Genomic DNA, 49,671 nt, shown 5'->3' with positions numbered 1-49,671 from the left:
GGAGCAACGGGTCCACAGGGAATAATAGGGGCCACTGGACTTCGAGGACTTGCGGGAATAACAGGAGCAACAGGAGAACGGGGACTAGCAGGAATGACAGGGGCAACAGGAGCCCAAGGTGTAACAGGAAGTACAGGAGCAACAGGTTCACAGGGAATAACAGGGGCGACAGGAGTCCAAGGCGTAACAGGGAGCACAGGAGCAACTGGTTCACAGGGAATAACAGGAGCAACAGGAGTCCAAGGTGTAACAGGAAGTACAGGAGCAACAGGTTCACAGGGAATAACAGGGGCGACAGGAGTCCAAGGCGTAATAGGAAGCACAGGAGCGACTGGTTCACAGGGGATAACAGGGGCAACAGGAGTCCAAGGAGTAGCAGGAAGTACAGGAGCAACAGGTTCACAGGGAATAACAGGGGCGACAGGAGTCCAAGGCGTAACAGGAAGTACAGGAACAACAGGTTCACAGGGAATAACAGGAGCGACAGGAGTCCAAGGCGTAACAGGAAGTACAGGAGCAACAGGTTCACAGGGAATAACAGGGGCAACAGGAGCCCAAGGCGTAACAGGAAGCACAGGAGCGACTGGTTCACAGGGAATAACAGGGGCAACAGGAGCCCAAGGAGTAACAGGAAGTACAGGAGCAACAGGTTCACAGGGAATAACAGGGGCGACAGGAGTCCAAGGCGTAACAGGAAGCACAGGAGCGACTGGCGCAAGAGGGACTACAGGTGTTACTGGAACAACAGGTCCAAGTGGTTCAGGTTTGATGGAAGTTTTCCTCTCTACAGATCAATCAGTTGGTAATAATGATTTTCTGGGTACTGGTAATTCGTCAGCTTCATTCGTGAGAAGTTCAATTGTTATTCCTGAAAATGCTACAATTAGAAGCTTAACATTGAATATTCGCGACCATGCTCTCATCGCAGGTCAAACCGCTTCAGCACAAATATTTATCAGCACAAATTGCGGATTTACTAGCGTTGCTACAGGTATCATTGCGAGCGTATCAGGACCAAATTCATCTACAACACCCAATTGTTGTGCAAAAGTGATTGCAAATTACCCAGTTAATAGTTGTACACTTCTTTCTGTACAAGTAAGTACAACAGGAGGAGCATTTTCAAACGGTGTTTCAGCAACGATACTTTTTAATACAGTTTAAATACGCGTTTTAACTTTTGAGTTTTGGAGGGGAAGTTAATAAGGAAAAATATGCAATTTATTATTCTGGTTGATTGTTGCTAATAGGACATCCTTTACATCAATGTTATAAGTTGATAGTTGGTCTTTTAACCAACTCTCGGTTAGCGTTGTTTTATTCAACTCATGGTAATCAATTTTTCCCTCTTTAATAAGAACCGTGGGAAGAAAAAAAGGATTAGACTGTACACTTATATCTGCTCGTGTTGGTGTTTGGTAGGGTGTATGCAAAAAACTAGAGATCGATCCGTCTGGTTCCCATAAAGCGAGTGCTACATTTTGAACTTCTTCAATTTTTTCTTTTCTTAACTCTGATAAAAGTAAATCAACAGATATTCTAGCCTTTTGTAAGTTGGCGCTAATAATTTGCCCATTTTTAATCAGGGGAATCGGCGGGGAGTCTATTAAATGACGAAAGGCAACCCATTTTAGGCTCAAAAAAACACCGATGAGGTAGAGCGCAACTAAAACGGCCATGGTAATCATGGAACCCTTCATTCCTAACCCTTCATCAGATAAGGGATGTGCGATAATATTCCCAAGTGTGATAGCCATTGCAAAATCCAGCATTCTTAACTGAGAAATAGAGCGCTGTCCCATAATTTTTGTTGCGAAAAGTAGGAAGAAAAAAGCGACAATGGCTCGGAGAATCCATTGAATAGCAGTAAGTGATTCTTGACTATGAAAAAATTCCACAGCGACACATCCTCTTTTTTCTTATTGTTTCCTTCCGTTACATGATTGTGCGGATCTTCAGGATTGAAACGAAATAGACTTGTAAAAATATGTTCAAAACGATATTGTTAAAATAAAAAAACTATTATTTAGTAATTTTAAGAAAATCAGGAGAATACCTATGCAAACAAAATTACAAAATATTCTTATCGACATACAAGAGAAGGTTAATTTTTCAGGAACGGTGCTAGTGGAAAATCAGGAGAAGGTTGCCTTAGTCAACCAAAGTTTTGGATATGCGAATCGCTCAGAACAAATCGACAATCATGCCAAAACTCGTTTTGGCATTGCCTCTGGCTGTAAAATTTTTACCGCAGTCGCTATTTGTCAGCTTATTGAAAAAGGGAAGCTAGCATTTGATACAAAATTATGCGATTGTCTGCCTCAACTATTTAAGCACTTCGATGAGCAAGTAACCATCGCTCATCTGCTAACACATACGTCAGGAATACCCGATTATTTTGATGAGGAAGAAATGGAGAATTTTGAAGCGTTATGGGTTGAAAATCCGATGTACCAGCTTCGAACATTGCGAGATTTCTTACCATTATTTCAGAATCGTCCAATGAAGTATAAAGTTGGTGAGCGATTTCACTATAATAATGCAGGATATATTGTATTAGGGTTAATTGTAGAGCATGCAACTGGTATGGATTTTTCCGCTTACATTCAACAACATCTTTTCGATCCGGTGAATATGACGGAATCAGGCTATTTTTCGTTAGATTCTTTGCCAGCTAATACAGCATTAGGGTACATAGACAACCCAGATGGAACTTGGAAAACAAATATCTATTCTTTACCTGTAAAAGGGGGTTCTGATGGGGGAGCATTCGTAACAGGGAAGGATATGGCAAAGTTCTGGAGTGCACTTATGAATTTCGAACTTTTAAATGAAGAGTTAACGAATCAACTGTTAATGCCTCATGTCGAACTGAATGAAAATGATTGTTATGGCTATGGTGTATGGATTAAGAAGAATAGTGAACAAGCAATACTGAAATACCATGTGATGGGGTATGATCCTGGCGTGTGCTTCCATTCAGCCTATTATCCTGCTTCTTCCATCAAAGTTGTCGTATGTTCCAATAAATCTAAGGGCGCTCTTGATATGATGAAAGGAATAGAGGCTATCCTATAAAAGAATAAGGCTTGTCTGTGAAAAAGATTACAGGCAAGCCTATTGCTAGTTATTAAGTAATACCACCATGTATATTACAATAATACTCGATCTCAATAATATGAGGTGAGGATACACCATTATATGAATAGTAACCACCGATTGCAATATTGTAAGCACTGCCATGATCTTTAATGGAAGGATCATACCCCGTTTGCGTCCAGTAGCCTTTACCCTGTTCAATTTTAGAAGACAAGGAATGCATAACCGAAAATAACTGTCTTCCACCAGGAATGTCCATGCTTAGTTGGGTGTCAAATGAACCATCAACACGAATGATCGTTCGATGTGCCCCCATATGTAATTCAACGAATTTTGGTACTTTAACTGGAGAAAAAACTTCCTTATTATCGGCCACGACATAAGAAGTGTCTATTCTGCCTTTTAACATGTCTTCAAAATCTTTTAATTCAAGCCAATAATTTGCTGAAAATGTTGTAATGGGATCTAGCTTAAAGCCTGTACCATATTCTTCATTTAGTTTATTGACAATAGCCGAATATTCTTTATAGTAGTATTCTTTCTGTGGTAGCGTTAAAACTAATGGAACAGGTGCCATGACAGATTCCATTGCTATTATTTGTTTATCTACTGATGTAGATAGTGGTAAGGCTGCTTTGTCATCCTTTTCACAGCCTGTTAGGAAGATGGCTCCTACTACAATGCTTGTCACCAAATATCTTTTCAACACCTTCACCTCCCAAAAATGAATAAAATCTATTATACCATACATAAATATGTATAATTTCGTTTTTTTGGTAAAATGATAATTTCCTAGTATATTGTAGAGAGAACAACGATTAAGCAAGTGTAAGGGGCGGTATAGTGGCAATCTTAAAAGATGATTCGAGTCATCCGACTGTGAGGTAGAGCTAGATATTTTAATGGTGAACGAGGAAAGTGTAAAGTTTCGTATTGAATTTCGCTTTGGGCCAGCTTTCCCAGCGATAAATACTGAGATTTATTGTTTAAAAAGAGATTTCCTTCAATTATTAGAAGACATAACACAATTGGATCCTGCTTATTTAAGTATGCTGGAGCCGCATGATCCTGGCCTATGCATCTATCATATCCCTCATTATGGTGAATATTTTTTCCTGGATACGGTATCTTTCAAATTCCTGAAGAGGAGAGGGAGGAAGCAGAGCAACGTTATAAATTAGTGTTTGTACTAGATGCTTATGAGAAGAATCATCATGGTGCAAGAGAATGTGGGCCTGCATTATGTATTATTGTGACGATGGAACAAATCCGAGTCTTCATTACCACCTTGCGAGAACAAGTAATGAAATTCTAAAGTAAAAGGTGATACAACGGTCATTTATCCTCTTCTAAAACGATGCTAGAGGATAGGTTGAGACGATCACATACCCAATTTTTAAATAGATGATCAATTTGTTTTTTATTTCATCGCTAGGTAATTGCTCATTAATCCCTAATTGTTCAAACGAAATGTTTCCTGAATTTGAGTTGTTTCTTTTTCTAGTTCAAGAGTGATTGCTACCGTCATATTTAGTATATCTAATTGGCTTGCAGGGCGCTTGAATTTTTTCTGTCTAGCTCAAATAGCATTGTTTTCTTTAGGTGTAAGATCTCGTTCAGAAATATTTTTTCCTCCTCTCCAATTCATTGTTTGTCAAAAGGTAATGTAACAAGTATGAAATTTATAAAGTATTTTTGTTGAAATTTAGTATAAACTTTTGTACATGTAGGTGTAATAGTCACCATTAAGGAGCAGTATACTTCTGTTTTCTTCTCTTCTTTTGCTTATAGGTAAGATAAGAGGTTTTTAAGGAGGCATAACTTCCAATTGCTGCATAGCCATAAAACCAGCCCATGAATAGTCCTGCAAGAAGATTATGTCGGTGGCTGATGAAAATAGAAATGAATAAGCCGACAACTAGTGCAATGGTTGGAACCCAAAAAGGCTTTATATGACACATTTTCTTAATGAGTTGGGTAATCATCATAACTACAGGGACTGCAACGACGGCATCCCAAAAATTTGTATGTATGAGTGGAAAGTGTTCCATTCTGTTCACCTCTCATTGACTATTTTGAACTTATTGTGGACATATAGGGAAATTTTATACAGTAGTGTAGTGTGCAACATTGGGGATTTGTAGAGAGAGTGTATAGATAGCTCTGGTAGACTTACTCTGTCGGGATGTACAAGCAAACTAACACGCACAAAAAGGACAGGGTAACTAGCCTTGTCCTTTTAACAAAGTGGCATCAAATGGAAATAGGGATTGCAATAGCTAGTTGACAAATGTAAAATTTGATTAATAAATCTACAATAAAAGAGGTATATGATGTTTCCAATTTTACATACTGAACGATTAGTGTTAAGGGAATTGACGAGTTCTGATGGACAAGCTCTTCTTGCGTGCTTTTCGAATCCTGAAGTTTTGCGCCATTATGGACAACAACCTTTAACCAGCTTAGTTCAAGTGCAGCAAATCATTCAAAATTTTGCCAACAATTTTGCCGAAAAACGTGGTATTAAATGGGGCATTGCATTAAAGGAACAAGAAGGAATTATTGGTACAATCGGCTTTCAAGAGTGGTCAATAGAGCATCGAAGAGCGGAAATCAGCTATGCCCTTTTTCCTGAATATTGGGGAAATGGCTATGCTCAGGAAGCTGTTAAACGAGCTATTTCCTATGGTTTTGAAGAAATGGATTTAGTACGTATTGGAGCCATTGTATTTAAAGAAAATGAAGCTTCCAATCTACTATTGCAAAAAATAGGCTTCGAACAAGAAGGATTATTAAAAAAATATATGCATCAACATAATGTGCCCCATGATACTTATATATACTCACTTATAAAATAATAGGGAGACCAGATTCCTATGAGGACATCTGGTCATTTTTTTATTGTTTCTGTAAAAGTTTTTCGACCTGGATTGATTTTGGCTACATCCACATCAATTTTACTAATTGAATCCTCTGATAATGGGATTTTTCCATCTTTCTCAAGCTTTTTCCAAGCCTTGACGTTATCGCGGTAGAGATATTCTGACAATCGATAGATATCCACATCTAATTTTAGACCTTCTTTATAGGTTTCCTGAATTTCCTTTTTCACTTCTTTTACAATAAGCTCTCTCAGCTCCTGTTCGGTTACTTTTCCTTTAAAACCATTGATGGTCGCATTGATTCTCAATTTGACTTCAAATGTAACAGCCTCTTGTTTGACAAGTGGTTCCACATCGACATGTATTTTCTCAATACTAACCGTTAGTTCTTCCTGGTCACTTGTGTTTAATTGAAAGGTAATCTCCCCGCGATTAGTATAGTTATGCATCCATTGACTGCCGCGAGCCGCAGTGTCTTGCACGAACCCCTTAAAGCCATCTTTCGATAGGACACCAACCCCTGAAAAATAGGTTTCCTCAACTTGCTCCTCATCTGTTTCCCAATCGTCTTTAATGGACACATAAGGAATTGTTACTTCATAACTTGGCTCATTTAAGCCAATGACAACATCTCTTAAGTCTTTTGGTTCGATAAATGTTTCTTGTTCTGTTGGGTTGATTGGGTTACTTAATTTTGATGAGGATAACGAATTTCTTAAGATTGGTGTGACAAGCAATATATCTTCAACTGGGTTTTTTGTACAATACACCCAGATTTGATACCTAGTATCACGAAAGCGTATGAATGTATCGATGACAGGAATAATGTGTTCATTTTCCATAGCCTGCTCTGAAAAAATCATATATCGCATATGCCCCCAAAAAATTTCTTGATCCGAGGAGCGATATAATTTGTAAATTGCCTCTTCTATTGTTTTACCAGTGGCACGTCCTACTTCAGCAGGCGCCACCGTTGCGCTAGGTTGTATAGATTTCGCGACATCAGCGAAATTAATCACTTGTAAATAGACAATATACTCGTCGTTTTCGTAGTCTACACCTACTGCATTTATATAGTACATTCTTTGCGGCTCCGTAATATCCCAGCATCCTACGAGTAATGTCGTCAATCCGATGATCAATAAAAATTTGAAATAAGTTTTCATGGTTTCTCCACTCGAATTGCTCTTCAGTTGTATTTTATAGTGTTAGCTTAGACAAAAGATGGCTTTTTTATAAAGTGCTAGCTGAGGAAATAGTATTTGGAAAATTATATCCAATGAAACAATTTTCAGGTATGATGAGGCAAGGAGGGGAGAACGGTGACTAGTATTTCATATTGGCTAATTAATACATTTACGAATGAGCTATATAAAGGGAATCCTGCAGCAATATGTCTATTAGATGAAGAAGTTTCTGAGGAGACCATGCAAAAAATTGCACAGGAGATACCTGTCCCGACAACAGCCTTTATTGAAAAAAGACAGGTTGAATTTACGCTGAAATGGTTTACGCCAAATAGGCAAATACCCATTTGTGGTCACGGCACCCTTGCTAGTGCCTTTGTCCTTTGGCAGCAAGGAATTGTGCCAAAGGAGCACACAATTACATTTCATACAGCAAGTGGTCCTTTACATGCCAAGTGGCAACATGAACGAGTGGAAATCGCCATCAAAACGTATCCAATTGCTGAAATGGAATGTCCTTCAGCATTGGAGGACTGGTTAGGATGTAAGCCCATCTTTGTAGGGAGGACCGAATTGGATTATATCGTGGAAGTAGGCAATGAAGACCTAATTGTACAGTTTGAACCTGACTTTTCTGCGATGAAGCAGTTTCCTGTTCGAGGTATATGTCTAACTAGTCAATCGAAGGAAGAAGACATCGATATCGTATCTCGCTTTTTTTCTCCAGCACAAGGCATTGATGAGGATCAGGTAAATGGATCAAGTCATGGCGCACTAGGCCCTTATTGGTGTGAGAAATTATCTAAACAACAACTTGTCAGCAAGCAGCTTTCTAAACGTGGAGGTGTAATCTATGTGGCCCCTCATCACAACAGGGTATTGATTGCAGGCGCAGCAGTTACAGCATTGCAAGGAAAATTAAACATCTAGATACGGTTTAGAAGGAGATTTGTATTCAAAGTATACAGTTCGTTTTCTATAGTTCGCCTTATTTTGGTAACTGCTAAAAAGTGAGAAAAAAATTGAAATTGGTTGTAACCTTTTTCAATGTTAAACGACTACTCTATTAGTAGAATACAAAAGAACTAAAGCAAGTAGTAACATTCACTTTTCACAAAATGACCAGGGCTCAATTTTGAGTGCCTGGTTATTTTGTTGCCATAATAAAAAGAGGGCACCATATGGCATGCCCTCTTCCATTTTATTCGCTCAGCATAGCTTTTAATGTTCGTTTTTGCCAGCCTAGCTTGAAGTATGCATATTGCATAATGAAGTGGACGCAGAAGGTGATTGGATAGGCTAACCAAACGCCATTTAGTTCTAGTGACGTATGGTGAGATAATAGGAACGCTAATGGTACCTGTACAACCCAAATCGTAATGACTAAGAAGATAGTTGGCCATAATACGACACCAGTGGCACGCATTGTAGCAGAAACAGTTTGTGTGTGTCCGAAAATTAAATAGCTCCAAAAGGCGATATATAAATAATTCTTGGCAATAAGCACAGTCTCATGTGAATCGATAAAGAAAGCCAAAATAGGCTCTGCAAACAGATACATAATGAGTATGATCGCGCCACCTAGAAGATAATTAATGCGCACACCCATTTGACGGATTTTTTTAATCATCTCTGTAGAATTAGCCCCTAACGCCTGTGCTACAAAGACAGATGTTGCAATGGCAATACTCATTGCTGGGACTTGTGCATAGCTAGCTACCTGATTGACAACGCCATAAGCGGCAGTAGCATCCGAACCATAGCCATTCACAAAGCCAATAACGGCAATTTCGGCTACTGAAATGGCAACCATGCTAATACTGGATGGAATGGCTAGCTTTAATAAGGACGTTAAAATATCTTTCTTTAATTTAAAATGCTGTAAGATTGTTTTATCAAAACGTAGTAAATGCTTTGTCTTATGCAAATAGGCTAACAACAGAATCATTGTCACCAGGTTTGATAACACAGAAGCATAGGCAGCCCCATTTAAGCCGAACGCAGGCAACCCCAACCATCCGAATACTAAAGGGGGGAGGAAGGCGATATTTAACACAACACTAATTACTAAGAATAGAAAAGGTGTTTTGGAATCGCCGACTCCTCGCATAAAGGTTGTATACACCAAATACCAAAACATAATAGGTAACGTGAAGAAAAGTATTTGGGCATAACTAATACTCATGTCTAAAATATTCGCAGGTGTCTGCATAAAACGTAAAATCCATTCGATGAAAAAGCCACCAAAAATCGCGACAGCGATGGATAAAATAGTTGTAAAGGCGAGTGTTACACCAACAACCTCTTTCATTTTGGCATGATTACCAGCCCCAAATGTTTGCCCGACTAAAATAGAGCTTCCTGAACCAATGCCAATTGCAAAGGCCATTAAAAAGAAGAAAAATGGAAAAAATGCCGAAATGGCTGCTAGGGCATCGACCCCTAAATTGCGTCCGACGATAAACATAGCAAAAACTTGGCCAACAGATTGCAGCACATTCGCTAGCATCACGGGAATTAAGAAATTAAAAAAAGCTTTGCGTAGCTGTTGATCATCCTGTAACATTTGTTCGTTCATCATTAAGTTCCTCTTGAGTTTTAATAACCCATTTCTTTTAAGATTCTTGAAAGTGTGCGTAGGCGTTCACCAATTAGCTCACCATCATTATTAAGTGCTTGCTGAAAAAGCTGAATATCCTCTTTAATCTGTTCATTTTCTGTGCAAACTTCCACAGTCATGGCATCTCCCTGTAAGCCAACACGATTAATTACAGGGTTTTCTTCATCATATAAATGCTCATGACGATAAGCCTCCTTAAAATAAAGTTCCGTTTCACACACTAAAATAGCGAGATCAAGTACGCGGTGTAGGGGAAGTTCTTCTGATTGGCGAGACCACTTGCCACCTGTATGCCGCCAAACCTTCGCAGAAATATCAACCTTTCCTCGATCATTCCATTGTGCCAGACCAAGGGAAAGCCCTTGTGCATCTGTTTGATAAGCCGTGCGCCCATCAATATTGGCATAATTTTCTGCCACGATGACAGGTTTATGTTTTAAATGTGTTGGAATTTTCATGTATCCGTACTCCTTATCATTTCGAATTTAGTAATTTAGTAAATTACTGCTTTAGTAAATTTAGCATTAAACGCTTCTATAAGTCAATCGAAAAGAGCAAAGTTTGAACCCTTTCTTTTAAGACCAGCTAAAGATGGGCTTAGAGTAAGGGATTCATTACAATAAACGTTCAAAATCTGCCGTGGTTTTTACAAAATAGTAAGTTATAATTTATAGAAGTATGATTGATTGGAGAGAAATAGGATGGAAACAGCTAAATATCACCGAATGGTTTATACACGTATATGTGAAAATTTACAAAAATGGGATAATAGTGACTTTGTTAGAGAAGACGAGCTCTATTCATTTTTACATACGTTAAAAGGCACCGCTGGATCAATCGGTTTACATGAATTAACGTCGATTGCTCGTGAAAAGCTAGAGCTTTTGAATGAAGATAGTAACAAGCAATGGACCCAATCAGAATGGAAAAAGTTTCTTGCTCCATTTATTGAAAGCGTCCATTTTTATAAAGAAAATGATTCAATGACACAACATATGGAACATCCTACAACCATCATTAAAAATCCAGCAAAACAAGATTTTATTCTGATAATAGATGATGATGTTGTATTTATTTCCTATTTAAAAAATGTTTTAGAGAAAAAGGGCTACTCTGTCATTGCAGCTCATAATGGTAAACGAGGATTAGCGTTAATTTATGAATTGCAACCATCCATCGTATTTCTAGATATCATGCTTCCAGATTCTAATGGCTTTTCTATTTTAGACAATATTAAAAAGACGAAAAAAGAGCTTATGTTTGTGACAGTGATTAGTAGTAATGATTGTAAAGAAAATCGTATTCGCACATTGGAAATGGGTGCTATGGATTTTATGGCAAAGCCCATTGATGAAGAGCTATTAATCGCTTATGTTTCCAATCGCTTAGCCTATAAAAGAGAATTAGAACAGGCTATCGTCATTGACGAATTAACCCAAATTTATAATCGTAAATTTATGGAATCGCAAATGAAGCTTTTCATTAAACACCATCAGCAAAACAAAGAACATTTTTCAATTGCGATGATCGATTTAGATTATTTTAAAAAAGTAAATGATACATATGGTCACCTAGTGGGGGATGAGGTGCTTAAGGGTTTCGCTTCATTGGTGAAGGAGCTAAAAGGAGCTGAAGAAATTGCTTGTCGCTATGGTGGAGAAGAATTTGTAATTTTAATGCCTCGTACAACTAAAAAAGAGGCATTTATTTTTATTGAAAAACTTCGTACCTCCATGGAGAAAAAGACATTTACAGCAAATGGAACTAGCTTCCATGTTACATTTTCGAGTGGAATTGCGGAAGCCACTTCTACTAATTTACATCCTAAAAAGATGCTAGAAGAGGCAGATCAAGCACTTTATACGGCCAAGCAATTAGGGAGAAATCAAACGATCATCTTTGATAACGTAGCTGCTGTGGAGAAAAGAAAGGTGAAAATTAAGATCGTTGTCATTGATGATGTGTATATTATTCGTGATCTGATTACCAATCATTTTAAGCATTTGGAGGAAAATGACGATTATAGGATTGAAACATTATCATTTCCTGATGGCATTAGTTTTCTGGAATCCAATTGGTATGACCCTGCATGCAAATACATTATCTTATTAGATTGGATATTGCCGCAAATGGACGGCATCGAGGTGCTGAGTAAGATAAGAGAGCAGCATGCTTCAAGTAATGTAATCGTCTCCATGCTAACTTCACGTGTGGGGGAAGAATACGTCATGAAGGCTTTCGTTAATGGGGCGGATGATTATATTGTGAAGCCGTTTAATGTGGCTGAAGTATCGGAACGTATTGTTCGTTTAATTCATCAAATGTTTCTTTAATGGGAAAGGGAGAAAAAGACAGGATGGCTAGAATTTTAGTAGTAGATGATGAAGAAATATTACGCATGTTAATACGTGAAACATTAGAAGATTTAGAATTTGATATTGATGAGGCAGAGGATGGCGAAGAAGCCCTAAAAAAAATGATGGAAAGCTCCTATGATTTAATGATACTCGACTATATGATGCCGAATTTAACAGGAATTGAGGTGATCGAGCTTCTCCCACAAGAGATTAAAATGTCAATGCCTATTCTCATGCTGACAGCAAAATCACAGGAAAGTGATCGTCAAAAGGTATTTGACTTAGGGGCAGATTACTTTATGTCCAAACCGTTTAGTCCCATTAAGCTAATGAACCTGGTGGAGGACATCTTAAATGATTAAGTCGACACCCTTGCTGAATAAAAGTATACGCAGCCAATTCTTTAAAATGCTGCTTTTTCTAGTTGTTAGCTTTTTAATCATCATTGCTGCCTTTCTTGTCGTAGTCAATGCAAGTCAAAATGCCTTACAGCAGAAGAGAGAGCAAATGTATGAAAAATCAATGCTTGTGGATGAATTGGAAGAAAACTTTAATGGCATATTTTTTCGAGCAAGGGGCTACTATGCCTTTCAAAATGAGCAGGAATTAAAGTTATTGTATGAAAATTTGGAGAATTTCGAAGTTCTATTACAGAAGTTTTCGCAACTGGATTTAACGGAAGAAGAACGAGGGCTCTATAATGAGCTAGTTGATTTTCATTATAATTATAAAACGGTTACTCTCCCAAAAGGGTTAAGCTTTGCGAAGATGGGGGATTATGAGGCTTTGCGAGAGCTTTCGAATAGTGGCGCAAATGACCTTGTCAATAAATTTATTGCCTATACAAAATCCTATAAGAAAAAAACAGACCACTCCTTAAACCAAATTTTTAGCAAGACAGTGGAGCAGGGGCAATTATTTACTTTTATTTCGCTCATGATTAGCGGTCTCATTTTACTATTTGTTGGGGTCATTTTACGAAAAGTGCTGAATAATATGATTCGACCAATTGAACAATTAACACTTGCGACAAACGCTTTGGCGTCAGGGAAATCTATTGATTTAGGTAATCTTGTACAAAAGGAGGATGAGTTAGGCATTCTAGCGAACTCATTTCTTAAAATGATACTCTCCATTCAGGATAAGGAAGAGGTACTGACCACTCAAAATGAGGAGCTTTTAGCGCAGCAGGACGAGCTTCAAGAAAATCAGCTACAATTACAAAATTCATTAAATTATTTAGAAAAGTATAATCAATTAAATCATGTACTAACCTTTACGTTAAATAAACAGAAACTAATCGATAATCTCCATAATTATTTAAACGACATTTATCAATATGATACGAGTGTGCTGTATTGGATGGAGGGCAATGTTTATGCGACAAAAGGTTTATCACACCAATCTGCTGCAGCCCTAGTTGAAAATTTTGGCATGGATAAACAAGCACGATTAAAGCAGGAAAAATCCTTTGTTATTACACGTCAATTGACAGCAAATGAAAAAGGAATTGCACAAGAGTCTTATTATGCCTATGACTTGTATTCTTCCGTGTTTAATTCTAAACGAGAGCTAGTCGCTATTTTAATGGCGACACGAGAGGGGCATCCCCATAATGATCGGGATATAGATAGTTTAAACGGACTATTAAATCGTGTGTCCATCGCATTTGAACGTATTCTTATGTATGAAGAGGTAGAAAAATCGAGGACGTTAAATCAAACGATTATTGATAATGTCAACGAAGGAATCCAATTAGTTTCTGCTACAGGCGATACCGTTCTTATCAATAGAGCGCTATGTGGTATTGTCAACCTCCTTAACTTGACAACAGAAACAAGTATCCCTAAAAAGGATTGGCTACAGCATTTTCAAAAATGTAGTGCCCAACCTGATGAATTAATTGAATTTTTAGAGGCATCTATTATGGAGAGCTTTGAGGAGACACGAAAATGCCGCTATTGTATGACGGCTGAACATGAAATCTTTGTCGAGGTGTATGCAACTTGTCTTTTTGATGGACAGGAAAAAGTAGGCACAATTTTTGTGCATCGTGATATTACAAGAGAATATGAAGTAGATCAAATGAAATCCGAATTAGTGAGTACGGTAAGTCATGAACTGCGAACGCCTTTATCGAGCGTACTTGGCTTTACAGAGCTTCTGTTAACGAAAAATATAAAACCCGAACGACAAAATAAATATATCGATACAATTCATAGAGAAGCGGTACGACTAACCAATCTTATAAATGACTTCTTAGATTTACAGCGAATGGAGTCAGGCAAGCAGCAATATAACATGGAGACACTACAATTAAATGAAATAGCCTTTGAAATTGTCAATCGCTTCCGACATGAGCAAAAGCATAATGTCCATCTAATTGATAAGGCAAGAGAGGTCTATGTCAATGCAGATCAAGATAGACTCGTCCAATTATTTATTAATTTAATAGGAAATGCGATTAAATTTTCTCCACAAGGTGGGGATGTGGAGATTTTGTTAGAAAACAAAAATAATAGCATCCAAGTGAGTATAAAAGATGAGGGCATTGGCATATCTAAACAGGATATTGCTCAGTTGTTCCAAAAATTCAAACGAATCGATAATAGTTTAAGACGTAAAATAGGAGGAACTGGACTGGGTCTTTCCATTTGTAGAGAAATCATCTTAAAGCATGAGGGAGAAATATGGATAGAGTCAGAAGAGGGACAAGGTACTACTGTGTACTTTACTTTACCACTTGCAAATAACACTATCACCTTCGATGAAGAGGATGTAATGGGGGATAGCAATGGCTTAAACATTATGCTTGTTGAGGATGACTTAAGCTTAGCTCTACTGTTGTCTGAAGAGCTAAAAAGCAATGGCTTTACCGTGATTCATCATCATGACCCAAAAAAAGCTTTTGAAGATACACTCAATACGCCTTTACTTGGTATTGTGATTGACATAATGCTGGGCGAAGAAATGAGCGGCTGGGATTTAGTCCGTGCACTAAGAGAAAGAGAGCATACAAAAGAGATACCGATTATTATATCCTCAGCATTAGATGAGGTAAAAGAAATGGTGGACCAATTTCAAATTAAAAAATACTTAACCAAACCATATCCGCCTGAAGAAATATCAAAACTGTTTGTGAAATAATAGGATAGCTTGATTCATTGTCCGTAGCATTATATTGTAAGGAAAATGTGAGCAGTAGCTTAAATTCATAAAAACTTTAATAGGTGAAGCCAAAGTGTTTGTCGCAAGTTGCTCCTTACAAGCAGGCATTAAAGGCGAACAACTTAAAACAAGAAAAATAAGTTTCGTGAATTTTTCTTCAAAAATGTGTAACCTTTGCCAAGCTGGCACGACTACTGTACTAGTAGAATACAAAACACTAAAGCAAACTAGTAGGTTTCACTTTTCACAAAAAGACCAGGGCTCAAATTTTTTGAGAACACCTGGTCTTTTTGCGTGCTGGCAACAAAGTGGAAGTAATGCTAAAATAAGATAAATACTTTAGAATTTTCATGAAATTTAATCAAAATCACGCATAGAAATTTGAAAAAAATGAAATCCCCCATCGTTTTTTCAACTAGGCGTAAAAAGGAGTTCAGACATGCAGGTTCGTCCAATTTAAAAATCTCCCAAGAAAAAATAAAATCTTAATTTTGGGGGATAAAACGTGTTTAAAAACCGATCTTTTTCACTTTTATTGACAGGTCAATCTTTAGCGGATATTGGTGATATTCTCTATATAGTAAGCGTGATTAGTATAATTTATCGTTTCACCAACTCGGCGATTGCTACTTCCTTCGTACCGTTTATTATTACTACTTGTATGTTGATTTCCAGTCTGCTAACACCTCTTATTACGACAAAAGTGTCGTTGAATCAATTGCTAACTATTTCTCAAGGCTTTAAAACCGCTGTCATTTTGGGCCTTGCCTTGTATGTACAATGGGTAGGCGACCAGCCGATGATTGGCTTTGTGTTTTTATTGATTGCGATGGTTGCGTTTTTGGATGGTTGTGCCAATCCTATTCGTCAATCCTTGCTGCCTCATTATGTGGAAGAAAAGGATTTATTGCGAGCAAATAGTATTGCAGAAACGGTTATCCAATCCATTCAGGTGGGTTCTTGGTTTGTTGGCAGTTCCTTGCTGCTTCTCTTTACACCATCACAGCTTATATGGGGCGTTGTCGTCCTTTTTTTCATGGCAACATTGCTTTTAAAGCTTTTACCAGATGTGGCACGTATGGAACGTCCAGAAAAAAAGAAATGGGTGTTATTTATGCAGGGGTGGCAATCCATTCATCAAACACCTGTACTAAAGGTAGCTGCACGAATGGATTTACTGGAATCAATGGCAGGTGCAGTGTGGGTCGCAGCGATTTTACTTGTTTTTGTAGAAGAAGCATTGCAGGCTTCTTCTCAATGGTGGGGTTATCTCAACGGCATTTTTTTTATTGGCATGATTATAGGGAGTATGATTTGTTTAAGATGGACCAAATTTATTGAGCGTAAGAAAGCTATGTTCATAAGTGGAGGTGCGCTGTTGTCCGCTATTTTTACATTATTCTTTGCGGTTAGTATTACACCATTGATGGCTTTACTCTGTTCTTTGCTGATTGGCTTATGTGGGCAATTAAAAAACATTCCACAGCAAACCATCATTCAAACAAGTGTCTCAAAGGAGAAATTACCAACGGTGTATACATCGTTGAATGTCATTGTGACAGGGGTATTCGGCCTTTCATCTTTAATGATGGGCATGTTGTCAGAATGGTATGGGATACGAGTTGTTTTTTTCCTTTCAGCTAGTATGCTACTTCTCGTAAGTGTGATTGCCTATAAAAATAAAACATCATTCACGTAAGAAAGAGTAGCCCTTACTTTTAGAGTAGGGGCTATTTTTTATAAAAAGTTCATATTCTGTTAGTTGATAGTATGGTAAAATATACAAATATTTGTATATTTTAAAAGGAGAGTAAGTATGAATCGTAAAAAAATAAGTTTCATTATCTCTGCACTTATCATAGCAATCTTTATTGGTGTGGCATTAAAAAATGTTTTTTTCCAAGCATCTCTTACACCATCTATGGCTGTTTTGGAGGATGGCACCAAACAAATTAATTATGAAACTGCTTTAACAAAGCTAGATCAATCCTCCACAACGTTTGAAGCATATAAGGGCAAAATAGTTGTAGTGAATTTTTGGGCGTCCTGGTGTGGACCTTGTCAACAGGAAGCACCTGAACTAGAGGCATTCTATCAACAAAAATCAAAGGATGTCGAGCTGCTAGCCATCAATGCCACAGCCTATGATAGCTATAAGAAGGCGGCAGCATTTAAGGATACTTATGCTTTATCATTTCCTATCTTCCTAGACGAAGAGGGAGTACTACAGAAAACGTTTGAAGTGGTGAATTATCCTAGTACCTTTATCTTTGATAAAGAAGGAAAATTACAGCACAGCGTGAAAGGCGAACTCACTCAACGACAATTAATACAATTGATTGATGATCTCTAAGAACAAAATAAGTCTTATAGACAATATATTTAGAAAAATGAAACTTTTTCTAAAAAGATGCGTAGAAGTAGCTAAAGAAAAAAGGAAGGGGCTCCTTTAATGCCACGGAAACACATGATTATTATCATCATTGCATGGATTGTAGAAATATCGTTGACGTACTGGGTTGCCACAATATTCTCTGTGCGATTTATCGAAGTGATGTTTTTCACCGGCATTGCCTTTACCTTAGGAACGTTTTACTTTTCGAGTAGCGGTGGAGCGATGTCAAGGCTTTATACATCCCAAGTGAGTGCACAAACAGGGATCATTCATGAGCGAGAACGGTTCAAGGTTAAACTTGGGCCCGTATTTATAGCGTCACTGATATTTTTCCTTATTGGATTGGTATTCTTTATTTTACTTGTAACAGGCATTATTCCACCACAAAAGGTGTGAAAGTTATTGGCTTCCACCTGCAAAAAATCAAGATGGCTAGGTGCTCATTTTGATTTTTTTGCGTTGTATAGAATTTGTAGAGTGCTATATTATAAAATAGGCTTCGATAATTGTATTTTTACAATTATAAAGGAATAAAAAGGTAACTATTATACTATAATTACCCTTCGTTATTAGTAATTTGTCATGCAAAATATGTATATCTATGGAGGTATACAAGATGTTAAAGGAGCTATCAAACCGCAGTGCCCCAAAATCCAAACCAACAAAATAGAGAAAAGAGTAGACACCAAGAACCTGACGTTCAGTATAATGCTATGCTAGAGATTCAAACAATGGAAAGTAGCATAAAAAGATACATAACAGTGCATGGTGATCACTTGAATGCAGCTGAATATCATTCTTTACTGCAAATGATTAAGAGTTTAGAGGAATTGAAAACAGCGATTAAAGAGGTCTCATTAGATTAGGCACATTCTTTTAAATTGGATGATCTGACAATACGGTTTGTCAGATCATCCTAGGAATTAATCCACCGGTAATAAGTAAAAGTGAAGTTTTGACCATTCATTTCAAATGATTCTCCGCTTCTATCCAATTGTTTAAAACCGTTTTTTTCTAATACTTTTTGAGAGGCTATATTGTTCGTTGTTGTTTGTGCCTCAATGATGAGCATGCCTTGCTGGCGCATAAGGTCTAATACTAATTGTAAGGCTGTATGGGCAACCCCTTTCCCACTAAAATCTTTTCCTACTCTATAACCGATATGGCCTAATCGTTGCTCCTTATCAATATCGATTACATTGATTCTTCCTATAATTTCTTCAAGTTCATTTTTTATTAGATAGAAATAGGATAGCTGTTGAGCTTGTTCCTCTAAAAGCATGTCATTTTTTCTTATGAAATTTGGTAATTCGTAATAGTCATCCCCTCGACTTGGGACTGTTTTTTCAAAATAGGCCCTATTTTTAACCTCAAATGCATATAAGTTTTCAAAATCACCCTGTGTTAATGTTTCTAATCGAATTTTCATGGCATCTCCAATCAATTTTGGTTTTCTTTCATTATACCTGTAGTCTAGGGTTAATCTCACCAGTTTTTTGATTGTTCAGATTTTGTAGATGTGTGGATAGACATGAATACTGGTTTGCTTTTTCAGCCATTCACTAAAAAAGGACCGTCATTAAAAAGACCCACTTCCTGTCGGGTTTAGTGAATTAAATAGTGAGCGGACAAGTAAATTAATAGAGGCATTGAGATTTTTTAAGAGAGTCCAGTAATTTTCAAAATGTGGAAGCACTTGTTCTACTAGAAAATGAACTTAGGTTGGTTCAAGTCTACCTCTATATACAGTAGGAGCGTTTTGGCAAGCGTATTCAGGTTGTATGGCAACTAAAGTCGGAGACAACTGTCCTCATCCCATCACTGACTAACCAGCCATTAATTGAAAATGCATTAAAGCATGGAATGTTAAAGCTTTCTGACGGGGGAACGATACATATTCGTATTATCAATTTTGATACCCATCTCGAAATCACCGTAGCGGATAATGCGTTGAAATGGATGAAGAGCAATTGGCAAAACTACTACAGCCTAAAGAACTTTTATCCATCAGATTGCAACACCATTAAGCCAAGGTCTACGTATGACAAGCAAGCTTCACGAAGGAACGGTGTTTCATTTGTGGTAGTAAAAAAAAAACATCTACTTCATTAGATGCATTGCCTCTCGATGAGTTTTAAGAGGGGGAATGCATCTTTTATTATTTGCAAGTTTGAAAAATAGAAATTTAGAGCACAGCCTGAGGCGTCTTCGTTTTAAAATGTGTGAATAAGTAGCATCCCAAAATCACGATGATTCCCCCAATACCTTGCAGCCAGCTTAGCTGTTCACCGATAAATAAAAAGGCGAGCAATGCTGTAAAAATAGGATTAAAGTTTAGAAAAATACCAGAGGTTGTGGCACCTAATTGTTGAACGCCAATATTCCAAAATACCATACAAACTACTGTAGAGATGACCCCTGTATAAAGAAGCGAAAGGATGAAAGAGGAGTCGATTTCGGAGAAGGTAAAATCCGTAATCGTGAATGGGACTAGGATGAGTACCCCAAACAAACCTGCATACAATGTCGCCATTAACGGAGAGGTTGTTTGCATAGCCCACTTACTACATACAGAATAAAGTCCCCATACGCAAACGGCTGCCACCATCCATAAATCTCCTGTATTCAATTGGAAGTGCCATAACAGCTGCCAATCTCCTTTCGAAAGGACAAGAAAAACACCAATTAAAGAGAGTACCATCGCCAGAAGTTGCAAGCCATTTATTTTTTCTTTCAGAAAGGCGAAGGAAAAAAGGGCGATGGACATGGTATTCATTGTAGAAATAAGACCAACATTCGTGGATGTTGTTCGTTCCAACGCTAAAAATTGAAATATATTAAACAAGGCAACACCTGTAATGCCCATCAGGAATAATGGCACAAGAGCGGCTTTAGCAGGAACCAATCTCTTCTCTTTCCACCAAACTAACGGTAGCAGGACGATCACTGCGATCAGCCATCTGACCAACGTTAAGGTCATTGGAGAGGCATGAGCCACTAGCGTCTTAGCCACAACAAAATTGCCTCCCCATAGTAAGCTCGTGACAAGCATTAAGCCCATATAAAATTTAACCACAGTGTAGGTACACTCCTTTTGCTTTTATGTATAATAAGAATCATAGCACTATTAGTGATTTATCAGTATAATATTTTGTAGAATTGAATAAAATCAAAATAATCGAAAGTTATTTAATGAATATCAAAATAATATTTTGAAATCGCATTAAAAACTTCCTTGTCTAAAAATAATCAAAAGAGGAGAAAACAATGGAGGATATAAAAAATAAAGGATTAGATAATGTCGATCTGCAAATATTAGCGATTTTGCAGCGAGAGGTTCACATTAGCAATGCGGAATTAGCTAGACGTGTGAATCTGTCCCCACCAGCAACCCATACAAGGGTGAAACGTCTAGAAAATGAAGGCTATATTGATCAACAAGTCGCAATTTTAAATCAGGAGAAACTAGGGTTTGATTTATTGTGCTATATATTTATGAGCACAAATATTCATCAGGAGAAGGAAATAGAGGAGTTAGAAAACAGCTTGAAAACAATGACCGAAATTTTGGAATGTCATTGCTTAACAGGTGCCTATGATTATTTGTTAAAGGTCGTAATTCGAGACCGCCAAGACTTAAATCAATTTATTCGAAAATTAAATAAGCTTGGCGTTTCTAGAATTCAAACGAATTTATCCTTACGAGAAATTAAATATTCTACAGTGTTACCGATCGAAGAAAACAGCAAGCCTGAGTAAGCTAACTCAGGCTTGCTGTTTTTTTTACTCTAGAGCCCCGCTCCTAAAGATTCACCCTGTTCAAATAAGGAGACCACACGTACAAAAATCATACAACCCACAAGTTGCTTATAGTTGACATGCAACCATAGAGTTGCCTATAATCAAGCTATGAATTGGGATAAAGACGCTGTTTTTAAAGCACTAGGGGACTCGACTCGGAGACTTATATTAGATGAACTGGCTGAGTGTGATGAGATGACGTTGTATGAATTGACGGTGCGTCTTCTAATGAAACATGAACTTTCAATTTCGAGGCAGGGGATTGCTAAGCATCTGTCTGTCTTGGAGAGTGCTGGACTCGTCCTATCACAGCGGAAGGGAAAATATCGAGTCATTCTTTTCAATAAGGAACCACTTAAAGATTTACTGAAAGGATGGGTAGAGTAAAGTTTACGTGTGAAGGATGCTTCTTAAACGACTTAAAAGGAGGAAAAGCAATTGAATATTATTGTCAACAGTATCTTTGTACAAGATCAGGAAAAGGCACTGGCATTTTATACGGAAAAGCTAGGGTTTGTAAAAAAGGAGGATGTCCCAGTAGGAAAACATAGATGGCTAACGCTTGTGTCGCCTGATGATTTAGAGGGCACTGAGCTATTACTTGAGCCAGATGAGCATCCTGCAGCAAAGGACTATCAAAGGAGGATTTTCGCTGAAGGCATTCCAGCAACAATGTTTGGAGTTGCTGATTTAGAAAAGGAGTATAGCCGTTTACTGGAGAAAGGCGTTGAATTTACACTTAAGCCGACAAAAGCGGGAGAAGTCACAATAGCAGTTTTTAATGATACATGTGGCAACCTTATTCAGATTATACAAAAATAGTGAAGAAAAGCGTGTTTGATAAAAAATATCAAAACACGCTTTTCTCATTACTCAGCCATTACCCAAACTTTATCATCGTTCAAAACGTTTAGTTTTTCTTTTGGCTGCGCATTTACGGTCTGTTCTTTGGCTTCTGCTTCCTCGCTGGGCGGAGCTTCTTCCGACGAACAAGCAGATAAAAGGAATAGTAGCGCTATACTTAATGATAGGAATTTCTGCATGAGGCAAACCTCCATCAATCAATCGTTGATATGAATATTTTGCACATCTTTTTACAGAATATGTTGTGTATAGCTGCCATTAAAAATTTTTTTAAGCGACTGTATTACTAATTATTTTGCTAAAGCCATTATTATATGCACTATTAATCAGCTGCTGTATTGACTTCACTGCTTGCTCAGAGAAAATATACCAGTTATCGCCATCGAAATCATGGAGTAAATACTCAGGATAGCCTTGTAATAATTCCTCTGGGAAAGGTTGATTTAATGTATAGATATCATATTGTCGAACACTGTTTTGATCATGGCTCATAAAATCAAATTGACCAAGCTTGTAATAAGATCCAGGAGTTTCTAGATTGAGGTGCCAATAATAATCTTTCGGAGCCTCTACTTTGTCGCCTTTCTTTTCTTGGAAAATTTTGAAAAGTGCTTGGTGATAGGCATTGCCCTTGATGTCCTGAATGACACCACCCATTGTCATATGGTATTCATAGCGTAGTACCTTGATTTTTTCATCTTCAATTAGCAATGGTTCAGTCGTAATATTTACTGTGCCATCATTATAATGCACTTGACTGCCGAATGTTTCAGCAATAAAGCGAATTGGTACATAGGTGCGATTGTTTTTCATGTATGGTTGTACATCCAATTGTTCTTTTTGACCATTTTTAATGACTGTTCGGTTATTAAGATTCAATTTAATAGTTGTTTGATCCATTGAAAGGGTGATTTGTGAATCCTGCCAATGAACTTGCGCACCAAGATTTTCACTGATCACTCGTAATGGCACCATTGTTCGATTGTTTTTTTGCTCGGGTGCTGTATCAGATTTTACCACAACATCGTCGATTTTGATTTGTGTCGTTGCGGCATCAGCAGGTGTTGCTACAAATAATGTAGATGTTAAAAATAGCCCTGTAAAAAATTTTTTCATGGTATATAGCCTCCTTATATTTTAACATTTACCACCACCGGAAATTTTACCATAATATTCTTCAATATATAATAAAAATATTACTATTTTTTCTCTAAATTCAATAACCTTTTTAATTATCAGATGCATAATGACACAAAGTCACCATCGCTAATAGCTACTTTTTGACAGCGTATAATCTGTATTTGTTCTCGAATACTAACGCTGAAAGGAGGTTTTTTAAATGAAGTTTTTGACATGGGGCATTGTTGGTGCGGCATTATTTGCTGTGATGAAAGGCTACGGAAAATCGAATCAAGGGCAAAAGGATAGCTTTCAACAAACAACCACGCCTGTACAATTAGTTGCCAATGCGAATCCGCTGACAGCCAATACACCGAAACAGTAGAACAAAAGCTTATAGATTATAGGGATCTATAAGCTTGCTATAATTTTACATAAATATCCTATCATTGGTATAATAGATTGCGAGAAAAGGGGTGTATAGATGCTTCATTTTACAAACTATCATGACGATGATTTAGAAGAAATTCTGCAATTATTTTACGAAACCGTACATAGTGTAAACGCAAAAGATTATTCACAGGCCCAATTGGAGGCTTGGGCACCGTTAGCCATACAGCCAGTTAAAGTAGCGACTTGGCAAAAGACTTTAAGACATAATAAGACCTATGTCGCACGGAAGCATCATCAAATTGTTGGCTTTGGGGATATGACAATGGAGGGCTATTTAGATCGACTTTATGTCCATAAGGATTTTCAAGGACAGGGGATTGCATCAGCCATCGTAGATTTACTAGAAGCAGATGCAAGAAAACTTGCTCTTACCTATATTTACACGGATGCTAGTCTTACAGCGAGACCATTTTTTGAACGGAAAGGATACCAAATCATGCAAACACAAAAAGTCGAGCGACAGGGCATATCGTTGATGAACGTTAGCATGGTTAAATTATTTCCTGATGAAAAGGACGGATGAAAAGGATGAATTGTGTAAAGGGTTTTATCGTATTAATGATGTTATGCTTCATACTTAGTGCCTGTGCGCAAACAGAAAAGCCTTCTCATGAGAAACCAGATGTAGAAAATATCACGGTTTCATTCGAACATCCTGAAACAAAGCAACCATTTAAAATTATTCATGCTTATGAGCTTTTTCAAAACTATACGGAAAAGGTAGACAGTGACCCAGATCGTTCGCCATTGGACATCTATCGAGAAGAGGTTGTTGATCCAGTTTATAGTGCATGTTTTGAGAATGGTGAATATATAAATATGGCTGAGACGGTGTTGAATATCACGCCCACACAATTGAAAGAAAATCAATTATTAAGCAAAAAAATTGATAGGGAAGCAACTGAAAAGAGTTTCAAAGAGGGTCTATTCAAATCTTCTGAATTTCTTCCAACTAATAATGAAACAACGGTATGTGTGTTTCCAGCCACAGATGTTAACGCCAATATGGTAACGATTGGTGCAGGTAAAATAACAGCCCTCTATAATAAATATTATACCGATGAATCTATCAGGGCCATTATCGCTCATGAATATCATCATAGTGTTGCAACTGAAAACCGCCCACGTGGTGAAGATAAAGTGTTAGATCATCTCATATTTGAAGGAAGGGCTGTGATGTTTGAAAAATTGGTTTATCCTGATTTGAACTTTACGCGAGTTGATTTAGATTATAACAAAGTCTACTGGGCAGATGTTGCAGTAGATTTGGATAAGCCTGATCTGAATCGTGCATTAGATATAATTAGAGGTGGAAATGATCTACCCTATCAATATGGGTATAGTGAAGGCTATAAAATGGTAAAATCCTATCTGGATTTGCATCCCAATGTATCGATAGAGGAATGGACCGCCTTAAGTCCGAAAGAAATTTTTGACAAAGGCAACTATCTTGAAAACTACCAATAAACAAGTAAGCAACAGACCCAGTATCAAACTCGGTCTGTTGCTTCGTTTAGGCATCGATAAATGGTTAAAATCGCTTGTAAATGCATACCTTCATGAAAGATGGTGCGTAACAGTACTTGTTCAATGGTTTGCATACCCATATCAATAGGAGGGAATTCCTCTGACAATCGATGGCCATACTGTTCCTTTAATTGTTCAGGCTGCTGAGCTAAATACTTCTTTAATTCCTCGAAGGATGGCGTTTCGTCGTCAAAATGCTTTGGCGATGTACCAAAGCCAAACCATTTCTTGAGAGCTTCTAAATCTGTATCCTTTTCCTTTGTTAATGCCTCTATCCATAAATATTGATCGAGATAAACATGACCCATATTCCAGCGAATATTATTATGAAATCCAGCTGGGATGATGTTCGCTTTTTCTTCTGATACATGCTCGAGTAAGTGAAGCAGCTCGCCACGATAATTGGCTAGCTGCTGAAATAGATTTTCTTGACGTTGATTCAAATGTAACCCTCCTTTTTAATATTATTGGCTATTAAAACTCCATTTTCCTGCAAAAAAAGAAGAACACTTTTTGTGTTCTTCTCCAATTTATCTACTTTGTGTCTGTAATGCTAAACGGACACCGAGACCGATATAAACGAAGCCAACTGTCTTTTCGAGCCAGCGTGAGCTACCGCTTGTTTTTGTAAAGATTTTTTCGCCAATGAAGCTTGTAATTACTGCGAGTAGGATTGTATATAAAGCACTCATCACGACAAATGTTATACCGAGTGTTAGCAATTGGCTTGTGACAGATTGCTCGTTATGCTGAACAAATTGCGGTAGGAAGGCTAGGAAAAACAGTGCCGTCTTTGGATTGAGGATTTCTGCTAAAAAGCCTTGACGGAATGAAGTACTAGCAGGACTTTGTTCGACAGTCGGTTGCTCTATTTTCTTTGGCTTTGTGAGGAGCATCTGAATGCCTAAGTAAACAAGGTATGCCACACCAATATATTTCACCACTTCAAAGGCAGTGGCAGATTTCATTAAAATAGCAGAGAGACCTAAAACAGCCGCTAATGTATGAACCAAGTCACCAAGACCGATACCTAAAGCTGTATAAATACCATTCTTTTTTCCGCTTTTTAATGTTTGTGTAATGGTAATAATAACTGCAGGACCTGGAATTAAAAATAATAAAAGAACTATTGCGATAAAAGATAACATGCGAAACCATCCTATTCTAATAAACTAATCATTCTAGGGTGAATGCATGGAATATTATATTCTAGCTATTGTGTGGCTGTCGATAAAGAAATATTGAAAAAATAATGAAAAATAATTCAGAAAACTAATGAATAATACTAATGAAATTTTATTACCTAGTACTAATATTTAGTGATAGAATAAGATTATAAAAATACGTTGGAGGAATTCATATGTTAACAAGTCAACAATTACAAGCTATTTTGCCACACCGATATCCATTTCTTTTGGTAGACCGTATTGTGGAGTTAGAAGAGGGCAAGCGCGCAGTGGGGTTGAAAAATGTAACGATTAATGAAGAGTTTTTTAAAGGTCATTTTCCACAGTATCCTGTGATGCCAGGTGTGCTAATTGTTGAAGCATTAGCACAGGTTAGTGCAGTGATTATGCTGACAAAGGCTGGGAATGAGGGAAGATTAGGTTTATTGGCAGGAATCGATCATTGTCGCTTTAAAAAGCAAGTAAAGCCTGGTGATCAGCTACATCTAGAAGTGGAGATTACGCGTGTGAAGGGCGCTGTTGGGAAAGGCAGAGGGATTGCAATGGTAGATGGAGAAATAGTTTGCGAGACGGATCTTGTTTTCGCTTTTGGATCTTAGAAAATGGAGGTTCTCGGTTGAATTACACATTTATGCTTTATATCGCCGTTTGTATCATGCAAATAGCGCTATTAGCGAATATTACGATTGCTAAAAGCGCTTGGAATGGGGTGATAATGTGGCTTTGTACGGTAGTTTATGTTTTCGCAACAGCTATTTTTGGATTAAGTAGAGCGCGGCAAAAAGACTCTCAAAAATAAACGACTTTGCTTCAATTCGTACTACACGGCTCTCTTTCCTTCATATAGTAAATGGAGTGAAAGTTTTAATATGAGAGGGTGAGGGGGTTTGAGGGTCGCTTTTATAGAACATAAAGAAGAACAGCTACAGCCAGAGCAAGCGTTGGCGAACGATTTCTGTGATCAATTTGTGCAAAAGATGCATAAAAATATATTGCATAAAAAGCTTGATGAGGATGTGTATCAGTCCTATTTTGTTATCCTTCAGCAACAATATACAAGGCAAGAGCTGCGATTTATTGTCCATCTGTTAAAGGTACAGGCAAATGAGATAATACGCATGAAGCCCATGTTTATTACCATGAGTGGTGTTATTTTATCCGTGTTTACATTGCTTGCTACAACCATGAATAGCAAGCTCATGATCGGCATGTCGCTTGTCCAAATCGTTGCATTAGCCGTCTTGAGTTTTAATGTCGCCATTATATGGATTTCCTTTAAAATTGAAATCGAACATAAGCGGGTGCAGGCAGTGATTGCATTATTAGATTATTACGTAACAATTGTTTCAGAAGGGAGTTACCTTCGTGCAAAAGACAGTTGAACAATTACATTATTGGCTTATAAAAGTACCAGAAGTATTTCGTGTGATGACAGAAGCGGAAATAACACAACGACCTGCTCCAAAAAAATGGTCCAAAAAAGAAGTAATCGGTCATTGATGTGATTCGGCTATTGTCAATCTTGAACGATTTCTTCAAGTTCAGAATGAAGCTTCACCCTATGTAGTGACTACATACGACCAAGTACAATGGGTCGCGTTACAGGGCTATCAGGAATTACCGATAGAAGATATTTTAATGTTGTGGACAAGCATCAACAAAAAAATCATGTATGTACTGGACCACCTTGATGAAGAGACATTGGCCCAGCCATGTGTGATGAATCAACAACAAAGGACATTGGGATGGTTGATAGAGGAGTATATGGAACATCTGGCACATCATATCCACCACCAAATTTTAATGAATGAATGTGAAACATAAGCATTTTTTTAGGAAATCCTCAAATAATAAAGTACGAAAATAATTATTTGGGGACGTGAAAATGTGAAAAAGTTTTTATTGCTTTTACTACCACTTAGTCTAATCACAGTGTCGCTTTTTTATGTAAAAGTGAGTTCTTCTGAAAATAAAGGAAGAAAGTATTATGAGGAAGCAGGTCAAATTCTTTGGGAAATTCAGACAGATGAAAAAATCATTGCCTTAACATTTGATGATGGGCCACATCGCAAATATACAGCGGATATCCTTGATGTATTGGAAAAATATAATGCAAAAGCAACCTTTTTTATTGTCGGTCAAAATGCAGAAAAAAATCCTGAGCTGATTACAAGAATGTACGAAGAAGGACATGAATTGGCCAATCATACCTATACACACCCTTTAAGAACAAATGTTACCAATTTAATGAAAGAAATACAGCAAACAGATGAAGTGATTGCAGGGATTACAGGCTATCAGCCAACATTATTTAGACCAGTTGAAGGACAATATACCGATGCGATGATTGATGCAATTTCAAAAAAAGGCTATAAGGTTGTTATGTGGTCTTGGCATTTAGATACGCTTGACTGGAAAAGCCCAGGTGTTCATCGCATCGTGAATACCGTTTTAAAAGGTGTGAAAGCAGGCAATATTGTCCTATTTCATGACGGTGGGGGAAATCGAGCACAAACGGTTCAGGCAATGGAACAAATCATACCGGAGCTTGAAAAACAGGGCTATCAGTTTGTGACGGTTTCTGAATTATTGGAAATCCAAAGGACACATAAGAAAATGGAAAAAAAACAGTAGTGTTGAAGCAGAAACGTCTTCAACACTTTTCTTTATGTAAAGGTTATTTAAACATTTTTTTGATGTGTTTAAGCTCAGCAATTAAATAATCAATTTGTTTCTGCATATTATCTATTTTAACTGTTTGATGCCCATTTCCATTACCATTATTAGTTTGAGAAGAATCATTGTTCGCGTTTTGGAGCGCTTCTAATGCGAGTCCTGCTGCAATGGTTTGTAAACCATCCCCTAATGTTGAAATGGCTGTGCCAATATAGGATAGCTTAGCCGCATAAATTTCTATGGATTCATTGCCTTGGCTCGGTTTATTATTTCTCCCCATTGTTCTTCCTCCTTACATTTGTCATTACTTGCATCATATGCGACAACAAGTGAAAAGGCGATTCCGATGATCGTTGAATGATTCACTAAAAATGGTAAAATTAGTACAATTAACGGATTGGGGGACTAGCATTGACACAACATATAGAGCTGATTGAAATGAATAGTGAGCTGTTAGAGGGAAAGGGCAGCTTTTGTTTACGAAGCAAGAAAAAAACAGAGGGCTATCAGAACAAAAACAAATGGCTTAATCAACAATTTGAAAAGGGCTTACATTACATACAAGTACTTGAAAATCAAAAACAAGTAGGTTTTATAGAATATACAGACGCGGAATACTCTTCAAGAGTTGTACATGCAGATGGCTATGTGGTGATTCACTGTTTATGGGTAAGTGCAGTGGGTAAGGGCTATGGTACACAATTACTGAAGAGGTGCTTAAAGGATGCCAAGGAACGTGGGAAAAAGGGAGTGGTGGTCATTACAAATGACCAAACTTCCTGGACGCCAAGCAAGGATTTATTTTTACAGCATCAGTTTCAGCATATGGCAACAGCACTCAATGATTTTGAATTATGGGCCTTTCCATTTCATGAAAGCGTTGAACGGCCATACTTTCCTGATAATTGGCAGGAACGATTAACGAGATTTCCTCATTTAACGATTTTACGTTCCTTTCAATGTCCATATGTAGACGTCGCCACGGAAAATATTCAATTAGCTGCCGAAAAATTAGGATTGCAGCCAGTGCTGGTGGATCTTCAAACGAGAGAAGAGCTGATGGAGAAATCACCGACACCATATGGTATTTTTTCAGTAGTTTATAAAGGACAATTGATTGCCTTTCATCGATTAACCGTGCATTCCGTATATAAAAAACTGCAAAAACTCATGAATAATTTCTGATAGGATGCAACTTTTTTGGACACTGGCACGTTATATTCTTATAGCATTTCTATGATTCTTTGAGTTTTTTGTTGACTGCTACTAGGAAATGAGTAAAATTAAAAGGCAGTACCATAATATGCCTAAACTTAGTAGTATGATGGCTGAATAGGTGCTGGAATGCTAGTTAGAATGAAGCATGATCGGACAAGGTCTGTCATGAAATTTTGACAGTCTTTTTCTTTTCGTCTTCTGGATAACCTGTTAAGATGGTAGTAGTGTGACAACAAGTTAGTGTAAATGAGAGTGGTGACAATCAAGATGGATGAACAGAAAAAAGAAAGTACAGAACAGCAGCAGGAGCCGACTCCAGCTGAAATAAAGCCGGCAGGACAATTTATACAACTGAAACCGTTTAAATTTATCATGCTAATGTTCTTTACAATTCTTATTACGGCAGGTTTAACAATATTTGCGTTAACCTTTGGTGATAAGAAAGTAGTAGAAGTGAAAGTTCCGATTGAACGAGAGGAATTTACAAAATTATATGAAGCATTTGATTTACTGAAAAATAACTATTACCAAGATATTGACGATGAAAAAGTGGTCGATGGTGCGATCAATGGTATGTTTGATGCATTAGGCGATCCTTATTCCGATTTCATGGTAAAGGAAGAAGCGGATCAATTTAATTCTGGCTTATCTTCAAGCTTCCAAGGAATTGGTGCAGAAATCCAAGAACGTAATGGTTATATTACAGTAGTGTCACCTATCAAAAATTCTCCTGCTGAAAAGGCAGGCTTATTACCAAAAGATATTATCTTAACAGTTGATGGGAAAAGTATTCAGGGCTTAAGTGCAACAGAGGCAGTTGCACTGATTCGTGGCGAAAAAGGAACACCCGTAAAATTAACGGTAAAACGTGGCGAAAATACGGAACCTATTCAAATGACAATTGTTCGTGATGACATCCCAGTCGAAACCGTTTATGGTGAAATGCTGGATGGCAATATTGCCCATATTCAAATTACATCATTTAGTGAACAAACTGCCCAAGAGCTTGAAAAAATCCTTACTGAGTATGAAGGCAAAGGAATGAAGGGCATTGTATTAGATTTACGTCAAAATCCTGGTGGCTACCTAAAGGCTGCAGTCGATATCTCTAATTTCTTTGTACCAGAAGGAAAGGCGATTGTGCAGGTACAAGAAAAAGATGCGGAGCCTCAAATTACAAATGCCATTGCAGGTAAAAAATATAACCTACCGATTACGGTACTAGTTGATAGTGGCAGTGCTTCAGCCTCTGAGATTTTGGCAGGAGCATTAAAAGAGTCAGTTGGTGCTAAAGTTGTTGGTGAAACATCATTCGGTAAAGGAACTGTCCAAAATGTTACACCATTAAAAGACGGCTCTAATTTGAAATTTACGACAGGTAAATGGTTAACACCGAAGGGCAACTGGATTAATGAAAAAGGAATTGAGCCTGATGTCAAAGTTGCGTATCCATCCTATGCCTCTTTACCATACTTGAATGCCTCTTTAGAAATGAAGACAGGCCTACAATCTGACTCTGTGAAAGCAGCAGAGGAGATGCTTCAGGTGCTAGGGTATGAGCCTGGTGAAGTAGATGGGATCTTTGATGACACTACCGCACAGGCAGTAGAAAAACTACAAGCAGCGAACAACCTTGAAGAAACAGGCATTCTAACAGGTAATACAACGTATGCTTTAATGGATGCATTACGTGCAAAAATGAAAGCCGATGATCCTCAGTTACTAAAAGCGAAAGAGCTTCTTGTAGGAACAGCCGAAAAAACAGAGGAAACAACAAACTAACAATGTAGCTGTCGCAACAGTTGTCTTTCACGGCATCTGCGACAGCTTTTTTTATGGGAGGAACTAATATGAAAGATGTGTACCTATTTAGTGGCTTTTTAGGGAGTGGCAAAACATCCATGCTGACAGATGTCATTCGCCAGCTAAAAGAAAAGAAATTAAAGCCTGCTGTTATTATGAATGAGCTCGGGAAGCTGCCATTTGACTCGCAGGCAGTGGAAAAGGATATCCCGCTAAAGGAGATGCTAGAGGGCTGTATTTGCTGTTCGGGTGCTGAAAAAACAGAGGCACAAATTCAATCTCTTCTATTAGATAGTGATTTTGATGTGCTCATTATCGAGACAACAGGTGCAGCACATCCTGTAGAAGCTTTGGATGCCGTTTTTTCACCGCTTTTTGCAGATCAGCTCAATGTGAAAGGCATTATCACGGTGGCGGATTCTAAGCTCTGGCTACACCGTGATACATTAACACCACAAGTGCGCTCTTTATTTCTGGAGCAAATTCGCCATGCACATCTATTGTTAGCAAATAAAACAGACTTATTAACAGAGGCAGAGCAAGGTCAGGTCGTCTATGAACTACAGGGCTTGAACCCTCATGCCTTTATATTGCAAACGACAAATGGACGCGTACCACTCAGCTTATTAGAGGGGCTGAAGGCAACAACACAGGTCGATAAAGCAGATATAGTTAAAGCGCCAATAGCCTCAATGCAGCTGGGCTCTCGCTTAGTAGATTTTACAGATCAGGAATTTACACAGGAGCAGTTTGAAGATTGGGTGCGTGCATTACCTGAAACGATTTATCGTATGAAAGGCTATGTACCAATTAAGGGCATCAAAAACCCAATGTTGTTCCAATATGCTTATGGAATGGTGCAATGGCTCCCAGAATATATAAAAATGCCAGCAAAACTTGTTATTATTGGAGAGAATGTTAGTGCTTTACCTGTTATTGGGGAGAATTGAAGAATAAAGCAACCAGTGAATTTCTGCACGTGAACAACCTGTGTAGCTTTACACAGGTTGTTTTATTTTTATGTAAATGAAATGTAACGATCTTGTAACACAATTGTAATATTAGGCTAACATGAGGCTACGACACTAGCCGTCTCAGGGCGATGCAAAGAAAGTAATGAAGAAAGGCGATTAAAAAATGAGTGTATAAAACATACATTTTTTATTCATATCAGCTGTTTATTTTCTAAAATATTTACGAGTTTAGGAGGGGTGTCAACCCTCTTTCAAACGTAAGTATTTCATAGATTGGTGAAACCTGCTAAAAAATAACGCGAAAAAAACGTGATTTTTCGCGCATTTTCTTCTTCGTTGGCGTAGTTAGCAGATGTTGGTAAGATTTTAATGAAAATCATCCCTTACGATTAGTGGCAGAGAAGGAGGAATTGCAAACATGAAAAAAACACTAACTGCAATTTGTGCAACATTTCTTTTAGCAGCTCCAATTCAAATAGCTTCTGCTGCTGCAAATACAACAGAGGGGAATTCCGTACAGCAATCAACAAACTGTAATGTTTATTATTATAAATGGTCAAACAATAATCATAAGTGGACGATTAAACTTCCACAGGCATCTACACCATCTAATGAGACGCCAACAACAAATAATACAACACCAACAAAGCCAAATAATAATCAATCATCACAAAATGAAAAGCCAGCAACACCACCAACTACTTCAACACCATCAACAACAACTTCAGATGTGGACGCATTTGAACAAGAAGTAGTAAAATTAACAAACGCTGAGCGTACAAAAGCTGGTTTATCACCACTTCAAACAGATGCAAAATTAATGGCTGCAGCTCGTGAAAAATCACAAGATATGCAAACAAATAAATATTTCTCACATACGAGCCCAACATTTGGTTCACCATTTGATCGTATGAAAGCTTTAGGTATCGCTTATAAAGCTGCAGGTGAAAACATTGCTCAAGGTCAACGTTCACCACAAGAAGTAGTACAAGCGTGGATGGACTCACCAGGACACCGTGCGAACATTTTAAACGGTAAATTTACACACATCGGTGTAGGTTATGTGAAATCAGGTAACTACTGGACACAACAATTTATCCAAAAATAATCATTTATTAATAGAAAGATGCTCTATAAGTCTATAAAGGCTTATAGAGCATCTTTTTTTATTGAATTAATGGTAAAATTTGATGAGAAAGGGAGGATAGAATTGAAACAATATAGCATAGCAATGGCGGTTTTCTCATTAGCCGTGTCGTTTTTAATAGGAAGCTGGCTCATCGCCACTAGTTTAAAAGAGCAGCCAAAGGAATCCGTGCAACACCAGCTATTGTCACAACAAGAGGCAGCTGATTATTTAGGAATCAGTGTAGTGGAAGTGCTAAAATTAACAGAAGTGCCAGACGGATCTAATAGTTACATAAGCGAAATCCCTCATGTGAAGGTAGGGGACAAAGTCTATTATCCAAAGCAAGCCATTGATCGCTGGCTATTGGATATGGAATTAATCGTAGTACCTTAAGAAAAACATATGAACTATTTCTTTGGATAGGGGCATCCCCTAATAAAAAAGAGCGCTCCCTCCAGCGAAAAACGGTCGATGAAACTTTTCTTTCTCTTTTATAAATAGTAGTTTTTAAACTGTATTTTGGGGGAATTGATAAATAAGTAGTGGGTAAAAAGTAGGGAGAGGTGAGATGGATGAAAAAGCCGAATCTATTAAAGCAGTTTTTTACAAAAGAAGAAAGACCGCATACGTTTGCGCTGGCAACAGCTCAAGATCATCGTTTATTTTCATATGCCATGTCCTTTGCCAAGTATCACCCCGATATGATGATTGTGTTTTCGGCAGATGGCGAAATTATTTACGTCAATCAAGAAGCACTCTATGAACTATTACAATATCGACCTAGTCATGCAGAAGATTTCAAGAAAATTCTGACTGATGCAGATTATAAACGATTAAAAAGAGCGTTCAATCGAACATTACGAGGAAAGTCGGTCAAGATTGATATTGAAAGACTCCAGCATCAAGGACAAAACCTAAGCCTCGTACTGACGTTTATACCAATAAAAAATGACGACAATCAGGCGGAGGGGCTCTATTTAATCATTGAAGATATGTCCACGTATTCAGCCATGAAGCATCAGTTAATGCTACATGAGAAGCATTTAAATTACGCCCAGCATATTGCGGCAGTTGGGAGCTGGGAGTACTTTATTCAGCATGACAAACTGTTTTGCTCAGATAACTTTTATCATATTTTTGGCTTTGCACGTTCAGATAACGATGGTATTGAGCACGTTTTCCAGTTCATTCATCCAGATGATTATGAAAGGACATATGATGCATTTAATCATGCTCGAAAAGGGACTAATTTTGACAGTGACTTCCGAATTTATCACGGTAAAACCAATGAGCTGCGTTTTCTACAGGCAGCCGCCGAAGTCATATGGAAGGATGACAAGCCCTTTAAGATGATTGGGGTTGTCAAAGACGAAACGGCTTTCAAACTACTTGAGAAAACACTAAATGATACATTAGCCAACTATCATTCTATCTTTGACAATTTAGATGCAGGGATTTGGATGCGAGATTCCATTCGTGGCAATATGCTGTTCGCCTCTAAAGGATTGGAAGGAATTCTTGGTATTCCATTAGCTAAGCTTTATGATGACTCAGAAGTATGGATTAATATGATTCATCCTGCACATCGTGAGGAGGTATTAGCGTATACAGATCATCTCGCTTCAGGCAAAAGCTATCAAGTGATTTATCGTATCCTAACGGGGGAGAATCAGACAAAGTGGTTGCTGGAGCAAATTGTGCCGAGACTAGATCAGCAAGGGGAGGTCAACCATATTTTCGGCTTAGTAACTGATATTACAAAGGAGATTGAACGAGAAAAGAAGCTTAATTATTTAGTGTATTATGATGAATTGACAGGTTTACCAAATCGCTTGAGCTTACATGATAAAGTTGATACCTTATGCTTAGCTGGCGAACCCTTCGCACTATTATATATTTCGATTAACCGCTTTCATATCTTAAATAATGCGCTAGGTACGAAAATCGGTGATGAGCTTCTGCGCACGGTGACCAACTACTTTTCAACACTAACAGATGATCACAGTTACATGGCACGTTTAGACAATCAGCATTTTATCATTGTCATGAAAAAATATGTGAGCAAGCAACATATTTACGCGCTGGCTAGCCGTATACTGAAAACCTTTGATACACCTTTTTCGATAAAAGACTATCGCTTGCACCTATCTGCTAGCATTGGTATTGCTTTTTACCCAGAGGAGGGCTTAACGAGAAACATTTTATTAGAAAATGCATATTCAGCTTTATGCTATGCGCAACAGCAGGGAAGGAATCGTTTTCATATTTATGCCTTTACAGAGGATATTACTTCCTATAAACAGTATGTGTTAGACCGAGATATGCGACAAGCCATGTTAAATGAGGAATTCGAATTATATTTCCAACCAATGGTGGAGCCGCAAAAGGGGGTTATCAACGGTGCAGAAGCGTTAATTCGTTGGCATCATAAAGAATGGGGCCTTGTGTCACCTGGTGAATTTATTCCATTAGCGGAAGAAAACCATATGATTCACATCATTACAGATTGGGTGATTAAAAAAGCATGTGCGTTGTTACAGCACTGGAAGCAGCAAGGGCATGTGCTGCGAACAATTAGTATTAAGATATCGCCAATCCGTCTGATGAAAAAGGGCTTTATTCAGTTTGTCCAAGAGCAATTACAGGTAAATTCAATTGACGCTCACTATATACAGTTCGAGATTAGCGAAAGTACCATCTTAAAAAATAGTACAAGTGTGATGACCGTTCTTAAAGAATTACAAGACATCGGTGTTAAAATTGCTATTGGTGATTTTGGAACAGGCTACTCTTCCTTAGAATCATTGCGAACATTCCAACCAACGACACTCCATATCTATGAAGCGTTTATCCGTGAAATTCGTCATGATCGTCCGATTGAAAATGGACTCATTTCAGCAACGATTTATTTAGCCAAAATGCTTGGTATTCAGGTTGTGGCAAAAGGAGTTGAAAGTTACGAGCAATTTATCTTTTTAAAGCAGCAAGAATGTGATTATTTGCAAGGTAGTATTTATACGAAGGCTGTTCCCTCGAAAGCCTTTGAAAAAATGCTGGCACAAGGCATTTTAACACCACAAAAAGCGATTGTTCATAAAAAACCTGTGGTGGAGCGACGCAAATATTACCGTTTTCAATTCCCGGCCTATGTGAAGGGCTTCATGACAATTATCGAAATGAATGAGCAAAAAATTAATATCGGTCATACACCTATCATCATTGAAAATATTAGCTTAGGCGGCATGAAGATTCGCTCTTCTTTGAAGCTACCCGTTAATCAAACGATGAAATTTAAATTTAGCTTTATTTTAATGAATCAATCATTTAACCTAGAGGGTACTTTTAGATGGACCTTAGAAGAAAAATACCAAATCTATTCTTATGGCGTCGCCTTTAATTTGACGCAGGAGGATGAAGGAAAATTAGCCCCGATCATCAATCGAATGACAGCCTTGCATAATCACCATGAAAAAATAGAGGGAACGCCCTTTATGTATGAGGATATTGAAGCTTATTTTAAAAAATAGCTGATCATGAAGATGCCCAAATGTTCTAGAGGGCATCTTTTTTTCATGGCGTGGAATCACACGAACTAAGCGTTTGAAATACACGAAAAATGCTTATACTCTCCAGTAGAGGAGGCGTTTTATGGATAAAGTGGAGTATATGATCAAAAGCCTACAAAAAGCATTCTACCATTCCTCGGATTTGACCGTCAGACAAATAGATTGGCATGAAGGGGACACGGCTATTTTATGCTTTTACGCTTCTCTTGTTGATGCGAAGGAAGTACAAAAAATACTGGATACCATTTATGCACGTTTAGATACAGAAAAACCTTTTTGGAGTGAAACCCTACTTACAACACTCGATAATTTTGCGCTACCGCAAGCGATTGAACGGGTTTGCCAAGGTGAAACGCTCGTGATTTTGCCTGATACGGGAAAAATGCTGACGTTAGCGATTACCAATGAAGTTCGTCGTAATCTTGAGGAGCCAAACAATGAACATATTCTGCGAGGCTCCCATGAGGGTCTTGTGGAGCGTGCGGATACCAATTTAACATTGATACGAAAGCGAGTGAATAATCCCGCTCTTGTGGTCAAATCTTTTACAATTGGACAACAAACTAACACTAAAGCTTATTATCTCTATATGGATGGGGTTATACGGCCTGAAACCTTACAAGAGATGGAAAAGCGGATTGCAGACATTAAAATCGACTATTTTTATAGCATTGGCCAGTTAAGTGATGCACTAGAGGATTCCGTGTTATCGCCATTTCCACAATTGTTAAATACAGAGCATCCAGATCGTGTGGTAGCCCACTTAGTGGAGGGTAAAGTTGTGGTTATGACCAATATTTCGCCGTCTGCCTTGATAGGCCCTGTGACATTTTTCTCTTTCTATCAAACACCTGATGACTATAATAGTCGGGTAGTGGTTGGCTCTTTTTATAAAATAGTGCGTTTGCTGTCGTTTGTAACGGCGGTTTTTTTACCAGCATTTTATATTGCTGTGATTAGCTTTCACTTTGAGGTATTACCCTTAGAATTAAGTAATCAAGTAAAAAATGATGTTAATGATATACCTTATCGACCGTTAATTGAAGCACTGATACTTGAGATTATTATGGAGCTCATTCGAGAATCAAGTATTCGTTTACCACAATCAGTAGGGCAAACGATTGGGATCGTAGGGGGATTAGTGATAGGAGATGCCATTGTAAGTGCGGGACTCGTGTCGAACTTAATGGTCATTGTTGTCGCCTTAACGGCCATTTCAAGCTATGTTGTCCCGTCCGTTGAATTGAATAGCACGATTCGCATGATCCGTTTTCCGTTTATGCTACTTGCCTCATTATTTGGGTTTTTAGGCATTGTGGTAGGAGTTGTCATCCTATTAATTCATTTAATTAGTTTAACGTCATTGAAACAGCCGTATTTTTCACCTATCGTACCATTTCAACCGAAAGCTGTTTATAAAATTTTTTTACGCTGGCCATTTATTAGACCGACAGTCCAAGTTACTTCCTTTCAACCACCGAAGGATGAAAAGGGAAAAAATGAGGATACACCATGAATTTTTCTCTATCAAAGGCACAATTTTTTTTACTACTCTTTATCATTCAGACAGGTGTTGTCTACATTGCCTTTCAAACACCGTTAATCATATACAGTCAACATAGTGCATGGTATGTCTTCTTCCTTGCTAGCATCTTCCATTACGGCTTGCTGTTATTTTTTGAACGCTATTATCAATTTTTCTTTTTAAATGGGTTCTTTCGCTGGGTCTATCTGATCTATTGGTTATTAATAACAGCTGTATTAATTGCCTATATGGGGTATGTTCTGGCCTCATGGGTCTTGCCCCGAACACCTGAATGGATTGTTGTCATGATGATTGTAGGGCTATCTTTGTATGCCAATTTAGTTAGACCAGAAACCATCATCAATATTGGTGTCATGCTAATTCCTATCATTTTCCTCTTTGTCATTTTTTTAATGCTGGCTATTCCAGATTTAACGTGGAGTAATATTTTTCCAGTTGAGTGGAACAATACTAGGCAAATCATGGCGGGCATGATTCATAGCATGTATGCCTTTTTTGGGATTGAAATGTACCTCCTTTATCGTCCATTTCTCAAACAGGATTTACAGGTGAAGGGAAAGCCCTTATTGATTTATCAACTCGTCATTTTTTTCTTTTATTTTATTTCGGTTGTCTTTACACAAATGTTCTTTGCTTTGGAGGAGGTTCAACTAATACCAGAGCCTATTATGTATATTTTAAAATCACAGGAAGTGAATTTTGTAAAACGGCTGGATATTTTTTTCATCTATATTTGGCTTTCTTGGTCCATTGTTACGGTCATGATCTACGGTTTGTCCCTTCGTGTGCTTTATTTGTCAAAAAAACGGAAGCATCCGAAACGAAGTATTGTTTTTTTTCATCTTCTCTTAGCCATCCTGCCGCTATTTGTCATGCAATTTCAGCGCATTGAGTTTATCAAAAATTCTATACACTACGTACTCATTGTGTTTACGATTCTACTACCAATGATGATAATTTGTTGGAATAAATGGAGGGGAAAACGTGTATCGTAAAGGGATTATGCTCCTCTTGTCTATGTTACTTTTAGCTGGCTGTTGGGATGAACGACTTTATAAAAACGCTTCCGTTGTGACGCTCGTTGGGGTGGACGGATATATAGGGGCATACAAGGGATATTATGCCTATCCGAATACAGCAGCTCAGCAAAATGAAGTGATTGAAGCGGACGGCATTTCACCAAGAGATGTACGGAATCAAGCCAATTTAAAAGTAGAACAAACACTTGATTTATCTGAGCTATCGACCATCCTTGTATCGGACCAAACGGTAAGAGAGCCTCTTTATGATATTTTGGATATTTATTTTCGTGATCCCCAAAACCCGATTTCGATAAAAATTGCTGTAACAGAAGGGGATGTCAAGCCGTTTATAGAGCTAACAAAGGATTTAGCAGGGGGGGCAGGAGGCTATTATGAACGTTTTATGGAAAGCACAGAGGAAAATACAATTTTCCCGAAATTAGATTTACAGACGGTTGGCTCCATGCTATTTGAACAGACAATTGATATAGCACTACCGTATATTCAGTTAAGTGAGGATAAAAAGCATGCTGTTGCGGCAGGTGTCGCTTTGTTCTCAGGTCAAACGTTTACGGGTACAATATTAACACCAAAACAATCTCTCACGATGCTTCTCTTAATGAATCAACCTAGCAAACAAGCGCGGATGAGCTATATGTGGAAGCATGATGGAAAATCGATGCCAATCACGGCTGATGTTATTCATATCAAGCGTCAATGGACGGTGAATGAGGAATTAAAAAGAATAGACATGGATTATCTCATAGAGGTAGAAATTGAGGAATTTGCACATGACCATTTATATAAAGACCCCGTTTTCAAGGAGGTTCAGCAGTTGATTCAAGATCATGTGCAGGCAGAGTTTGAGGAGGTTTTGCGGATTCTTCAAGATCAGCAATCGGATACGTTGGGGATTGGTCGATATATTCGTGCTTATCACCCCAAAATGTTTCAGAAGGATTGGCATGCTGTCTATGCATCCTTACAGCTAGTGCCGTCTGTTCAAGTGAAAATCATTCGCACAGGTGTTTTACGCTAAAAAAATCGCCTTTCTCAAGTTAGAGAAAAGCGATTTTTTTGTTGTTAAACAGTGACTCTTTTTTGAACAACCAATAGACGAATTAAAAGAGTAATTGCGCCCATTGTTAAACCTGCCACAAGGCCAATCCAATAGCCAAATGGGCCGAAATCCGTATGTGTGGCAAGGGTATACCCAACTGGCAAGCCAATCACCCAATAAGATATAATGGCCATGATAAACGTGATCATAACATCTTTATAGCCTCTCAATGCGCCTTGTACTGGTGCTTGTATTGCATCAGATAGCTGGAAAATGGCTGCGTAGACTAAAAATTGTACGGCATACTCAAGTACCATCTGATCTGTCGTATACATATGTGCTACAGGTTCACGTAAAATAAACAAGATGCAAGCTGATATAAAGCTAAATAAAATGGCTGTGCCTACACATAGATAACTATACATACGAGCATCTCGCATGCGACCAGCGCCGATCTCAAAACCTACTAATATTGTGACACCCATAGAAATACTGAGCGGAACCATGTATAACAGAGAAGTGAAATTGATGGCAATCTGATGGGCTGCGATGATTTCTGTGCTAAAATTACTCATCATCATGGTCACAGCAGAAAAAATACTTGTTTCTGCAAATAGGGAAATACCGATCGGTACCCCAATCAATAAAATTTCCTTCCATCGAAGCCATTCAAGCTTAGGCCAATCATGAAACAGACGGAATCGTTCGAACGGTACTCGTTTAGCGATGATCCATACTGTAATCATGAATATTAGCCAGTACGTTATTGCTGTCGCTACACCAGCTCCGACGCCGCCAAGCTCAGGCGCACCAAATTTGCCGAAAATAAAGATATAGTTCAGCACGATATTAATGGGTGTTGTCATTAAGGTAATGATCATCGTGACCCGTGTCTGACCAAGGGCGTCAATAAAGCAACGCATAACAAAAAATAAGAAAAGTGGCAAAAGACCCGCACACATCGCATAGATGTAGCCTTTTGCAATGCTATGTACAGCAGACTCTAAGTTCATCTTACTAAGTATCCAATCAATGCCAAAGAAGAGTCCTGTAAAAATAAGGATCGCCAGCAATATGGCTACATAAATGCCTTGCTGGACTGCCTTTTTTGCATCCATCTCTTTTTTCGCTCCCACAAGCTGTGAGACAATTGGCGTAATAGCTAGGAGTATACCTGAAAGTCCAGTATAAATCGGCATCCAGATAGAGGAACCAATCGAAACACCTGCTAAATCAACCGTCCCGTAACGACTGGACATTAAAATATCAAAAAATGAAATAAGATAAATAGCTACCTGTGTCACTAAAATAGGGACAATCATTTTTAAGAGTAGCACGTATTTTTCCTTAATTGTGGATGTTTGATACATATTTTCTACTTCCTTCATGAACATAATGAACAAGTATAGCATATGTAAAGAGAGAAAAGCTGAAATTTTCATGCTTCATCTATATCTTTTCGTCAGCATATAGTAAAATAGAACACTGTAAACAAAAAGTAGTGCTAACTACAATGGTTTTTAAGGAATAGGAGAATTTGTGTGAAACAACAAACAATCATTTTAACCGGTGGTGGGACAGCTGGCCATGTATCGTTAAATCAGGCGATACTCCCGTCTTTACTAGAACTTGGTTATGATGTCCACTATATTGGCTCAGAGCAAGGTATTGAAAAAGAATTAATTGGCGAGGCGTTCCCCGATGTTCCGTTTTATGGCATTGCGAGTGGTAAATTGCGTCGTTATTTCTCCATGAAAAATTTTACAGATCCATTTAAAGTGCTTGCTGGAATGATGCAGGCTTTTCGTATTATTAAAAAAGTGAAGCCACAGGTTGTCTTTTCAAAGGGAGGGTTTGTATCTGTACCCGTTGTGATGGCAGCGAAATTAGCAGGTGTGCCAGTCGTCATCCATGAATCTGATGTAACACCTGGTCTTGCCAATAAAATAGCCTTACCTTTTGCTTCACATGTATTCACAATTTTTGAAGAAACTCTGAAGCATTTACCTCAAGAGAAGGCTACTTGCACAGGCTCCATTATTCGTCCTGAGTTATTTGAGGGAGAAAGAGCAAGGGGGCTAGCTTTCTGCGGCTTTTCTACTTTAAAGCCTGTTTTACTTGTTATGGGAGGGAGTTTAGGCTCTGTTGTCTTAAATGAGGCACTACGTAAAAACTTACCAGAGCTCCTCAAGCAATTTCACATCATTCATTTATGTGGGAAGGGGAATTATGATGAAGCACTGGAGGCAATGCCAGGCTACAAGCAATTTGAGTATGTGACAACAGAGTTACCTGATTTATTGCATGCTGCAGACTTTATTGTGTCACGAGCAGGCTCTAACTCCATTTTTGAATTTTTAGCGCTTCACAAGCCGATGCTATTAGTACCTCTCTCAGCGCAAAAAAGTCGTGGAGATCAAATTTTAAATGCCAACTTGTTTAAAAAACAAGGTTACGCAGAAGTGTTACAGGAAGACGAGTTGACAAAGGAATCTTTTATGAAGTCTGTTCATACACTAACAGAGCGTAAAGTGGAAATGGTGGAGACAATGGCAAAAACGCAAAAACCAAAAACACCAGATGAAATGGCGTCATTAATTTTACGGTACAAGAAATAAGTACTATTTGAAAAAAGAAAAGAAGCTATGAGGTAGGTCGAAATGACAAAACCTTATAGCTTCTCTTTTATATATACACACTACATTGCTTGCTCTTCGCCTTCTTGCATTTGATGTGCCGTTGTTAGGTAGAATAAATCTTTTGGAATTTTAAATAAATTAAATTGTGCCTCACCGCTATTAACCTGCGCTAATAATGTTGGATGACTTTCATTGGCACTCACCACATAGGGAAGCTTTAAAGCAGCACGCTGTGATTTTAAATTTTCAACACGTATACGGAGAAAGACCGTATGAAAATTATAGTCAAAAAATAACTCGTTCAAAAATAACATTTTTGCTTTTTGATTATAACCTTTACCTTGGTAAGGGAGTCCAATCCACGTTCCTAGAAAGCCTGCACCGTCCTCCACATCGTGAATACTAATGGTGCCGATTGGTTGACCCCAATCATCAGTTATGGTCCTCGAGATAGCGAGTCCTCTCGCTTCCTCTTCAATCAGTTGTTTTGTCATAAACCAATATTCATCAGCGGATGTGGCTTTTTGACGGACAAAAGGGAATACAGAAGGGTGTGATAATAGCTCATAAAGCTCTGTACATTCATGCAGGTCTCGATGTTTAAGCATACGAAACGCCTCCTTTACTAGGGTAGTTAAAACAATTCCGTTGAAGCATAAAGAAGAAAACTAAAATTCGTACTGGAATTAAAACCCAAAGAACTAGACGTTATAACTATGATATTCCATAATCTCCCGCTGTCTTACTGATTTCGACCATACCGAAAAAAGGCTAGTTTTTTAAATATAATATAACATATAAACTGCTTGATGCAATCATTTTGCTCGTAAAAAAACAAAATTTGAGTTTAATAGTCAGTAAATTCTGATAAATGAAATGTGATTATCCATAATATTGTTGTTTTTTAGCATTAAGACTAACCTATCAATTTTAACTAATATTAATCATTTATCTACATCTTTAGTAGGATTGTTGGCTTGTTATAATAGGTAATATATCAAATATTATCCTTAAAAGGATATAATTTTTACGATTCTAGAAAGGTAATTTTTTATTTTTATGTTATAATAGTAGTATTATTTTTAATCTAACAACACATACATACGAACATTTCTATCATGATGGCAATGGCTTTTCTGGAGGTGACAGCATGGAGTATATTTTAAGCGAAGATTTCTTTAACTCATTATTTATTGGCAAGGATTTTGTTTTTCTCGTGAAAAAAGTAGGGGACGATTATCAATATATTCGCTTAAATCAAGCAGCTCAAGATCTGTTATCGAATGAGGCGATTGGTAAAATGATTTCGACCGTTACCTCAAAGCGTAATTTTTTGATCATTCAGAAAAATTACCATGAGGCCATTAGAGAACATAAACAGGTTGACTATGTAGATTATGCATATGTTCAGTCGGAGGTTCGTAAATATGAAACATCCGTCAGACCGTTGAAATATAAGAACGAAGACTATATTTTAGCCATCACGAAGGAAATACTTTATGACCGCAGTATTGAAGATAAATTTTTATTTATGCGGTCCATGTTTGACCATGCCTTTTTCTCAACAGTCATTTTATCGGCTGAAGGAATGATATACGAAGTGAATTCAAGCTTTATGGAAGATTTTCAATTAGATAATGAAACCGTCAAACAGAAAATGTTTGTGGATTTACCGATTATTCCAAAGGAAGAAGTTGAACAAATAAAAATTTGTTTGCAGAAAGCTGCAAGAGGGGAAAACGTTGGCGAGAAGTTTATTAAATTGCATACATTGGACCAGCAGGAACGCATGTATTTACTGTCACTATCACCAGTGATGCAGGATGATAATTCCTTTGCCATATTTCTTATCATGCAAGATTTTACACAATTTACTTTACAAAAAGCAGAATTACGCTCGAAGTCTCACGGGCTAGAAGTATTTAAATCTGCATTAAATTCAGCTACAGCCATTGCTGTATTAGATCATAAGGGTAACATTACCGAAGTGAGTGAGATGTTTTTACAGGCTTCTGGCTACACGGCGGAGGAGTTAATCGGTCAGCCCTACGCATTGATCGAACCACGATTCCGTGGGCAAGACCTTTTTCAAATAATTGAAGATAAGCTGGACACGATGGGAATGTGGCGTGGAGAACTTTGCTATCGAACGAAATATCATGCAGATTACTGGGTAGAAACTACCATCGTTCCATTAAAAGATGAGTTTGGTCAAATCGAACAAATTTTAACCATTAACTATGATATTACGGATAAGAAAAGAATGTTCACAGAATTAAAAAATATTGAACGTACTTTCAGACTCATCACAGAAAATACAAATGATTTAATTGTGATTACAAATGAGGATGGCATCATTATCTATGCTTCCCCGTCCTATGGTATTTATTTAGGTTATGAAAATGTAGAGCTACAAGGACAGTTTTACAGTGACATTATTGATCGAGAAAGTAAAGGCGAATGGCAAACATTCTTGAATAATTATACAGGGCAAACAGATTCACAGTTTGAGCTTTTACTGAAGGCGAAAGATGGAACGCCGATTTGGACAGAAGGAAATGTCACGGTTGTGCACGACCCTGAACGTGAAAAAGTTTCTCAAATTATGATGGTGTCTCGTGAAATTACACATCGCAAAGAAAGGGAAAATGATTTGCTGTATTTAGCCTATCACGACGCTTTAACACAGCTACCTAATCGGCGTTTTTTAGAAAAGGAGTTTCCTAAAATCCTAGCAGAAGCAAATGAAAATCAAACCTGTGTGGCGATGCTCTATATAGATGGTGATGATTTTAAAGAAGTAAATGATCGCTTTGGCCATGAGACGGGCGATGCGTTTATTCAGCGATTCGGCAGTTCCTTGAACAAAACAGTTCGAAGCCATGATATGGTTATTCGAATAGGTGGCGATGAATTTATTGTCATCTTAACTGGCTTAACAAGAGATCAGGAAAAAAGACATCATCAAATTATGCATATTATTCGACGGATTCGCGATGAATTAGCAGAAGGCTGGATGATAGAGGACCATCTTTTTACACCAACTGCTTCAATTGGCATTGCCTATTACCCAGACCATGCTCGAACATTGGATGAGCTAATGGATTTAGCTGACCAAGCATTATATAAATCAAAAGAGTCGGGGAAAAACAACCTCTCCATTTCAGATATACACTAAAAAGTCTGTCCACAAGGTTTTCCTTGTGAGACAGACTTTTTATTTGATGTTATGCTATAACAGTATAGGGATAAAAATCCTACATCGTTATTTTGGAATAGAAGGTGATATGATGCCTAAGAAGATATTGTTGGTAGAAGATGAAAAGCATATCGCTCGCTTTGTCGAACTTGAATTACAACACGAAGGCTATGAAGTAAAAACTGCCTTTGATGGTCGAGAAGGATTGGCTTTGGCAACATCGGAAAATTTTGATGTACTTTTACTGGATGTGATGTTACCAAGTATTAATGGGATTGAGATTTGCCGTCGCATCCGAACACAATCACAAGTACCGATCATTTTATTAACGGCACGAGATGCTGTGATGGATCGTGTAGCAGGACTCGATGCAGGGGCTGATGACTATATCGTCAAACCTTTTGCGATTGAAGAGCTGCTGGCTAGGATACGGACGATTTTACGTCGTGTCACGCCAGAGCAGACAAGCAGTGAATCTTTATGCCTACGGGATATTGAAATAGATGTAGCTGCCTATGAAGTTTTCGTTCAGGGGAATAAACTTGATCTAACAAAGACAGAATATGACTTATTGAAACTATTAATTGAGCACAAAAATAGAGTATGTACACGAGAGCATATTTTAACATCCGTTTGGGGCTATGATACGGATATCGAGACCAACGTGGTAGATGTTTATATCAGACATTTACGTACAAAGCTCCCTGGGGCGATGAATGATTATATTGAAACCGTTCGTGGTGTTGGGTATGTGATGCGAGAATGAATAAGTTAAGAAATTATTTACGTCAGCAGTCCCTGCAAAAAAAATGGATGCTGACCTCAAGCAGTGTCATCTTTATTAGCTTTACGATTATTTGTGTAGTCGTCTATCTTTCTCTGCATACATGGTTATTAAATGATGAGGAGAGTAAGGTCAATCGGACAAGTAAGGATATCATCTCTTTTTTAGAGTCCCAAGGTCCTACAATTACCATTCAGCAAATTCAGCAAAATACAGGCTTGCTCAAATCGATTGCGGATCGTGATGAGACGGTCCGAATATTTAATGCTGATGGGGTGGATATTTTACGAATCAATGATACCTCTGCTGCTGCACCACTTAATTCGTTGCAAGAAATTTTTGAGATGACCATTGATAAGCAGGATGTGCTGGTCATCAATGAACCGATTCGGATGGGCTTTTTCCAAGGCTATATTCAGGTGATTCATCCGTTAACTAGTTTTCAATCTCTCATGCATTATCTTTTGACAGCCATGCTGATTGCAGGGTTAGGAGCCTTAGTGTTATCTGGCTCTATTGGCTATTATCTAGCGAACTATTTAATGAAGCCACTACACGAATTGCGTGCATCCATGAAAACTGTGATGGATCAAGGATTTAAGGAGCCTATACAGCTAACCTATACATCACATGACGAAATTGGTGATTTACTGAAGATGTATAATGCCATGATGAATGAGCTGCAAATCTCATTTACCCAGCAGCAGCAATTTGTCGCCGATGCTTCTCATGAGCTGCGTACACCGATTCAAGCAATTGAAGGGCATCTTTCTCTTTTAAAAAGATGGGGCAAGCATGATCCTGCCATATTAGAGGAATCCATTGATACCTCCTTAACAGAAATTGCTCGTATGCGCAAAATGATTGAGGAATTATTAGAACTTGCACGGCGTGAGGAAAAAGATGAAACAAGTGAGGCTAATGCATTAGTGGTCATCGAAGCAGTGATGGATGAGGTAAAGCTTGTTCATCCACAAGCGCGAATATCGCTGTCGAAACATGGTGAAATTGGTCCGTTATTTATCACCGAAAATGCACTAAGTCAAATCGTTCGTAATATAATAGAGAATGCCATTCGTTATTGTGAAAAAATTCCTGAGATACAAATTTCTATTTCTGTTGCTGGAAATTATGCATGTTTAGAAATTACTGATAATGGTATAGGAATAGCACAAGACAATATTCCGTTTATCTTTGATCGTTTTTATCGAGTGGATGAAGCAAGAAATCGCCAAATTGGTGGAACAGGCTTAGGGCTTAGTATTTCGAAGATGTTACTTGAAAAATACAATGCCACAGTAGAAGTCAAGAGTGAGGTTAATATTGGAACCGTTTTCTCGCTGAAAATCCCGCTAAAATATTAAGAAAAATACAAGCTTTATTTCATTATTCTATC

General features: G+C 37.9%; 51 protein-coding genes. 36 read left to right on the top strand and 15 right to left on the bottom strand.

Annotation, left to right across the window (positions count from 1 at the left end; all coding sequences use genetic code 11):
• Nucleotides 1–1,164, top strand: a 1,164-nt coding sequence (locus B3D98_RS11700) for a beta strand repeat-containing protein (RefSeq protein WP_414674053.1), incomplete at its 5' end; no start/stop codon positions are given.
• A 35-nt stretch (nt 1,165–1,199) separates the two neighbouring features.
• On the opposite strand, the gene B3D98_RS11695 is transcribed toward B3D98_RS11700, so the two are convergent.
• Nucleotides 1,200–1,898: a DUF421 domain-containing protein gene (locus B3D98_RS11695; RefSeq protein WP_048392970.1), complete on the bottom strand. Its 699-nt coding sequence runs from the start codon at nt 1,896–1,898 to the stop codon at nt 1,200–1,202.
• Between the two features lie 160 nt (nt 1,899–2,058).
• Here B3D98_RS11695 and B3D98_RS11690 point away from each other — a divergent pair, with 160 nt between their 5' ends.
• Complete coding sequence (locus B3D98_RS11690; protein ID WP_288583127.1) at nt 2,059–3,078, top strand: serine hydrolase domain-containing protein; 1,020 nt, start codon at nt 2,059–2,061, stop codon at nt 3,076–3,078.
• A gap of 52 nt (nt 3,079–3,130) precedes the next feature.
• On the opposite strand, the gene B3D98_RS11685 is transcribed toward B3D98_RS11690, so the two are convergent.
• Both B3D98_RS11685 and B3D98_RS11680 read right to left on the bottom strand, forming a co-directional pair.
• Nucleotides 3,131–3,808 (bottom strand): hypothetical protein, encoded by a 678-nt coding sequence (locus tag B3D98_RS11685; RefSeq protein ID WP_288583126.1) that lies wholly within the window; start codon nt 3,806–3,808, stop codon nt 3,131–3,133.
• A 1,036-nt stretch (nt 3,809–4,844) separates the two neighbouring features.
• Entirely contained in the window at nt 4,845–5,150 is a 306-nt protein-coding gene (locus B3D98_RS11680; protein ID WP_048392961.1) for a hypothetical protein, read from the bottom strand.
• A gap of 282 nt (nt 5,151–5,432) precedes the next feature.
• On the opposite strand from B3D98_RS11680, the gene B3D98_RS11675 reads away from it, so the two are divergent.
• Complete coding sequence (locus B3D98_RS11675) at nt 5,433–5,957, top strand: GNAT family N-acetyltransferase (protein ID WP_066036818.1); 525 nt, start codon at nt 5,433–5,435, stop codon at nt 5,955–5,957.
• 32 nt (nt 5,958–5,989) lie between these two features.
• On the opposite strand, the gene B3D98_RS11670 is transcribed toward B3D98_RS11675, so the two are convergent.
• A complete protein-coding gene (locus B3D98_RS11670; protein ID WP_288583125.1) occupies nt 5,990–7,147 on the bottom strand; it encodes a Ger(x)C family spore germination protein in 1,158 nt (385 codons plus the stop codon).
• 156 nt (nt 7,148–7,303) lie between these two features.
• On the opposite strand from B3D98_RS11670, the gene B3D98_RS11665 reads away from it, so the two are divergent.
• Entirely contained in the window at nt 7,304–8,098 is a 795-nt protein-coding gene (locus tag B3D98_RS11665) for a PhzF family phenazine biosynthesis protein (protein ID WP_288583123.1), read from the top strand.
• A 271-nt stretch (nt 8,099–8,369) separates the two neighbouring features.
• On the opposite strand, the gene B3D98_RS11660 is transcribed toward B3D98_RS11665, so the two are convergent.
• Together B3D98_RS11660 and B3D98_RS11655 are read right to left on the bottom strand one after the other, a co-directional pair.
• Complete coding sequence (locus B3D98_RS11660) at nt 8,370–9,749, bottom strand: MATE family efflux transporter (protein WP_288583122.1); 1,380 nt, start codon at nt 9,747–9,749, stop codon at nt 8,370–8,372.
• Nucleotides 9,750–9,766: 17 nt separating this feature from the next.
• Nucleotides 9,767–10,246, bottom strand: coding sequence for a DUF6530 family protein (locus B3D98_RS11655; protein WP_016994140.1), 480 nt, complete (start codon nt 10,244–10,246; stop codon nt 9,767–9,769).
• A gap of 243 nt (nt 10,247–10,489) precedes the next feature.
• Between B3D98_RS11655 and B3D98_RS11650 the strand changes: the two genes are divergently transcribed.
• From B3D98_RS11650 to B3D98_RS11620, 7 genes are all read left to right on the top strand, one after another.
• A complete protein-coding gene (locus tag B3D98_RS11650) occupies nt 10,490–12,121 on the top strand; it encodes a diguanylate cyclase (RefSeq protein ID WP_288583118.1) in 1,632 nt (543 codons plus the stop codon).
• Nucleotides 12,122–12,144: 23 nt separating this feature from the next.
• Nucleotides 12,145–12,507 carry a response regulator transcription factor gene (locus B3D98_RS11645; protein ID WP_048392951.1) on the top strand — a complete coding sequence of 121 codons (363 nt, stop codon included), beginning with the start codon at nt 12,145–12,147 and terminating at the stop codon, nt 12,505–12,507.
• On the top strand, nt 12,500–15,292 hold the full coding sequence (locus B3D98_RS11640; RefSeq protein WP_288583115.1) for an ATP-binding protein: 2,793 nt from the start codon (nt 12,500–12,502) through the stop codon (nt 15,290–15,292). Before B3D98_RS11645 ends, B3D98_RS11640 begins: the two co-directional genes overlap by 8 nt.
• 526 nt (nt 15,293–15,818) lie before the next feature.
• Nucleotides 15,819–17,012, top strand: a complete 1,194-nt coding sequence (locus B3D98_RS11635; RefSeq protein ID WP_288583114.1) for an MFS transporter — start codon at nt 15,819–15,821, stop codon at nt 17,010–17,012.
• Nucleotides 17,013–17,129: 117 nt separating this feature from the next.
• Entirely contained in the window at nt 17,130–17,666 is a 537-nt protein-coding gene (locus tag B3D98_RS11630) for a TlpA family protein disulfide reductase (protein WP_288583113.1), read from the top strand.
• 99 nt (nt 17,667–17,765) lie between these two features.
• Entirely contained in the window at nt 17,766–18,104 is a 339-nt protein-coding gene (locus tag B3D98_RS11625) for a hypothetical protein (protein WP_048392945.1), read from the top strand.
• A gap of 245 nt (nt 18,105–18,349) precedes the next feature.
• Nucleotides 18,350–18,574, top strand: a complete 225-nt coding sequence (locus B3D98_RS11620) for a hypothetical protein (RefSeq protein WP_281216475.1) — start codon at nt 18,350–18,352, stop codon at nt 18,572–18,574.
• 50 nt (nt 18,575–18,624) lie between these two features.
• Here the strand turns inward: B3D98_RS11620 and B3D98_RS11615 are convergent, their stop codons facing one another.
• Nucleotides 18,625–19,137: a GNAT family N-acetyltransferase gene (locus B3D98_RS11615; RefSeq protein ID WP_288583112.1), complete on the bottom strand. Its 513-nt coding sequence runs from the start codon at nt 19,135–19,137 to the stop codon at nt 18,625–18,627.
• Nucleotides 19,138–19,893: 756 nt separating this feature from the next.
• Nucleotides 19,894–20,769, bottom strand: a complete 876-nt coding sequence (locus B3D98_RS11610; protein ID WP_288583129.1) for a DMT family transporter — start codon at nt 20,767–20,769, stop codon at nt 19,894–19,896.
• A gap of 206 nt (nt 20,770–20,975) precedes the next feature.
• On the opposite strand from B3D98_RS11610, the gene B3D98_RS11605 reads away from it, so the two are divergent.
• The 3 genes from B3D98_RS11605 to B3D98_RS11595 all read left to right on the top strand — a co-directional run bounded on the left by B3D98_RS11605 (nt 20,976) and on the right by B3D98_RS11595 (nt 22,331).
• Complete coding sequence (locus tag B3D98_RS11605; protein WP_054548626.1) at nt 20,976–21,467, top strand: Lrp/AsnC family transcriptional regulator; 492 nt, start codon at nt 20,976–20,978, stop codon at nt 21,465–21,467.
• A gap of 150 nt (nt 21,468–21,617) precedes the next feature.
• Complete coding sequence (locus tag B3D98_RS11600) at nt 21,618–21,896, top strand: ArsR/SmtB family transcription factor (protein WP_054548639.1); 279 nt, start codon at nt 21,618–21,620, stop codon at nt 21,894–21,896.
• 51 nt (nt 21,897–21,947) lie between these two features.
• Nucleotides 21,948–22,331, top strand: a complete 384-nt coding sequence (locus B3D98_RS11595) for a VOC family protein (RefSeq protein ID WP_054548625.1) — start codon at nt 21,948–21,950, stop codon at nt 22,329–22,331.
• 47 nt (nt 22,332–22,378) lie between these two features.
• On the opposite strand, the gene B3D98_RS11590 is transcribed toward B3D98_RS11595, so the two are convergent.
• Together B3D98_RS11590 and B3D98_RS11585 are read right to left on the bottom strand one after the other, a co-directional pair.
• A complete protein-coding gene (locus B3D98_RS11590; RefSeq protein ID WP_196333020.1) occupies nt 22,379–22,552 on the bottom strand; it encodes a hypothetical protein in 174 nt (57 codons plus the stop codon).
• A 91-nt stretch (nt 22,553–22,643) separates the two neighbouring features.
• Nucleotides 22,644–23,489 carry a copper amine oxidase N-terminal domain-containing protein gene (locus B3D98_RS11585; RefSeq protein WP_048392936.1) on the bottom strand — a complete coding sequence of 282 codons (846 nt, stop codon included), beginning with the start codon at nt 23,487–23,489 and terminating at the stop codon, nt 22,644–22,646.
• 223 nt (nt 23,490–23,712) lie between these two features.
• On the opposite strand from B3D98_RS11585, the gene B3D98_RS11580 reads away from it, so the two are divergent.
• The 3 genes from B3D98_RS11580 (at nt 23,713) to B3D98_RS11570 (ending at nt 25,412) form a co-directional block, all read left to right on the top strand.
• Nucleotides 23,713–23,877, top strand: a complete 165-nt coding sequence (locus B3D98_RS11580; RefSeq protein ID WP_004230164.1) for a hypothetical protein — start codon at nt 23,713–23,715, stop codon at nt 23,875–23,877.
• Between the two features lie 99 nt (nt 23,878–23,976).
• Nucleotides 23,977–24,468: a GNAT family N-acetyltransferase gene (locus B3D98_RS11575; RefSeq protein ID WP_288583104.1), complete on the top strand. Its 492-nt coding sequence runs from the start codon at nt 23,977–23,979 to the stop codon at nt 24,466–24,468.
• A 5-nt stretch (nt 24,469–24,473) separates the two neighbouring features.
• Entirely contained in the window at nt 24,474–25,412 is a 939-nt protein-coding gene (locus tag B3D98_RS11570) for a DUF2268 domain-containing putative Zn-dependent protease (RefSeq protein WP_054548623.1), read from the top strand.
• Between the two features lie 23 nt (nt 25,413–25,435).
• On the opposite strand, the gene B3D98_RS11565 is transcribed toward B3D98_RS11570, so the two are convergent.
• Both B3D98_RS11565 and B3D98_RS11560 read right to left on the bottom strand, forming a co-directional pair.
• A complete protein-coding gene (locus tag B3D98_RS11565; protein WP_054548622.1) occupies nt 25,436–25,915 on the bottom strand; it encodes a DinB family protein in 480 nt (159 codons plus the stop codon).
• A gap of 87 nt (nt 25,916–26,002) precedes the next feature.
• A complete protein-coding gene (locus B3D98_RS11560) occupies nt 26,003–26,620 on the bottom strand; it encodes a LysE family translocator (protein ID WP_004230157.1) in 618 nt (205 codons plus the stop codon).
• 212 nt (nt 26,621–26,832) lie between these two features.
• Here B3D98_RS11560 and fabZ point away from each other — a divergent pair, with 212 nt between their 5' ends.
• The 6 genes from fabZ to B3D98_RS11530 all read left to right on the top strand — a co-directional run bounded on the left by fabZ (nt 26,833) and on the right by B3D98_RS11530 (nt 29,293).
• The gene (fabZ, locus tag B3D98_RS11555; RefSeq protein ID WP_048392930.1) at nt 26,833–27,258 is read left to right on the top strand and encodes a 3-hydroxyacyl-ACP dehydratase FabZ; all 426 of its coding nucleotides are present in this window, start codon (nt 26,833–26,835) and stop codon (nt 27,256–27,258) included.
• 17 nt (nt 27,259–27,275) lie between these two features.
• Entirely contained in the window at nt 27,276–27,458 is a 183-nt protein-coding gene (locus B3D98_RS11550) for a hypothetical protein (RefSeq protein WP_054548621.1), read from the top strand.
• A gap of 88 nt (nt 27,459–27,546) precedes the next feature.
• Nucleotides 27,547–28,041, top strand: a complete 495-nt coding sequence (locus B3D98_RS11545) for a hydroxymyristoyl-ACP dehydratase (protein WP_279494954.1) — start codon at nt 27,547–27,549, stop codon at nt 28,039–28,041.
• Nucleotides 28,025–28,159, top strand: coding sequence for a hypothetical protein (locus tag B3D98_RS11540; protein WP_288583100.1), 135 nt, complete (start codon nt 28,025–28,027; stop codon nt 28,157–28,159). The genes B3D98_RS11545 and B3D98_RS11540 overlap by 17 nt, the downstream gene beginning before the upstream one ends.
• Before the next feature lie 12 nt (nt 28,160–28,171).
• Entirely contained in the window at nt 28,172–28,483 is a 312-nt protein-coding gene (locus B3D98_RS11535) for a DinB family protein (RefSeq protein ID WP_288583128.1), read from the top strand.
• A 63-nt stretch (nt 28,484–28,546) separates the two neighbouring features.
• Complete coding sequence (locus B3D98_RS11530) at nt 28,547–29,293, top strand: polysaccharide deacetylase family protein (RefSeq protein ID WP_066036803.1); 747 nt, start codon at nt 28,547–28,549, stop codon at nt 29,291–29,293.
• Nucleotides 29,294–29,336: 43 nt separating this feature from the next.
• Here the strand turns inward: B3D98_RS11530 and B3D98_RS11525 are convergent, their stop codons facing one another.
• Nucleotides 29,337–29,615 (bottom strand): hypothetical protein, encoded by a 279-nt coding sequence (locus tag B3D98_RS11525; RefSeq protein WP_048392921.1) that lies wholly within the window; start codon nt 29,613–29,615, stop codon nt 29,337–29,339.
• Between the two features lie 131 nt (nt 29,616–29,746).
• Between B3D98_RS11525 and B3D98_RS11520 the strand changes: the two genes are divergently transcribed.
• From B3D98_RS11520 to B3D98_RS11480, 9 genes are all read left to right on the top strand, one after another.
• Nucleotides 29,747–30,520: a GNAT family N-acetyltransferase gene (locus B3D98_RS11520; protein ID WP_288583097.1), complete on the top strand. Its 774-nt coding sequence runs from the start codon at nt 29,747–29,749 to the stop codon at nt 30,518–30,520.
• A gap of 300 nt (nt 30,521–30,820) precedes the next feature.
• On the top strand, nt 30,821–32,335 hold the full coding sequence (locus B3D98_RS11515; protein WP_288583095.1) for a S41 family peptidase: 1,515 nt from the start codon (nt 30,821–30,823) through the stop codon (nt 32,333–32,335).
• Between the two features lie 68 nt (nt 32,336–32,403).
• Nucleotides 32,404–33,306 carry a CobW family GTP-binding protein gene (locus tag B3D98_RS11510; protein WP_288583093.1) on the top strand — a complete coding sequence of 301 codons (903 nt, stop codon included), beginning with the start codon at nt 32,404–32,406 and terminating at the stop codon, nt 33,304–33,306.
• Between the two features lie 442 nt (nt 33,307–33,748).
• Nucleotides 33,749–34,438 (top strand): CAP domain-containing protein, encoded by a 690-nt coding sequence (locus tag B3D98_RS11505; protein ID WP_048392912.1) that lies wholly within the window; start codon nt 33,749–33,751, stop codon nt 34,436–34,438.
• Between the two features lie 102 nt (nt 34,439–34,540).
• Nucleotides 34,541–34,852, top strand: coding sequence for a helix-turn-helix domain-containing protein (locus B3D98_RS11500; RefSeq protein ID WP_288583091.1), 312 nt, complete (start codon nt 34,541–34,543; stop codon nt 34,850–34,852).
• A 179-nt stretch (nt 34,853–35,031) separates the two neighbouring features.
• Nucleotides 35,032–37,986, top strand: coding sequence for an EAL domain-containing protein (locus tag B3D98_RS11495; RefSeq protein WP_288583089.1), 2,955 nt, complete (start codon nt 35,032–35,034; stop codon nt 37,984–37,986).
• Between the two features lie 121 nt (nt 37,987–38,107).
• Nucleotides 38,108–39,541 carry a spore germination protein gene (locus B3D98_RS11490; RefSeq protein ID WP_288583087.1) on the top strand — a complete coding sequence of 478 codons (1,434 nt, stop codon included), beginning with the start codon at nt 38,108–38,110 and terminating at the stop codon, nt 39,539–39,541.
• Entirely contained in the window at nt 39,538–40,566 is a 1,029-nt protein-coding gene (locus tag B3D98_RS11485; RefSeq protein ID WP_288583085.1) for a GerAB/ArcD/ProY family transporter, read from the top strand. Before B3D98_RS11490 ends, B3D98_RS11485 begins: the two co-directional genes overlap by 4 nt.
• Nucleotides 40,556–41,632 (top strand): Ger(x)C family spore germination protein, encoded by a 1,077-nt coding sequence (locus B3D98_RS11480; protein ID WP_288583083.1) that lies wholly within the window; start codon nt 40,556–40,558, stop codon nt 41,630–41,632. The genes B3D98_RS11485 and B3D98_RS11480 overlap by 11 nt, the downstream gene beginning before the upstream one ends.
• A gap of 44 nt (nt 41,633–41,676) precedes the next feature.
• Here B3D98_RS11480 and B3D98_RS11475 read toward each other — a convergent pair whose 3' ends face one another.
• Entirely contained in the window at nt 41,677–43,023 is a 1,347-nt protein-coding gene (locus B3D98_RS11475) for an MATE family efflux transporter (protein ID WP_048392901.1), read from the bottom strand.
• 171 nt (nt 43,024–43,194) lie between these two features.
• Here B3D98_RS11475 and B3D98_RS11470 point away from each other — a divergent pair, with 171 nt between their 5' ends.
• Entirely contained in the window at nt 43,195–44,271 is a 1,077-nt protein-coding gene (locus B3D98_RS11470) for an undecaprenyldiphospho-muramoylpentapeptide beta-N-acetylglucosaminyltransferase (RefSeq protein WP_048392899.1), read from the top strand.
• Between the two features lie 80 nt (nt 44,272–44,351).
• Here the strand turns inward: B3D98_RS11470 and B3D98_RS11465 are convergent, their stop codons facing one another.
• Nucleotides 44,352–44,900, bottom strand: coding sequence for a GNAT family N-acetyltransferase (locus tag B3D98_RS11465; protein ID WP_004230128.1), 549 nt, complete (start codon nt 44,898–44,900; stop codon nt 44,352–44,354).
• A 542-nt stretch (nt 44,901–45,442) separates the two neighbouring features.
• On the opposite strand from B3D98_RS11465, the gene B3D98_RS11460 reads away from it, so the two are divergent.
• The 3 genes from B3D98_RS11460 (at nt 45,443) to B3D98_RS11450 (ending at nt 49,639) form a co-directional block, all read left to right on the top strand.
• Nucleotides 45,443–47,470 carry a diguanylate cyclase domain-containing protein gene (locus tag B3D98_RS11460; RefSeq protein WP_048392897.1) on the top strand — a complete coding sequence of 676 codons (2,028 nt, stop codon included), beginning with the start codon at nt 45,443–45,445 and terminating at the stop codon, nt 47,468–47,470.
• Nucleotides 47,471–47,582: 112 nt separating this feature from the next.
• Entirely contained in the window at nt 47,583–48,257 is a 675-nt protein-coding gene (locus B3D98_RS11455; RefSeq protein WP_048392894.1) for a response regulator transcription factor, read from the top strand.
• Nucleotides 48,254–49,639, top strand: a complete 1,386-nt coding sequence (locus B3D98_RS11450; protein WP_054548609.1) for a HAMP domain-containing sensor histidine kinase — start codon at nt 48,254–48,256, stop codon at nt 49,637–49,639. Before B3D98_RS11455 ends, B3D98_RS11450 begins: the two co-directional genes overlap by 4 nt.
• Nucleotides 49,640–49,671: the final 32 nt, after the last annotated feature.

This window comes from Lysinibacillus sp. UBA5994, from assembly GCF_002429725.1.
Lineage (GTDB): Bacteria > Bacillota > Bacilli > Bacillales_A > Planococcaceae > Lysinibacillus > Lysinibacillus capsici.
The sequence above is the reverse complement of the archived record's forward strand: the minus strand, read 5'-3'. Positions and strand labels throughout refer to the sequence as shown.

What these genes read in the sequence shown, in the direction of transcription:
- B3D98_RS11690 (WP_288583127.1), top strand. Translation starts at nt 2,059, where the DNA reads ATGCAAACAAAATTACAAAATATTCTTATCGACATACAAGAGAAGGTT.
- B3D98_RS11680 (WP_048392961.1), bottom strand. Translation starts at nt 5,150, where the DNA reads ATGGAACACTTTCCACTCATACATACAAATTTTTGGGATGCCGTCGTT.
- B3D98_RS11675 (WP_066036818.1), top strand. Translation starts at nt 5,433, where the DNA reads ATGTTTCCAATTTTACATACTGAACGATTAGTGTTAAGGGAATTGACG.
- B3D98_RS11670 (WP_288583125.1), bottom strand. Translation starts at nt 7,147, where the DNA reads ATGAAAACTTATTTCAAATTTTTATTGATCATCGGATTGACGACATTA.
- B3D98_RS11660 (WP_288583122.1), bottom strand. Translation starts at nt 9,749, where the DNA reads ATGATGAACGAACAAATGTTACAGGATGATCAACAGCTACGCAAAGCT.
- B3D98_RS11655 (WP_016994140.1), bottom strand. Translation starts at nt 10,246, where the DNA reads ATGAAAATTCCAACACATTTAAAACATAAACCTGTCATCGTGGCAGAA.
- B3D98_RS11650 (WP_288583118.1), top strand. Translation starts at nt 10,490, where the DNA reads ATGGAAACAGCTAAATATCACCGAATGGTTTATACACGTATATGTGAA.
- B3D98_RS11645 (WP_048392951.1), top strand. Translation starts at nt 12,145, where the DNA reads ATGGCTAGAATTTTAGTAGTAGATGATGAAGAAATATTACGCATGTTA.
- B3D98_RS11640 (WP_288583115.1), top strand. Translation starts at nt 12,500, where the DNA reads ATGATTAAGTCGACACCCTTGCTGAATAAAAGTATACGCAGCCAATTC.
- B3D98_RS11630 (WP_288583113.1), top strand. Translation starts at nt 17,130, where the DNA reads ATGAATCGTAAAAAAATAAGTTTCATTATCTCTGCACTTATCATAGCA.
- B3D98_RS11625 (WP_048392945.1), top strand. Translation starts at nt 17,766, where the DNA reads ATGCCACGGAAACACATGATTATTATCATCATTGCATGGATTGTAGAA.
- B3D98_RS11615 (WP_288583112.1), bottom strand. Translation starts at nt 19,137, where the DNA reads ATGAAAATTCGATTAGAAACATTAACACAGGGTGATTTTGAAAACTTA.
- B3D98_RS11610 (WP_288583129.1), bottom strand. Translation starts at nt 20,769, where the DNA reads ATGGGCTTAATGCTTGTCACGAGCTTACTATGGGGAGGCAATTTTGTT.
- B3D98_RS11605 (WP_054548626.1), top strand. Translation starts at nt 20,976, where the DNA reads ATGGAGGATATAAAAAATAAAGGATTAGATAATGTCGATCTGCAAATA.
- B3D98_RS11600 (WP_054548639.1), top strand. Translation starts at nt 21,618, where the DNA reads ATGAATTGGGATAAAGACGCTGTTTTTAAAGCACTAGGGGACTCGACT.
- B3D98_RS11590 (WP_196333020.1), bottom strand. Translation starts at nt 22,552, where the DNA reads ATGCAGAAATTCCTATCATTAAGTATAGCGCTACTATTCCTTTTATCT.
- B3D98_RS11585 (WP_048392936.1), bottom strand. Translation starts at nt 23,489, where the DNA reads ATGAAAAAATTTTTTACAGGGCTATTTTTAACATCTACATTATTTGTA.
- B3D98_RS11580 (WP_004230164.1), top strand. Translation starts at nt 23,713, where the DNA reads ATGAAGTTTTTGACATGGGGCATTGTTGGTGCGGCATTATTTGCTGTG.
- B3D98_RS11575 (WP_288583104.1), top strand. Translation starts at nt 23,977, where the DNA reads ATGCTTCATTTTACAAACTATCATGACGATGATTTAGAAGAAATTCTG.
- B3D98_RS11570 (WP_054548623.1), top strand. Translation starts at nt 24,474, where the DNA reads ATGAATTGTGTAAAGGGTTTTATCGTATTAATGATGTTATGCTTCATA.
- B3D98_RS11560 (WP_004230157.1), bottom strand. Translation starts at nt 26,620, where the DNA reads ATGTTATCTTTTATCGCAATAGTTCTTTTATTATTTTTAATTCCAGGT.
- fabZ (WP_048392930.1), top strand. Translation starts at nt 26,833, where the DNA reads ATGTTAACAAGTCAACAATTACAAGCTATTTTGCCACACCGATATCCA.
- B3D98_RS11525 (WP_048392921.1), bottom strand. Translation starts at nt 29,615, where the DNA reads ATGGGGAGAAATAATAAACCGAGCCAAGGCAATGAATCCATAGAAATT.
- B3D98_RS11515 (WP_288583095.1), top strand. Translation starts at nt 30,821, where the DNA reads ATGGATGAACAGAAAAAAGAAAGTACAGAACAGCAGCAGGAGCCGACT.
- B3D98_RS11510 (WP_288583093.1), top strand. Translation starts at nt 32,404, where the DNA reads ATGAAAGATGTGTACCTATTTAGTGGCTTTTTAGGGAGTGGCAAAACA.
- B3D98_RS11505 (WP_048392912.1), top strand. Translation starts at nt 33,749, where the DNA reads ATGAAAAAAACACTAACTGCAATTTGTGCAACATTTCTTTTAGCAGCT.
- B3D98_RS11495 (WP_288583089.1), top strand. Translation starts at nt 35,032, where the DNA reads ATGAAAAAGCCGAATCTATTAAAGCAGTTTTTTACAAAAGAAGAAAGA.
- B3D98_RS11490 (WP_288583087.1), top strand. Translation starts at nt 38,108, where the DNA reads ATGGATAAAGTGGAGTATATGATCAAAAGCCTACAAAAAGCATTCTAC.
- B3D98_RS11485 (WP_288583085.1), top strand. Translation starts at nt 39,538, where the DNA reads ATGAATTTTTCTCTATCAAAGGCACAATTTTTTTTACTACTCTTTATC.
- B3D98_RS11475 (WP_048392901.1), bottom strand. Translation starts at nt 43,023, where the DNA reads ATGTATCAAACATCCACAATTAAGGAAAAATACGTGCTACTCTTAAAA.
- B3D98_RS11465 (WP_004230128.1), bottom strand. Translation starts at nt 44,900, where the DNA reads ATGCTTAAACATCGAGACCTGCATGAATGTACAGAGCTTTATGAGCTA.
- B3D98_RS11460 (WP_048392897.1), top strand. Translation starts at nt 45,443, where the DNA reads ATGGAGTATATTTTAAGCGAAGATTTCTTTAACTCATTATTTATTGGC.
- B3D98_RS11455 (WP_048392894.1), top strand. Translation starts at nt 47,583, where the DNA reads ATGCCTAAGAAGATATTGTTGGTAGAAGATGAAAAGCATATCGCTCGC.
- B3D98_RS11450 (WP_054548609.1), top strand. Translation starts at nt 48,254, where the DNA reads ATGAATAAGTTAAGAAATTATTTACGTCAGCAGTCCCTGCAAAAAAAA.